The organism is Bradyrhizobium sp. SBR1B, assembly GCF_014198205.1.
GTDB lineage: Bacteria > Pseudomonadota > Alphaproteobacteria > Rhizobiales > Xanthobacteraceae > Bradyrhizobium.
Window position 1 is genome coordinate 286,143 of record NZ_JACIHC010000008.1, and the last position, 51,237, is coordinate 337,379.

Here is a 51,237-nt window from a genome sequence, read left to right on the forward strand (position 1 = left end):
ACGTCTCGGTCCACTCTGGCGCGCCGGACAGTGCAGTGATACGGCGCAGTTGTGACGTCGCGGCCACATGGCTTTGAAAAAGCGGCGCTCTTCGCATTCGGACACATCACATTGCGCGCCGGGCCACGATGGCCGGCGCCTCCTTCTCTAAGCATGGCACTGCCCGATATTTGCGGCGCGATTCCACGGGTTGCGCCGCAGGAGGAGTTTGGAAGTGCCTTGGAATCGTTTGCTAACCCCGCGCAATATCGTCCGCTCGAACACGCCCCGGCGGCGCATGCTACTTCTGAGCACCGCGATCGGCGCCCTCGCCGCAAGCGGTTCGCTACCGTGGTTCATCACGCCGGCGCAAGCGGTGTGTGTGGTGACCGGAGCCGGCACGCTGACGACGCTTCAATCGGGTGATTCGATCACCTGCGTCGGGAATAACACCCAGATCAAGACATTCCCCGTGGTCAACGGCGTCACCATCAACATCGGCGACGGCACCACCGCGACCTCAGTGAATGACCCCACTTTTGCGGGCATTGTGCTTCAAACAGCATCCAACAGCTCGATCAGGATCTTCAACAACGCATCGGTCGCGCCAGCCAACAGCGACGGCATCATCGTGTCAGGCGGAGGCAACAATACAATTACCGTGGATGGGGGTGCCGCAACCGGGTCACCGGCCCTCGGCTCGACGGGGCTTGGTCTGTCCGGTTCGAGCAACAACACCATCGTGATCGGAGGTACGGTTGGAAGCGGCGCTGCCGGAACCTCTGGCATCGGCATCTTCGCCGGCTCCGCGAGCAACCAAGTGAATGTCCTGTCGAGCGGCCTCGTCCAGGGCAACGGCCCGGCGGCCATCGAGCTCAACGGCGCGGCAGACGGCAACACCATCAACAACGCCGGCACGATATCGAATGCCTCGGGCACCGCAATCTTCGGCTCTAACAGTCAGGACACCGTCATCAACGCCGGCACGATCATCAACAACATTGTCAGCACGGCTGTCGACCTCAAGGGCGGCAACGACGTCTTCGAGCTCCGCGCGGGATCGAACATCACGGGCTGGGTCGTGGGTGGTAGCGGAATGGACACGTTGCGCCTGGGCGGAACCGCCAACGCGGCGTTCGACCTCGGCACATTCGGTGCGGCCGCCAGTTCAAGGACTTCGAGATGCTGGAAAAGACCGGCAGTTCGACCTGGACGCTGACGGGCACCACGATGGACGCGGCCGCCATGAACGTCCAGGCCGGCACCCTCATTGTCAACGGCACGATGGCCAACATCGGGACGGTGGTGAGCGGCGGCACGCTCAGTGGCAGCGGCATGATCGGATCGCTCACGGTGCTGTCCGGCGGCAGGGTCGCGCCCGGAAATCTCGGTCAACTCGTCGTCAACAGCAATGCGGCGTTCCAGTCAGGGTCAACCTACGCAATCTCGGTCAACGCGGCCGGACAATCAGACAAGATTTCCGCCGTGAGCGCGACGCTGACCGGCGGCACCGTCGCCGCTAACACGATTGCCGGCGCCTACAATCCCTCGACGCAGTACACCATCCTCAGCACGACGGCTGGCCTCACCGGTAGTTTCTCTGGTGTGACTGTCAGCGGATACAATCCGCAGCTGTTCGCGTCCTTCCTCAGCTATGACGGATTCAGCGTCTTCCTGACGCTCAACTACAACAATGCCGCTTTCCTCTCGATCGCCCAGACGCAGAACCAGAAGGAGGTGGCCGGCGCGCTGAGCGCATTCGGCCCGAACCTGCCCTTCCTGTCGTCTTTCGCGGGCCAGAGCGACGCGCAGCTCCGCTACAGCCTGGATCAGCTTTCAGGAGAAGCGGCGACCGGGGCCCAGCAGGGCGCTTTCCAGTTCACGAGTCAGTTCCTCGGCCTCATGCTCGATCCATTCGTCAGCGGACGCAGGGGCGTGAACGTCGGCACCGGCGACGCCGCACTCGGCTTCAACACCGATCGCGCCGCGATGCCGGACGATGCCGCCCTCGCCTACAACAAGATATTGGGCGCGCCGACGGCAAAGGCGCCGACCTTTGCCGAGCGCTGGACCGCCTGGGGCGCGGCGTTCGGCGGCACCAACCAGACCGGCGGCGATCCGATCGTGATCGGCAGCCACGACCTCGGCGCGCGCGCAGGCGGCGTCGCGGCCGGTGCGGACTATCATTTCAGCCGCGACGCGATCGTCGGCTTTGCGCTCTCCGGCGGCGGCACCAGATGGGATCTCGCGCAGGCGCTCGGTGGCGGCAAGAGCGAGGCGATCCAGGCCGGCGTCTACACCGTGGTCCGCAACGGGCCTGCCTATTTCGCCGCCTCGCTCGCCGTGGCCAATCACTGGATGTCGACGGACCGCCTGGCGCCGTTCAGCAACCAGCTGACCGCGAAGTTCGATGCGCAGACCGTCGGCGGCCGCATCGAGGGTGGCTATCGCTTCGCGACGCCGATTGGCGGCTTGACGCCATATGCGGCAGCACAGGTGCAGGCGTTTCGCACGCCGACTTATACCGAGACCGATTTGGCCGGCAGCGGCTTCGGCCTGACCTATCGGGGGCGTACGGCCTCCGACACGCGCAGCGAACTCGGCGCGCGCTTCGATCGCGCCACACTGGTCGCACCGAACGCGGTCCTGACGTTGCGCGGCCGCGCGGCCTGGGCCCATGATTGGGTGAGCGATCCGACGCTCGTCGCCGCATTCCAGGCGCTGCCCGGCGCGAGCTTCATCGTGCAAGGCGCGACGCCGGCAAAGGACGCCGCGCTTGCATCGGCCGGGGCCGAGCTGAAGTTTACGAACGGTGTTGCGTTGTCGGCCAAGTTCGACGGCGAGTTCGCGGCCCGCAGCACCACCTATTCCGGCACCGCGAGCCTGCGATACGCCTGGTAGCACCGGCGCCCGATCAAGACTTCCGCGCGCCGACCGGCAGAATGCCGAGGCCGGCGAGATGGGCGTCGACGAACTGCTCGATCTGCTGACGCAGCATCTGCGGCGGCACGGCCACCATGCGCTCCTCGAGACCGAGCGAGATGATTCCGTGCACGGCAGAAAACAAGGTGCGCGACAACAGCGCGATCTTCACGTCATCCGCATCCGGTAGCAGCCGCACCAGGGGCGGATGCATCAGCGCAAAAGCGTCCATCACCATCTGCAGGATGTCGTCGGGATAAGGACGGTCGTCCTCCATCCGATGCTCGAACAGCGAGCGCAGCAGATTGGCGTGCTCCGCGAAGAATTCGAGATAGGTCTCGGCAAGCCCGTAGAGCTGGCGAACGGGATCTTCGGCCGGAACCCCGCGAAGCCGGGCCGTGAGCGCCTGAACGGTCTCCCGATTGACGGTCAGGATGACCCCGTCGAAGTCGCCGAACTCGTTGTAGACGCTGCCAACGGAGCAGCCGGCGGCCTCGGCAACATCCCGAACCTTCAACGATCTCAATCCTTTAGTCGCGATAATCCCCCGCGCGATCTCCAGGATCTGGAGCCGCCGCCGATTCTTTTTCTGATCCCGCAACGATTCTTCTTGAACATTGTTCATTTTCGAGCTACTCATGTGAACATTGTTCAAATAACCTGGAGACGACCAAAATGCAAACCCTCGCTGTTGATATCGCCGCCACCTTCGTCGACGACGCCACAGCCCTCGTGACCGGCCTTGGCCGCGCCCTGCTGCGGTTCGCCATGACGCCGATCGATCGCATCGCAAATGCCTGCGACATTGCTGGCGTGCTGACAGAACGCCGGGCGACCTTCCGGATGTGGCGGGCGAGCCGCGCGCGTGCCCGTCAGGACGGCCGCCGGATCAGCCTGCTCCGCCGCCTCTCGCCCTTTCGTCACCTCGCCCATCTCACCTGAGGCGCACCCGACCTGCACACGCAGGTCGTCTCGAATGCAAGAACTGGTTGCAAGGAAGGACTCACCATGTCCCGATGTTCGCGGCCGATCTTGCCAGACTTCAGTGACGCGGTTCAGCTTTTCCTCATCGCTCGGCGCATACCCGGTAAGGCGCGCCCAGATATTTTGCGAACCTAACGACGCCGCTTGGAGACCAACAGGATCAGAGGGATCGAGGGGACAAGGCAGGCCGGCCATCAGCGCCCGCAATCGTTCGTCCCCTCCCCTTCCGGTCGTGACGCTTCAAAGACAACGTAACGAACCTCATTCTGCCTTTCCAAAACAGGACTAGTCATGATCAGGGAATTGATGTCGTCACGCCGCTTTGCCCCACTGTTCTGGGCGCAATTCTTCTCGGCGCTCAATGACAACGTGCTCAAGAACGCACTCGTCATCATCCTGCTTTACAGCGCCGCAACCGGGCACGGCGATGCGCTGGTGACGGTGGCAGGCGCGGTCTTCATTTTCCCCTATTTCATCCTGTCCGGGCTCGGCGGCCAGCTCGCCGACAAATACGTCAAATCCGTCGTCGCAAGGCGGCTCAAGTTCGCCGAGATCTTCGCTGCTTGCTTTGCCGCCGCCGGCTTCTTCCTGCACTCGGTGCCGCTCCTGTTCGCAGCGCTCGCCCTGTTCGGCACCATCGCCGCGCTATTCGGGCCCGTAAAGTACGCCATGCTGCCGGATCAGCTCGAGCTCGGCGAACTCGCGACCGGCAACGCGCTGGTCGAAGGCGCGACCTTCATGGCCATCCTGCTCGGCACCGTCGCCGGCGGCCAGTTCGTGGCGGGATCCGCGCATATGGGCTGGGTCGCATCGGCCGTGGTCGTGCTGGCCTTGCTGTCATGGGCCTTCGCCTCCCGCATTCCGCAGACGACGCCGTCGGCGCCCGATCTGCCCGTCGACGCCAATCCCTGGACCTCAACGGTGAGCCTTCTTAGGACGTTGCATGCCGACCACCGGCTGTGGGACGGCACGGTGATCGTCTCCTGGTTCTGGCTGGTCGGCGCGATCGTGCTGTCGCTGCTGCCGGCGCTGGTCAAGGATGTCGTTGGCGGCACCGAGGGCGTGGTGACGCTGTGCCTTGCGATCTTCGCGATCGGCATCGCCATCGGCTCACTGTTCGCTGCCAGCCTCAGCCACGTTCGCCCGAACCTCGCGCTGGTCCCGATCGGCGCCATCATCATGGGGTTTGCCGGCCTCGATCTCGCCTGGGCCATCGGCGTGACCGCCAAGGGTCAGGACATCACCGCGGCCGGCTTCGCGACCTCGTTCGCAGGCCTGCGTATGCTCGTCGACTTCGTCGCCTTCGCATTCGGCGGCGGCTTGTTCGTCGTTCCCTCCTTTGCCGCGGTCCAGGCCTGGTCGGCACCGTCCGAGCGCGCCCGCATCATCGCCGCCGGCAACGTGCTGCAGGCCGCCTTCATGGTGGTCGGCTCGCTGTTCGTCGCGCTGCTGCAGGCGGCCGGCCTTCACATCGGCTGGATCTTCTTCGGGCTCGGCGTCGCCAGCTTCGGCGCAGTCTGGTTCGTGCTGACGAAATGGGGCAAGGAAGGCGTGCGCGATTTCGGCGGACTGCTGTTGCGCGCACTGTTCCGCACCGAGGTTCGCGGCCTCGAGAACCTGCCGCCTGCCGGCACGCGCATGCTGATCGCGCCCAACCATGTCAGCCTGATCGATGGCCCGCTGCTCCACGCCGTGCTGCCGATCGACGCGAGCTTCGCGGTCGACACCGGCATCGCCAAGGCCTGGTGGGCCAAGCCGTTCCTGCGCGTCGTCAAGCACTACACCATGGATCCGAGCAAGCCGCTGGCTGCGCGCGACCTGATCAAGCTGGTCGCCGCCGGCGAGCCGGTGGTGATCTTTCCGGAAGGACGCATCACCGTCTCGGGCTCGCTGATGAAGGTCTATGACGGCACCGCGATGATCGCGGACAAGGCCGATGCGGTGGTCGTACCCGTTCGCATCGAAGGCGCGCAGCGCTCGCATCTCAGCTATCTCAACTCCAGCCAGATCAAGCGTTCGTGGTTCCCGCGTGTGACGGTCACCATCCTGCCGCCGATCAAGCTGCCGGTCGACCCGGCGCTGAAGGGCAAGGCGCGCCGCAACGCCGCCGGCGCCGCACTCCAGGACGTGATGATCGATGCGATGGTCAAGAACGCCATGCTCGATCACACCCTGTTCGAAGCGCTCGGACACGCCTATCGCGACCGTGACACCGGCAAGGTCATCATCGAGGACGCGCTCGGTACCAAGCTGACCTATCGCAAGCTGATCCTTGGCGCGCAGGTCTTGAGCCGGAAGCTCGAGACCGGCACCGCCGTGGGCGAGAATGTCGGCGTGCTGTTGCCGAATTCCGCAGGCGTCGCCGTGGTCTTCATGGCGCTGCAGAACATCGGCCGGGTCCCGGCGATGCTCAACTTCTCGGCCGGCCCGGTCAACGTCCTCGCGGCCATGAAGGCCGCAGAGGTCAAGACCGTGCTGACATCGAAGGCCTTCATCGAGAAAGGCAAACTCGACAAGCTGATGGCTGCGATCTCCGCGGAAGCCCGGGTCGTCTATCTCGAGGACGTCCGCTCCTCGATCGGGACAGCCGACAAGATCAAGGGCCTGCTCGCAGGCACCGCGCCGCGCGTCGCCCGCCAGGCCAGCGACCCCGCCGTCGTGCTGTTCACGTCGGGTTCGGAAGGCACGCCCAAGGGCGTGGTGCTGTCCCACCGCAACATCCTCGCCAACGCGGCGCAGGCGCTGGCGCGGGTCGATGCCAACGCCAATGACAAGGTGTTCAACGTGCTGCCGGTGTTCCATTCGTTCGGGCTGACCGGCGGGATGATGATGCCGCTGCTCGGGGGCATTCCAATCTACATGTACCCCTCGCCGCTGCACTACCGGATCGTGCCCGAGCTGATCTACCAGACCGGCGCCACGATCCTGTTCGGCACCGATACGTTCCTCACCGGCTACGCCCGCTCGGCGCACGCCTACGACTTCCGCACCCTGCGCCTCGTGATCGCCGGCGCCGAGGCGGTCAAGGACCGCACGCGGCAGGTGTTCATGGAGCGCTATGGCATCCGCATCCTCGAAGGCTACGGCGTCACCGAGACGGCGCCGGTGCTGGCGATGAACACGCCGATGGCCAACCGCCCCGGCACCGTCGGCCGCCTCTCGCCGCTGATGGAAAGCAGGCTGGATCCTGTCCCCGGCATCGAGGAAGGCGGGCGCCTCTCGGTGCGCGGGCCGAACGTGATGCTCGGTTACCTCAGGGCCGAAAATCCGGGCGTGCTCGAAAAGCTTCCCGAGGGCTGGCACGACACCGGCGACATCGTGGCGATCGACGCCGCCGGCTTCATCACCATCAAGGGCCGTGCCAAGCGCTTTGCCAAGATTGCCGGCGAAATGGTCTCGCTGTCCGCGGTCGAGAGCATCGCCGCGACGTTGTGGCCGCAGGCCGCATCGGTCGCCGTCTCGATCCCCGACCCGCGCAAGGGCGAGCGCATCGTGCTGCTGACGACGGAGAAGAACGCTGAGCGCAGCGCAATGCAGGGCCAGGCCAAGACGATCGGCGCGTCCGAACTGACCGTTCCCGCGGCGATCTTGGTGGTCGACAAGGTGCCGCTGCTCGGCACCGGCAAGACCGACTACGTCACCGCGACGACGATGGCGCGCGAGCAGGCGTCCGCGCCGGAGCGCGAGGTGGCGTAAGACAGATGCACGAGGCGCCTCATTCAGGCGACGCGCGATGCCCGGGAGTGGTTCTGCTTCACGGCATCGCGCGGACCTCGGCATCCCTAAGTAGGCTGGAGCAGGCGCTCCGTGCGGCCAGCTTCGCAACGCTCAACATCGACTATCCCAGCCGCAGCAAGCCGATCGCCGCGCTTGCGGACGATATCCACCCGGCGATCACCCGTTTCGCCGAGCGCGACGCACCGCTGCATTTCGTCGCGCATTCGATGGGCGGGCTCGTCGCGCGCGCTTATATCGCGAAACACCGGCCGGCCCGGCTTGGCCGCGTCGTGATGCTGGGCACGCCGAACAGCGGCAGCGAGGTCGCCGATCTCCTGCGGGGATCTTTGCCCTATCGCAAATTCTACGGGCCAGCCGGGCTCGAGCTCACCACCACGCCTGCGACCGCGCCGAATGCCCTCTCCGCCATCGACTATCCGGTCGGCGTGATCGCCGGAAGCCGCTTCATCGATCCCGTCGCCGGCCTGCTCGTTCTGCCTAAGCCAAATGACGGACGGGTCTCGGTGCAAAGCACGGGGCTGGCCGGCATGGCCGACCATATCGTCGTGAAGACGTCGCATACCGGGCTTCCGCGCCACGCCGCCGCGATCGCGCAGACCATCGCCTTCCTGCGCGAGGGCCGCTTTCAACCGAAGTAACGGGTCACCCTGCAGTCCGCCGCTCCTGCGCGTAGCGCACCAGCGCGGCGAAACGGTAGATGCCGTGCACGAACTTGCCATAGGGCATGGTGACGAACAGCGCGAACACCGCGCCGAGATGCAGCGCCAGCAATGGCCCCATTGCGGCGGTCTCACGCAGGACCAGAAGCGCCATGCCGGTGAGCCCGGTCAGGAACAGCATGGCGATGAAGCCGACATCCATGCCGTAGCGGTTCTCGTCGAGCAGTTCCGGCGCCCTGCGCAGCTTCGCGACGAACAGCCCGACTGGCCCGACGACAAGGCCGATGCCGCCGAGCGAGCCGAGCACGACGGGCAGATCCCACCAAGGATACGGCGCCTCGCGCGCAAGCAAGTAGTGATAGAGTGTGGCCACCGATGTCGCCGCAAAGCACAGGATGAAGCCGTAGAACGTCAGATGATGGTACAGCTTGCGCCGGTCGGTTGGCTTGTCGTCCTCGTTGTAGCAGCCGACGCCCCCGCCATGGAGATAGCGCAGCTCGCCGGCATCGCGTATCGCCCGGAAGATTGATCCCCCATCGGCGCGACCGCCGATCGGCGGCCCGATGTCGCGCCAGAAGGCGCGCACGCTCATGATCAGTGCGAGGATCGCAAAGAGGAATGCGGCGCTGAACAGCGCGGCCATCGCGTTGTGCGGCATCAGCTTGTAGAACGCACCAGGACCGCTGTGCACGCCGAACAGAACGCTGCGGTCATTCAAAGCGGCAAAGCCGAGGATGAAAACTGCCATGCTGAGCGCAGCGACGATGCTGATGACCAGACCGTTGCGCGCGAAGGCGCCGGACAGCGCCCTCGGCCAGGCATAAGCGGCATAGGATTCCGCGCGCGCAATCGCTAGCGTCTGGGGAACGTTGACGTTGAACTCGTGCGGCGGCGAGAACTGGCAATCGACGTAGCAGGCGCCGCAGGAATGGCAGAGATTGGCGAGATAGTTGAGGTCGCCGTCCGAGAAGGCGCGGCGCATTTCCATGGCGGGAAATACCGCGCACAGCCCCTCGCAATAGCGGCAGGAATTGCAGACCGTCATCAGGCGGTCGGCTTCGTCCAGGATCCTAGTTCCGTGCATGTTTTGCCGCTTCCCGTCCCGCGATCCGCCCGAACACGCTGCCGATGGTCATGCCCATGCCAGCTGCGTAGCCTTTGCCGAGCACGTTGCCGGCCAAGATCTCGCCGGCGGCGAACATGTTGCCTGACGGCTTGCCGTCAGCCATCAGCATCCGCGCCTCCTTGGTCACGCGCGTGCCGAGATAGGTGAAGGTGATGCCGGGCCGCACCGGATAGGCGAGATAAGGCGGCGTCTCGATCTTGCGCGCCCAGTGCGTCTTGGGCGGCGTGATGCCTTCGGTGCGGCAATCATCCAGAATCGTGTGGTCGAAGGTGCCTGATAGCACCGCGGCGTTGAATTCGGCGATCGTCTTTTCCAGCGCTGCCGGGTCGAGCTCCAGTTTGCCGGCGAGCTCGGCCACGGTCTGTCCGGCGATCGGCGGAAACAGCGTCGGCATGAAGCTCGTGACCACGGTGGGGTCGAAGATGATGTAGGCGATCTGGTCGGGCTGCGCCGCGACCAACCGGCCCCAGATCGCATAGCGCTTCGGCCAGATGTCCTCGCCTTCATCGTAGAAGCGCTGGGCGTGCTTGTTGACGACGATGCCGAACACCACGGAGTCATGACGTGTGATGATGCCGCCGTCGAATTTCGGCGCGCGGGCGTCGATCGCGACCGCATGGCACTGGGTGGGATCGCCGACCTCCTGCACGCCCTTGTCGAGCAACATCTTCAGGATCGAACCACGATTATAGGGCGTGCCGCGGATCAGGAAATTGTCGGCGGCCTCGCCCCAATATTGCTTCAGCCATTCGATGTTGGCCTCGAACCCGCCGGCCGCCGCGACCAGCGAGGTCGCGCGGATCTCGGTCTCGCCCTTGATCGGCCGTTTCAGGCGCGCGGCGAGGAACATGCCGTCTTCGATCACGAGGTCGGTGACCTCGGCGTCGTATTCGACCTCGACGCCGAGCCGCTCGGCGGTGAGATAGAGCGCATTCAGCATCGCCCGGCCGCCGCCGAGGAAGAAGGAATTGGTGCGGCCGAGGCTCAGCGTGCCGCCGAGCGAGGGCTGCCAGCGCACGCCCTGCTCCACGATCCAGTTCAGGATGTCCTTGGATTCGCGGATCATGTGGCGCGCGAGCACCTCGTCGGTCTGCCCGCCGGTGACGCGCAGCAGGTCCTCCCAGAACTCGTCCTCAGTGTAGGGACCGGTCAGGATTTCGGTTGCGGCGTCATGGGCGCAACGCATGTTGCGGGTGTGGCGGGTATTGCCGCCGCGATAGAACTTCGGCGCGCCTTCGAGCACCAGCACCGACGCACCACCGCGCCGTGCCGCAATCGCCGCGCACAGCGCCGCGTTGCCGCCGCCGATCACCAGCACGTCGTATTTGCTGCTCATGCCGTCCGTCCGATACGACGAAGTGGAGACATTCTATCCACCGGCGGCACCGGTCACCCGCACCGCCATTGCGTACCTTTGTATACAAAGATATACATAACCTGTGCAAGCGACATCTCTGCATGGGCAGGATGCGCCTTGCGTCGAGGGAACATGGCGAGGCGCCCGGCAAAGACAGGCGGATCAATCGCGCGCGGCGGCAGCATTGCGCTCGGCGAGGCCGTATTCCGGTCGCTCTGCGAAGCACTCCAGGCCGGCAACTACCGCGCCGGAGATCGCCTGCGCGAGGAAGAGGTCGCACAGCGGCTCAAGGTCAGCCGCACCCCGGTGCGCGAAGCGCTCGGCCGGCTCGCCGCGCGCGGCTTCGTCGAGCCCGCCGGCGGCCGCGGGCTGATCGTGCGCAATCTCGACATCTCCGAGGTTCTCGAGCTTTACGCCATGCGCGAGATCATGGAAGGCGCCGCGGCGCGCCTTGCCGCTGAACACGCTTCGGCGCCCGAGGTCGATGCGCTCCGGGATATCGAGCAGGCTTTTGTCGAAGCTCCCGCAGCGGACGCGGCCGAGATGGCAAGACTCAATCGCAGCTTCCACGAGGCCATATGCCGGGCCGCGCGCAACCGCTATCTCGACAACGCTTCGCGGGAATTGCAGGACTGGATCGCCCTGCTCGGCCCGACCACCTTCTCCGTATCGGGCCGCCCCTCGTCCAGCCATGGCGAGCACCAGGCCATCATCAACGCCATCGCCGCGCGCAACGGCGACAAAGCAGAGCAGCTTGCCCGCGCACACATCCGCGAGGCGCTGCGCTGCCGGCTGAAGCTGTTACAGAAGCAGTAGGCCGGCCCGATCACGCCTCGAGCACGCGCGTCAGCAGCCAATATCCACCGAGCAGCCCAATCGCCGCGGACACCGAGTAGACCAGTCTCGTCGCGCGTGCCGGCTCATCCGGCCCGACCATAGTCACACGGTCCAACAGGCCAAGTATCGGCACCATCAGCGCGACGATCGCGATCTGCCCGATCTCGACGCCGATGTTGAAGGCGGCCAGCGCCGGGACGATCGCATCCGGCGGCAGGCCGATCTCGTGAAGAGCGCCGGCGAAGCCAAAGCCGTGGATCAGACCAAACAGAAGAGCCACGCGCCAGCGCTTGTCGACGTCCCGCGAGAAGAAATTCTCGGCCGCCACGAACACGATCGAGGCCGCGATCGCCGGCTCCACGATGCGGCTCGGGATGACCAGGACATTCAGCGCCGCGAGCGACAATGTCAGGGAGTGGGCGATGGTGAAAGCGGTCACGATCTTGACGACCGGCAAGAGCCGTCGCGCCCACAAGACGATCGCGACCAGAAATGCGATGTGATCGTAACCGAGAAAGATGTGCTCGATGCCGGTGAGCAAATAGCGTTGCATGATCGAGAACGGCGATGGCGGCGCCGTCGAGAGCGTCACCGTCGTATTGTCGGCATCGAGCAAGGCCTGCGCCTCGGACCTGCCCTGCGCGATCAGCACCACCTGTCGCGCGGTCTTGTCTTTCTCCGTCAGCACGGTGGAGCGATAGACGATGTCGCCGGCTGCGTCCGCGCAAGCAAAGCTGTTGCGATAGACGATACCGTCACCATCAGGCAGGATCGCGGCATCGCCCGCCGAACAAGCCGTACCGCCGCCTGTGACGGCCAGGTGCCGGCCGAGATAATCGATGATTGCGGATTTGGCCGCTTCGACCGCGACCGGGTCGACCGCATCCTGCCCCGCATCATGGATCTTCGTGCCGATCAGGCGATCGACATCGCTGCCCTTCAATCCCATCTCGACGTTCACAGTGCGACCGGCGGTGAGGGCCACGCGCGCGGTCACAAGATTGATCTGATGCGCCTCAGCCGACGGGCAGACCACAAGCAAGATCGCGAACCACAGTAGCGGTGGCCGCCTCATGATCGCGCTCCATTGCCGTCACGCCAGCACATCCGCGACGACCGCTTTCACGACGTCCCTCACGTCGCCCGGCTTGAGCCGCACCTGCAACCCGCGCTGGCCGCCATTGAGATAGACGAGATCATGCGCGAGCGCGCTCTGCTCGATCACGGCGCGAATGGGCTTGCGCTGCCCGAACGGGCTGATGCCGCCGACCTTGTAGCCGGTGACGCGCTCGGCCTCCGGCGGCTTCATCATCTGCGCCGACTTGCCGCCCGCGGCTGCGGCGAGCTTCTTCATCGAGACCTCCTGGTCGGACGGCACGACCACACAGACCGGCTTGCCGTCCACCAGCGCCATCAGCGTCTTGAGGACACGTGCCGGGTCTTCACCGAGCGCGGCGGCCGCCTGCAGCCCAATGCTCTCGGCGTCAGGATCATAGTCGTAGGCATGGACGGTGAAGGCAACACCGGCGGCCGTGAGCGCGCGAGTGGCGGGGGTGACCTTGGACATGGGCCACGTTTAGCACCGTCATTGCGAGGAGCGAAGCGATGACGATGTAGGGGTACAATTCCCCGCCACGCTCTCCGTTGTCGTCCCCGCGTACGCGGGGACCCATAACCCCAGGGAAGAGTTTGGCTAAGGCTCGCAGTCCGGTACTGCGACCGTCTGCAATCGATGGATCACGCGGTATGGGTCCTGGCTTTCGCCGGGACGACACCGGTAAATTGGCGGCACTGAGCCGCCAACTAACGCCAGTGCCCTACTCCGCCGCGTCCCGCATTTCCACGCGCTCGGCCCGGGCCGCGCAGAACTTGAACTCCGGGATCTTGCCGAACGGATCGAGCGCCGGATTGGTCAGCAGGTTCGCCGCCGCCTCCGCATAGCAGAACGGCATGAACACCATGTTCTCCGGCACGTCGCGGTCCGAGCGGACCTTGACCTCGACCGCGCCGCGGCGGGTCTCCAGACGAATGAAATCGCCCGGTGTAAGGTTCTTCTTGCGCATGTCCTTCGGCGACATGAAGGCGACCGCCTCCGGCTCGATCTGGTCGAGCACCCGGGCGCGGCGGGTCATCGAACCGGTGTGCCAGTGCTCCAGCACGCGACCGGTCGACAGCACCATCGGATACTCGGCGTCGGGGATCTCGTCCGGCGGGATGACCTTGGCCGGCACGATCTTGCCGCGGCCGCTGGCGGTCGGGAAGCCCGTGGTGAAGATGATCTCATTGCCGGGCTTGTTGGGATCGTCGACCGGATAGGTCACCGCGCCTTCGCGCACCAGCCGCTCCCAGGTGATGTTCTTCAGCGACGGCATCAGCTCTGCCATCTCGGTGAAGACGTCGCCCGGGCCGGCGTAATTCCAGGGCAGGCCCATGCGCTTGCCGATCTCCTGGATGATCCAGAGATCCTGCCGCGCATCGCCCGGAGGCTTGATCACCTGGCGGGCGAGCTGCACGCGGCGATCGGTATTGGTGAAGGAGCCGTCCTTCTCCGCGAAGGCCGAAGCCGGCAGGATGACGTCGGCATGGAATGCGGTCTCGGTGACGAAGAGATCCTGCACCACGAGATGATCGAGCATGGCGAGCGCATGGCGCGCATGCTGCAGATCCGGATCGGACATCGCGGGGTTCTCACCCTCGATATACATGCCCGTGATCTCGCCGGCGTGGATCGCATTCATGATCTCGACCACGGTCAGGCCGCGGACGGGATCAAGATCCTGCTGCCAGAGCTTTTCGAAGCTGCCGCGCAGATCGTCGCGACCAACCGGCTGATAGTCCGGCAGGAACATCGGGATCAGGCCGGCGTCGGAGGCGCCCTGCACGTTGTTCTGGCCGCGCAGCGGATGCAGGCCGGTGCCAGGACGGCCGACCTGGCCGGTGATCAGCGCCAGCGCAATCAGGCAGCGCGCATTGTCGGTGCCGTGGACATGCTGGCTGATGCCCATGCCCCAGAAGATGATCGACGATTTTGCGCGGGCATATGTCCGGGCAACCTCGCGCAAGGTTTGCGCCGGGATGCCGCAGATCGCTTCCATCTTCTCCGGCGCGAATTCCTTGATCTTCTCCTTGAGGTCCTCGAAGCCTTCGGTGTAGCCGGCGATGTACTGGTCGTCGGTCAGGCCTTCGGTGATGATCGTGTGGATCATCGCGTTCAGCATCGCGACGTCGGAGCCGGGCTTGAACTGCAGGTGTTTGGTCGCGTGGCGCGACAGCGTCTGCCGGCGCGGATCCATCACGAACAGCTTTGCGCCGTTCTGCTTGACCGCATTCTTGATGAAGGTCGCGGCGACCGGATGGTTCACGGTCGGGTTGGCGCCGATCACGATGATCACTTCGGCATCCATCGCAGCCGAGAATGGCGCCGATACCGCGCCCGAGCTTAGGCCTTCGAACAGCGCCGCCACCGACGAGGCGTGGCACAGTCGGGTGCAATGGTCGACGTTGTTGGAGCCGAAGCCGGTACGCACCAGCTTCTGGAACAGATAGGCCTCTTCGTTCGAGCCCTTGGCCGAGCCGAAGCCCGCCAGCGCCTTCACACCCTTCTCGTCGCGGATCTTGACGAGGCCCTTGGCGGCGATGTCGAGCGCTTCCTCCCAGCTCGCTTCACGGAAATGGGTGAAGGGATTGGCGGGATCGACCTGGTCGTTGGCATCCTTCTTCGCGTTCGGCAGCCGCACCAGCGGCTTGGTCAGGCGATGCGGATGGTGGATGTAGTCGAAGCCGAAACGGCCCTTCACACAGAGACGGTTGCGATTGGCGGGGCCGTCGCGGCCCTCGGCATAGATCACCTTCTCGTCCTTGACCTCGTAGGTCACCTGACAGCCGACGCCGCAGAACGGGCAGAGCGAATCCACCTTCTTGTCGGCGTAGGTGACACGGGTCTGCTTCTCGTCGAGCATCACGGCCGGCATCAACGCGCCGGTCGGGCAGGCCTGCACGCATTCGCCGCAGGCGACGCAGGTGGACTCGCCCATGGGATCGTCGAAGTCGAACACGATCTTCGAGCCATGGTTGCGATAGGCCATGCCGATGACGTCGTTGACCTGGACCTCGCGGCAGGCGCGTACGCACAAGCCGCACTGGATGCAGGCGTCGAGGTTGACGCGCATCGCCGGATGGCTGGCGTCGGTTGCCCAGCGCTCGGCGGCGGGGAAGCGGCTCTCGGTGACGCCTGTCGTCTCGGCCCAGTGCCAGAATTTCGAATCCGGATCGTGGCTGGTCTCGCGCGCCGGCTGGTCGGCGACGAGCAGCTCCATCACCATCTTCTGCGCCGACACCGCGCGCGCGGACTCCGACTTCACCTTCATGCCGACCGACGGCGTGCGCTTGCAGGACGCAGCCAGCACGCGCTCGCCCTCGATCTCGACCATGCAGGCGCGGCAATTGCCGTCGGGCCGATAATCGGGCGCGGGCGAATAGCACAGATGCGGGATCTCGCGGCCCTGGCGTTTTGCGACTTGCCAGATTGTCTCGCCGGGATTGGCTTCGACCTGCTTGCCGTCGAGCTCAAACGTAATCTTGGTCATTCGGCCGCTTCCTTGAACTCGTCAGGGAAATATTTGATCACGGTGGCCAGCGGATTCGATGCCGCCTGTCCAAGCCCGCAAATCGAGGCATCGCGCATCGCCTGGCTCAATTCTTCCAGAAGAGCGCGGTTCCAGACCGGCTTCTGCATCAGCAGCGCCGCCTTCTGGGTTCCGACACGGCACGGCGTGCACTGGCCGCAGCTTTCGTCCTCGAAGAATTTCATCAGGTTCAACGCCGCCGCGCGCACGCTGTCCTTTTGCGACAGGATCACGATCGCGGCAGAGCCGATGAAGCAGCCGTATTTTTCCAGCGTGCCGAAATCGAGCGGGATATCGTCCATCGACGCCGGCAGGATACCGCCGGATGCGCCGCCCGGCAGGTACGCATAGAACTGATGGCCATCGGCCATGCCGCCGCAGAATTCGTCGATTAGCTCGCGCACGGTGATGCCCGCGGGTGCGAGCTTCATGCCGGGATTCTTGACTCGGCCCGAGACCGAGAAGCTGCGCAGGCCATGACGCTCGTGGCGACCATTGCCCTTCCACCAATCAGCGCCCTTCTCGACGATGTCGCGCACCCACCACAGCGTCTCGATGTTGTTGATCAGCGTCGGCAGGCCGAACAGGCCGACCTGGAACGGATAAGGCGGCTTGTGCCGGGGCAGGCCACGCTTGCCCTCGATGCTTTCGAGCAGTGAGGATTCCTCGCCGCAGATATAGGCGCCGGCGCCGCGGCGCATGTGCAGCGTCGGACCGCCCGGCGGAAGCTTTGCGATCTCGCGCTCCAGAATCTCGCGCGAGGCCGGATATTCGTCGCGCAGGTAGATGTAGACATCGCTCGCCTGCACCACATGCGCGCCGATCAGCATGCCCTCGATGAAGCGATGCGGGTCGCTTTCGAGATAGACGCGGTCCTTGAACGTGCCGGGCTCGCCCTCGTCGCCGTTGATCGCCATCAGCCGCGGGCCGGGCTCGCCGAGCACGGCGCGCCATTTCCGTCCCGTCGGGAAGCCGGCGCCGCCAAGGCCGCGCAGCGAAGCATCGTCGAGCGATTTCAAAAGATTGTCGGTCGACAGTTCGCCCGAGCGCAGGCGGCCCAGCAGCTTGTAGCCGCCGCCCGCGACGTAGGCCTCGTAGCCGATATAGTTGGGCAGATGCGCGTGAGTGTCGCCGACCTTCGCCGCCGCCATCACATTGGCGACGGTCGCATGATCGACGAAATTGTGCCCGACCTCGGCTGCCGGCGCAGTATCACAACGACCGACGCAGGGCGCGCGCACCACACGGATGCCAGGGCCGCTTGCGCTTTGCAGATCCTCGAGCAGCTTCTCACCGCCGAGCATCGCACAGGTCAGGGAGTCACAGACGCGGATCGTCAGCGGGGCGATATCCGGCTCGCCCTCCTTCACCACGTCGAAATGCGCGTAGAACGTCGCGGTCTCGAACACTTCGGCGAAAGCGAGCTTCATCTCGTCGGCGAGCGCGGCCAGATGCGCGGCCGAGATCTGATGATATCTGTCCTGGATCAGGTGCAGATATTCGATCAGGAGATCACGCCGCCGCGGCCTGTCGCCGAGCAGCTGCTCGATCTCGTGCGCGGCGGTGGGATCGACCTGCCGCCCCTTGGGCGTGGCCTTGGCGCGCTTGCGTCCCTCACCGGGATGCTCGAACGGGCGGACCTTGTGCACGTCGTCGTGGCTCATCGATTCGTCTCGATCTCGTCTTTTAGAACGACTCCAGTTCTAGCTCCTGGCATGCCAGATGCCAAGCAAATTATCATGCTCACGGAAGCAGTTAAGCGCAGCCCAAGGGCAACCCTGGATCGCTGCCCGGACACGACCTTGCGTTCGTCCAACGCGCCAATCGATAGAACGAAGCCTGAATTGGTCTGGAGATCAATAAAGGCTTCCTATGCTGCGATAGCGAAATCGTATCGAGCTCCGCTCCGAGGCTGCAGGTGACCTCTCCGTGCCCCGATGCTGACGGGTCAGCTCTTGCCCATGCACTCCTCGATATAGAACCAGCGATCGTCGCCCGCGAGGCCCTTGGCCTTCACGTCCTTGCGGCACTCCTTAAGCTTCGGCTTGTTGGCGCTCCACTTGGCCTTCATGTCCTTGAGCTTCTGCGCGGTCAGCTTGATCTTGCCGGGCTTGGCCTCGGTCGCGGCGGGCGGCGTTACAGCCGGTGCCGCGGCGGTTTGTGCGGATACGGATTGCAGGGCGCCGGCGACGAGCAGCACGGCGGCTGCACAAACGAGCTTACGAACCATCGAATTCCCCCAGGGAAGTTTTGAAACAGTCGAAATGAGCGGCGGGAGCGCCATGGTGCGCTCCCGCCGCGATGAACGTGCGATCAGAAGATCTTGACCGCGCTCTCCAGCGTCTTCCAGACGCCCCAAGCCAGCGGCACGCCGACAAAGGCCCAGAACAGCGCCGCATTGGCATCCAGACCGCCCTTGCCGATGCCGAACGAGCCGTGCTGGACCGACGCCTCGCTCTTCGCACTGGCCGCCTGCAGGCGGGCCACCTCCTCGTGGCTCATGTTCCACTTCGGATCGACCGGCTTGATCAGGTAGTTGCAGATCAAACCGGCGATCAGCATGGCACACAGGATGTACATCGTCGTGTTGTAGAGCTGATCACGCGGCACGCCGGCCGCGAGCTGGAACTCGCGGATGTAGTTGACCACGACCGGACCGATGATGCCGGCAGTCGACCATGCCGTCAGCAACCGGCCATGGATGGCGCCGACGAACTGGGTGCCGAACATGTCGGCAAGATAGGCCGGCACCGTCGCGAAGCCGCCGCCATACATCGACAGGATGATGCCGAATCCGAGCACGAACAGCAGTTTCGACCCCATCGCCGCGAAGGTGGGCGCCAGCGCGTAGAGCACGATGCCGAGGATGAAGAACGTGTAGTAGGTGTTCTTGCGCCCCATGAGGTCCGACATCGACGCCCAGAAGAACCGGCCGCCGATATTGAACAGCGACAGCAGGCCGGCGAAGCCGGCGGCGATCGCCGCGATCGATGCCTTCTGTTCGACCGAAAGCTGGCTGAACGTCAGCTCCGGATGCCCGATCAACTTGCCGGCGAAGATTTCCTGGAGCATGGGCGAGGCCATGCCGATCACACCGATACCCGCCGAGACGTTCAAGCAGAGCACCCACCAGATCAGCCAGAATTGCGGCGTCTTGTGCGCGTTGTTGAGGTGCACATGGTGCTCGGTGATCATCGACTTCTTCTCGCTTGGCGGCGTCCAGCCATCAGGCTGCCAGCCGGGCGGCGTCACCCGATACGAAAAGGCACCGATCGTCATGAAGATGAAATAGATCACGCCCATCACGACGAAGGTCTGCCAGACGCCGACATCCGTTGCGGTCTTGAAGTAGTTGATCAGCAGATTGGCGAGCGGCGCACCGATCATCGCACCACCGCCAAACCCCATGATGGCCATGCCCGTCGCCATGCCGCGGCGATCGGGGAACCATTTGATGAGCGTCGACACCGGCGAGATATAGCCGAGGCCGAGCCCGACGCCGCCGATGACGCCGGCCCCGAGCCACATGATCCAGAGTTGATGGACGTAGACGCCGAAGGCGCCGATCAGCAGGCCGCCGCCCCAGCAAAGCGCGGCAACGAAACCTGCCTTGCGCGGGCCGGCACGCTCGAGCCAACCGCCCCAAATCGCGGCAGAGACGCCGAGCAGGACGAAGAACAGCGTGTACATCCAGCCGAGGCTTGCGACCTTCCAATCGCAGGTCGTGGTGAACAGCTCCTGCCACAGCGAGATGTCGGGGCAAGCCTTGCTCTGCGTGATGCCGATCGAGCGCGACAGCGGCAGCCAGAACACCGAGAAGCCGTAGGCCATGCCGATGCAGAGATGGATGCACAGCGCGGCCGGCGGCACCAGCCAGCGATTGAACCCGGCCTTCGCGATCGTGCGTTCACGATCGAGGAAGCCGGAAGCACCAACCGGTGCAAGAACGGTATCGGCAGTTGTCATAAGCATTCCCTCCCAAGCGCGGCCTTGCCGGCACATCGGTTTGAGACCGGTCGTGTGCGTGCTTTCAGCCGCGCATGACAGGTCGGACTTCATTCATGCCGAAGTGGAATCGTCTGGTGCGCATCCGTCTTGTGCGCCGGGCAAGCAACTGATCGCGGGCGATGTCCCTTCGCCTCGCAAGCAGCGTTGCCTTGACGGCTATCGCGCCCTCGTCCCCCTCAACACCCTGTCTTGAGAAGAGCAACGCGCGTGCCAGAAGTCGCATCGTGACGATTCAACGACTTCCCGCAGCGCAACGTGCCGCGCCGGACAGAATGTCCCGACTCCAAGGACAAAATGTCCAATCAGGTCGCCTCGGGCAGCCACATCGTGAAGGTACTCCCGGAACCGAGGTGGCTTTCCGCCGTGATCTGTCCGCCCTGGCGCTTGATCAGCGTCTGGCTGATGGAGAGGCCCAGTCCGGTGCCTTGCCGCCGTTTGGTGGTGTAGAAGGGGTCGAATATCTTTTCGATCACGTCTGCGCTCATGCCGATTCCGGTATCAGTGACCTCGATGGCGACGCCTTGATGGCCGTCGCGCTCGGCATCGAAGGAGCGGAGCGTCAGGGTTCCGCCGTCCGGCATGGCGTGGATCGCGTTGACGATGAGATTGACCAGGACCTGCTGCAGCTCGTTCCGGTTCATCAGCACGAGCCGGCTGGCGCGATCGTCCCTGACCACGGCGATCTCGGTCTTGTTCAGAAGATGCTGCACCAGCGGCAGACAATCGGAGATGACGCTCGTCGGCGCATGGCGCTCGACATAACCGGCATATTCCTCCGGCCTTGCAAACTGCAGCAGCTTGGTCACGATCTGGCTGATGCGGTGAATCTGCTCGTCGAGCAGGCGAAACTCGACCTTCGCCTTGTCGGCATCGGCCCCGAACACGCTGCGGATGACGTCGAGATTGCCCTGCATCACCGCGATCGGATTGTTGATCTCGTGCGCAACGCCGGCGGTGATCTCGCCGATCGCAGCCAGCTTCTCGGACATGATGAGCTGCTTGGTGGTTGCCTCGAGCTTGAGATTGGCGTGCTCGAGGTCGCGGGTGCGCTCCAGCACGCGGACGTTCAGTTCCTCATTCCACTCCCGGAGCTGCCGGTCGCGTTCCTGGATCTGGTCGAGCAGGCTGTCGAGATGAACCGCGACGCGGCCGATCTCGTCACCCAACACCGGCATCTTGGTGCGGGCGGAGAGGTTCCCGCGCTCCACCTCGCCGATCGTCGCCGTGACGCGCTCCAGCGGCATGAAGATGGAGGTCGCCCAGCGCAGGAAGATCGGTACGGTCGCGGCGGTGATGGCAATGAACGCAGCGATGATGATCACCAACGTCTGGTATTTGGCTTCGCTGAACGGCTTCTCCAGAAAGCCGACATAGAGCATGCCGACCCGCTTGCCATAACTGTCGACCAGCGGCTCGTAGGCGGAGATGTACCAGTCATTGACCACGAAAGCGCTGTCGAGCCAGGTGTGCCCCTCGCCCAGCACGGCCGAGCGCACCGCCGCCGACACGCGCGTGCCGAGCGCGCGCCGGCCCTCGAACAGGCGGACGTTGGTCGATATCCGCACGTCGTCCAGGAACAGCGTCGCGGTGCCCTGGCTGCCCTCCGGCAGGCTCGCCGCGCGGTAGACGAGATCGTTGATCGTGTCGATGAATTCGAGGTTCTGGTTGAGCAGCGTGCCGCCGACCAGCGCAGCGGCGCCCCCGTCAGGCAGCATCGCCCGGCTCGCCGCGTGCACGACCATGCCGCGCGTCTCCGTGCTGCGGTCGGTCGGCACCGCGTTCGGGGTCGGCACCAGGTCCAATCGCGCGCGCTCGGCCAGGGCCGGCGAAATTGCGGCGAGCTCGTCATTGCCGAAAATGTCGACGCCTGTGGCTGGGACCTGGCCCGACAGCGCCGACATGATGATCGGCCAGTCGCCTCTCGGTTGACGCTGCAGCGGGGGCGATGAGGCCAGGACGTCGCCGCGATCGTTGGTCAGGTACAGGAAATCGAGACCGATCTCCTTGCGGGTCTCGTCGAGCAGGTCCCGCAGCGAGCCGCGCGCATCCGGCGCCAGCACCTCCTGGAAGCGGGCCGACAGGCCGAGCGCCCGGATCTGGACGCCGGTCTTTTCCAGGATGCGGGCGAGATATTGATGGGCGATGGTGAGATCGCCGTTCACCTTGGAAATCAGGGCCGCGTCGAATTTTGCGTTCCAGCGATAGATTGCGACGCCGAGCAGGAGCGGCAGGATGACCAGCATCGGCAGCAGAGCGATCGCGAGCAACCGGAAGCGGACGGAGCGTCCCCGCACGAGCTCACCGCTGCGGCGGGCACCATCAGACATCCCATAACGCGCATTTGCGGTCGATGGTCTTGCGCGAGATACCGAGACGCCGCGCCGCCTCCTCGCGATTGCCATTGACCTCCTTCAGCACACCGAGGATGTGACGGCGCTCGAGCTCGGCGAGACTGTCCGCAGGCGCCGACTGGCCGTCGTTGCGGGGACCGGCGAAATCGTCGGGGAAGGCGCCGAGGATCAGCGTGCGTTCGATCAAATTGCGCAGCTCGCGCACATTGCCCGGCCAGTCATAGCTTGCGAGCGCCGCCCGCACCGAGGCGTCGATCGGCACCGGCGGCATACCGAGCTGAGTCGACAGCTTGCTCATGAAGATGGCAGCGAGCTCCTGCACGTCATCGCCGCGATCCTTCAGGAGCGGGAGGTGGATCTGCATCACGTTGAGCCGGTAGAACAGATCGGCTCGGAAACGGCCCTTCTCGACCTCTTTCTGAAGCTCGGCATTGGTTGCGAAGATGAAGCGCAGGTCGACCGGAACTTCACGCTCGGAGCCGACCGGACGGACGCGGCGGTCTTCGAGCACGCGAAGCAGCTTGCTCTGCATCGGCAGCGGCAGCTCACCGATCTCGTCGAGGAACAGCGTGCCGCCATGGGCATACAGGAACAAGCCCTCGCGCCCCGAATCGGCGCCAGTGAACGCGCCCTTGATGTGTCCGAACAGCTCCGCCTCGATCATCTCGGGCGGGATCGCCGCGCAATTCACGGGCACGAAGGGCTTGTCGGCGCGATCGGACAGCGAGTGGATCGAGCGCGCTGCCACTTCCTTGCCGGTGCCGGATGCGCCGGTGAGGAGGACCGAGGTCGGCAGGCGCGCGACACGCGCGATGGTCTCACGCACGCGCAGCGTCGCTGCCGATTGTCCGATCAGATTGTCGCGCAGAAAGGTGCGGTCGGACGAGGCGCGCAGGGCGTAGCGCAGGACATAGTTCTCGCGCTGGAGGCGGACACGGTCGAGGCATCGTGCCACCGCGTTGAGGATCTGGTTGGAGCGGAACGGCTTGAGCACGAAATCGGCCGCACCGGCGCGCAGGGCCTGGATCGCGGTGTCGAGGTCGGCGTAAGCGGTGATCAGGATGGCGTCGGCGAAAAAGCCGACGGCGCGCTGCTCGGCGAGCCAATCGACGCCGTTCTTGCCGGGCATGATGTTGTCGAGAATGACGACGTCGTAGCGGTTGGAATCGAGCTTGCGCGAGGCCTGGTCGGTATCGGCCGCCTCGTCCACCAGCTTGCAGCGCGGCGCAAGCGTACGCACCAGGAAATTGCGCATGCCCGGCTCGTCGTCGACGATCAGGATGGAGGCCTGTGCCAGCGCGCCGAACTCCGGCCCCGCAGCCGTCTTGCCGGGCTTGACGGCAGGTTCACGGCCCGCCGCGGGACCTGCGGCAGCGCTTACCCTCGATGTTGAGAAAGTCATGCCCGACGTCTTTGAGAGTCTTGGGTTTGAGGGGTCTTGGGATTGAGGGTCTTGGGTTTGAGAGTCTTGGGTTTGAGAGTCTTGGGTTTGAGCTCATCCACGGCACCAATCGGCGCCTTTCGCATTGCAGCGAAGTTCCGGCCGTGTCCCGCGCAGGCAACATAGTCAAACGTCGCCGCCGTGAATATTCGCCTTTCTACGGGGCGTCGCTCTTTTCGACCAGGAACACGATGCGCGCCTCGTTGCGTTCGGTGATCTCGACCTTGTCGCCGGTCTCGCGGATCAGGTTTGGAATGTCAATCACCGACAAGGGATCGGTGCAGTGGACCTCGAGCTGATCGCCCGGCTGTAACGGCTTGAGCGCCTTGCGCGTCTTCAGGGCGGGCAGCGGGCATTTCAGTCCGGTGAGATCGAGCGTCGTTCTGGTCATGGGCGCAACATGGCGGGACCGATCGATGGCGTCAACGAGAGGCCGCTAGAGCAGATCGGCGTAGGACAAAAAACCTACGGCCTGCCCCGGCTCGACGCCCGTGATGCTCTCACCGAGCTCGACGAGGCCGTCGGTCTCGACCAGCGAGGACAACAGCCCGGCCCCTTCGCGCGGAAACTTCACCGCCTCCAGCGTACCGTCCTCCGCCCGCCGCAAGGAGACGCGAACATATTCGCGCCGGCCTGCCTTCTTCTTGTAGGTGAAAACCGCCCGCAGGGGGATCGGCAGAAGCGGCTCCGGCAGCCCCCCGGCGAGCGCCAGCACTGTCGGCCGCACCACATGGACGAAGGTGACGAAGCTCGCGACGGGATTGCCCGGCAATCCGATCAGCGGCGTGCCGTCGATGATACCCATCGCCACGGGACGGCCAGGCTTGATCGCCATCCGCCACAGCACCAGCGAGCCGATGCTCTCGACCGCCGCCTTGACGTGGTCCTCCTCGCCGGTCGAGACGCCGCCGGTGGTGAGGATCAGGTCATGATCACCGGCCACCTGCTTCAAGCCATTGCCGAGCGAAGTCCGCTCGTCGCGCAAGATGCCGAGATCGCTGACCTCGCAGCCGAGCCGGCGCAGCATCGCCATCAGCATGAAGCGGTTGGAATCGAACAGTTGCGAAGCCGCGCGCGGCTCGCCGGGCGAGGCCAACTCGTCGCCGGTCGAGAACACGGCAACGCGAATGCGCCTGATGACGTCGAGACTGACAAGACCGAACGCCGCGGCGAGCGCGACATGCTGCGGCCGCAAGCGCTGGCCGGCGCGCAGCGCGACGTGCCCTTTCGGGATGTCCTCGCCGGCGGGGCGAACATTGGCACCGGGCTTCAGCCCCGGCGGCAGCACGATCCTGCCGGAATCGTCGATGCGGACGTCCTCCTGCATGAAGACGGTTTCGGCATCCGGCGGCATCGGCGCGCCCGTGAAAATGCGCGCGGTATGGCCGGGCTTGATCGGCGCCTGTGCGAGGCCGCCGGCCTGGATGCGGCCGTCGAGCGGGAACGCCCGCTCCGCGCCTTCAGGAATGTCGCCGTTGCGCACGGCGTAGCCGTCGACGGCCGAGTTGGTGAAGGGCGGCAGCGGCAAGGGCGCTGCGACATCGCGCGCCAGCACGCGCCCGTCTGCGTCGATGAGCGCCACCGTCTCCAGATCTGCGATCGCGTTGACGCGCGTCGTGATGAGACCAACGGCCTCGTCGACCGACATCATCGGGCCGCCGAAGGCAAAGCAATCGTCCGAGAGTTGCGCCATGGTGCCTCGTCAGCGTATCGCGGCGCTTTTCGCCACCGCTTCCTCGACCGGCATCGCGGCGCGCAGCAGCAACGCCGCAGCTGCCGCGACATCGTCGAGATGGACAGTCGGCAGCTTGGTGTCAATGGCGGTGTCGGCCGCGATCCCGGCAATCCCGGGATCGTCGGGAAACAGCAACGGCTTGCCGTTCGCCGCGCGATGCACCTCGATCTTGCGATGCGGCTCGCGCTTGAAGCCCTCGACCACGACGAGATCGACCGCGGAAAGCTTGTTCAGGAGCTCCGGCAGCCGCGGCTCCGCCGCCCCGCGCAGTTCGTGCATCAGGGCCCAGCGGTTTGACGACGCAACCAGCACCTCGGCCGCGCCGGCCTCGCGATGGCGCCAGGAATCCTTGCCGGGCACGTCGACGTCGAACTGGTGATGCGCATGCTTGATGACCGAGACGCGCAGCCCTTGCGCGTTGAAATGCGGGATCAGCCGCGTCAACAGCGTGGTCTTGCCCGCACCGCTCCAGCCTGCAAGGCCGATGACTTTCATTCCAGCTCCGTGTCCGCGAGCGACTTGGTTTTGGTGGAACCGCTATCCCTTCCCGTCATTGCGAGCGAAGCGAAGCAATCCAAACTCCTCGCTTCGCTCCTCGCAATGATGACCGGAGGCATTTCGTTTTCCGTCAGCATGCTTATATCGGCTTGACCCGAATGTCATGCTAACCTCGCCGCCATGATGAAGATCGACAAAGCCCCGGTGCCCCTGATCGTCCCCAACCCGGACGACCCGCGCCTGACCCAGAGCGTGACCGGGACCGACCAGACCGGCGCCAGGGTCGAGATCAAGGTACCGATGGAGCGGCCGCTGACGCTCTACCTGAACTCCCAGGAGATCGTCACCATGATGACGATCGGCGATTACCCCGAATATCTGGCGCTCGGCTACCTGCTGAACCAGAACATGCTGAAATATAATGACGTGGTCACCGAGGTCGAATACGACGACGACCTCCAGGTGGTCGTGGTGCGCACCACACACCACACCAATTTCGAGGCCAAGCTGAAGAAGCGCACGCAGACCTCGGGCTGCGCGCAGGGCACCGCCTTCGGCGATCTGCTCGAGGCGGTCGAGAGCGTCGCGCTGCCGAAGGCCGAGCTGCGCACGTCCTGGCTGTACCAGATGACGCAGACCATCAACACCATGCCCTCGCTCTATCTCGAGGCCGGCGCGATCCATGGCTGTGTGCTGTGCAAGGAAGGCACCCCGCTCTGCTACACCGAAGACGTCGGCCGCCACAACGCCGTCGACAAGATCGCGGGCTGGATGTACCGCCACGGTGTCGATGCCAGCGACAAGATCCTCTACACTACGGGGCGGCTCACCTCGGAGATGGTGATCAAGACGGTCCGCATGGGAATTCCGATCCTAGTATCGCGCTCCGGCTTCACCGCCTGGGGCGTCGATCTCGCAAGACAGGTCGGGCTGACGCTGGTCGGACGCACGCGCGGCAAGCGCTTCATCGCGCTCGCGGGGAAGGAACGCATCGTCTACGATCAGGACCTCGCTTACGTCGAGGAAGAGTCGGCCAAGCACAAGCGCAAGGGTGAAGCTGGTGACGACTGACATTCTGCCGACGCAAGGCGTGCTGCTCGCCGGCGGCCTGGCGCGGCGCATGGGCGGTGGCGACAAGCCGATGCGCACCATCGGCGGCCGCACCATCCTGGAGCGCGTGATCGCGCGCCTGTCACCGCAATGCAGCGGGCTGATCCTCAACGCGAACGGCGATCCCACGCGCTTCGCCGCGTTCGGCCTGCAGGTCGTCGCCGACGACGTTCCCGGCTTTCCCGGTCCGCTCGCCGGCATCCTAGCCGCGCTCGACTGGACCGCGGCGAACCGGCCGGGCATCGAATGGGTGCTCAGCGCCGCCGGCGACTGCCCGTTCCTGCCACGCGATCTGGTCGCGCGCCTGCATGACACGCGCGCGCGTGAGAACGCGCAGCTCGCGGTCGCCGCATCAGGCGAGCAGTCGCATCCCGTGATCGGCCTGTGGCGCGTCGCCTTGCGCGACGAGCTCAGGCACGCGCTGGTCGTCGAGGACCTCCGCAAGATCGACCGCTGGACCGCGCGCTATCCACTGGCGACGGTGACGTGGCCGACCGAGCCGCTCGATCCTTTTTTCAACGCCAATACGGTCGAGGATATCGCCGAGGCCGAACGGCTGGCGGCGCTGGATGATACATCCTAGGGCATTTCCTGGAGTTCATGGCCTTGAGCTCCTGGCTATGAACCGGGCCTGAGAAGCGAACGACCAATGATTGGGACGTTGCCCCGGATGAGCCATGGCCGACTCGCTCTTGGAAGTCATTTTCGACGTTGTCGATCTCGCGTTCGATGTTTCGGACGCAATCGATCGCACGAAGCAGCTGAGCAAGCCTGACACCGTCGAAGTCCCGCCGGACCCGAAACCGTTGCCGGCCGCCGCCCAGCGTGCGCTCGCCGAAGCCGAGGAACGGGAGCGCAAACGCGGTCAGTCCGATCAAGCCGCCAGCTGCACCGACTAGGCATCGTAGCTACAGATCCAGCCGGTATCAGTCCGCTCCTTCCGCCAGATATTTGATGCGCGAGGTCTTCTGCACCGTCGCTACGCAGGCCGGAATCCGGCGCGCTCCAGCGCGGCACGGGCATCATTCGAGCCAAGCGCATCGAGAAACGCCTGCACCGCCGGCCGGTCCTTGCGCTCCGTGACCAGCGCGAAGTCATAATGCTCTTCCGCGAACGGAATGAAACCGAGGCCGGCCGCATGGGCGACCGGTGCAATGGTCATGCCCCAATCGGCGCGGTGCTGCGCAACAGCTGCCGCGACCGCATTGTGCGAACGCGGCTGATTCCAGTAGCCTTCCGGCCGCGCGCCGCCGAGCAGCCGATCGATCAGGATGCGCGTGCCGGCGCCCTGGTTACGGTTGACCATGATGCAGGCGGGGTCAGCGAGAGCGGCGGCGACGGCCTCCTTCGCGCCGAGGCCCTCGAAACGCCTGTCGTCCTTGCGGAAGACGATGCCCTGCATCCGCCGCCAGCCCGGCACGAGCTCGAGGCCCTCGACGAGATAGGGCGAATTGTACGTCTCGCTCTTGTCATCGAACAGATGGATCGGCGCGAGATCGCATTCGCCGCGCTTTGCGGCCGCGAGTCCGCCGAGGCTGCCGACGGCGATCGAGCGCACGGTCAGGCCGGCATGCGCGAGCTGTGCGGTGACGAGATCGAGGCCGGTGCAATGGCTGCCGACGATGACGAGATCGGGCACGCGCACATGCGGCGTGAACAGCGTCACCTCGGCTTCGGTCCCGGCCGGCATCTGGTCGGCGAGCGCGTCGATGCGCAAAAAACCGTCGGCCTGCGCGAAGGACGTGATCGCGCCAGACCCCTTGCCGGAGGGATAGGCGATCAGGCCGTTCCTGCCCTCGACCAGCGACACCATGACGAACTCGGTGCGGCCGAGCTCGGACGCAATGCGCACCGGCACGGTCGCGTTCACCTTGGCATCCGAGCGCGGCGGCAGGCCGGCCAGCTTGCGCAGCACCGGCACGATCATGTCGTGGAAGGTGAACATCGCCGAGGTCGGAAAGCCCGGCAGGATCACCACCGGCTTGCCGTCGCACACCGCAAGGCACAACGGCTTGCCAGGCTTGAGCGCAACGCCATGCGCGATGATGCCGGGCCGGCCGAGCCGGCCGATGATGCGATGGGACAGGTCGCCCGCGCCTTTCGAGGTGCCGCCCGACAGGACCAGCATGTCGGACTCGGCGAGTGCGGCGCGCATGGCAGCTTCGAGCTTGGCTTCATCGTCGGCAATGGCGCCGAGGAAGACCGCCTCGCCGCCATTCTCGTCGATCGCGGCCGCGACGATCGCGCCGTTGGTGTCGTAGATCGCGGCGGGCGGAAGAGCCCCGCCGGGCTGGACCAGCTCGTCACCGGTGGAGATCACCGCAACCCGCGGCCTGCGCGCGACGAGCACCTCTGCAATGCCGCAAGCCGCGAGCATGCCGATCTCGCGCGAGCCGATGATCGTGCCGGCACGCAGCAGCGCCTCGCCGCGCGCAATGTCGGATCCGGCGTACGACACGAATTGTCCGGGCGAGACGGCACGGCGGACGTCGATCGCATCGGATCCAACCGGCTGGGTGTGCTCGACCATGACGACCGCGTCGGCACCACGCGGCAACGGACCGCCGGTGGCGATCGGCGTCGCGGTTCCCGCCGCCACTTGCATCCTCGGCGCGGTGCCGCAGTGGATGGTCTCGCCGTTCAGCGTGAGGCGCCGGGGAGTGCCCTCGCCAGCCGCCGCAAGGTCGGCCGAGCGCACGGCAAAACCGTCGACATTGGAACGATCGAACGGGGGCACGTCGATCGGCGCGGTGATGTCTTCAGCGAGCGCCACGCCGAGCGCATCGCCGAGCTTGCGCTTTTCGCTCGGAACAGCGCGCGGGAACAACGCGGCCTCGAAGCGCGCCAGGGCCTCCTCGCGCGAGAGGATCTTGAGGAACTGCTCTTGTTCGAGCGCGCTGCGGATTTGCGATTGCGGGTTCATCGACATGTCAAAACCCATATCATTCCCGCATCAGATAGGCATCGATCGGCAAGCCCGCCGCAAATCCCTCGTCCCTGTCGGGAATGAGCAGCCATGCGTCCGCACCGGCAATAGCCTGGAGCGGCCATTCGCCCACGGCAAGCGGCATCCAGCCGTGATGTTCCCTGGCCAGCAAAGCGATCTCGGCGATGCCGACGCTGGATGCGATTTTTCGCGCAAGCGGCAGGGTCACGCGCCGGCGCGGCCGGCGCGCCGATAGTCGGTCGACCAGCGGAAGCACGAGCGCGAGCCACGCCGCCAGCGCGTGATCCGGCGAGCCCGGCAAGGCCACGACGGGAACCTTTCCGATCTTCGCGACCGCGGCGGTACGCCCAGGCTGAAGTGCAAGACCGTGGGCGATCACCTGACCACGCTGAGCCAGCGCCGTCACGGCCGCATCGCCGCGGCCAACGCCGCTGCCGCCGACTGAGAGAATCAGATCGCAGGAGGACGTATCGAGCGCATCGGCAATCGCCACCGCATCGCGCGCGCCCGCCTCACACGTCTTCACATCCAGTCCCGCAGCGCGCGCGATCCCCGCGATCATATGCATCGTTGCCGTTGCACCCGGCACGTTGGCGATGCGCAACCGGGGCCGACGCACGCCGAGCTTGTCCAAGCCGGCAATGCGTGCGAGCAGCAGATCGGCTGCGACGACCGGTTGGCCCTCGGCGCCGGCCGGCGTGCGCTCCGCGATGTCGCTGCCGCCACGCCTGACGCCCTGCCCCGGCACGCCCTCCGCCAGCACCTGCACGAGCGGCCCCAATGCATCGACCGCGTCGGCATCGAGCACACAGTCGCAGCCGGCGGGCATCGGGTCACCGGCCTCGACCCACGCGGGCGCTTGTGGCAAAGGCAGCGGCGAATAAGAGGACGCGCCGACGAGATCGTTGGCGCAAAGTGCCCAGCCATCCGCGGCGGCGATGTCGTGATGCGGATGGGCCGCAAGCAGCGGCGTACCCGCCGCGATGCAGCCGGCCGCTTCGCTCAGCGGCAACTCCACCGGTGCAAGCGGTTCAAGCCCGCTCAGCAACGCGGCGAGCGCGGTGTCGAGCGGCGTCAGCGATGGCGGCAGGCGCTGGGTCATGCGCCATGGTGGACCATGCATCGCCCGGTTTGGCAACCACCGGCGATGCCGACGTCAACCGCCCGACCTGTCCGCATTGGGGAAGAACAGCTGCTGTCCGTCGACCTTGTAGCCTGCGATCGCCGTCTGCCCCTCCGGCGAGGTCAGCCAATCGATGAAGGTCTTCGCGAGATCCTTCTTCACGTTCGGAAACTTCTCAGGGTTCACCAGCATCACGCCATACTGATTGAGCAGCCGCCGGTCGCCTTCGACGACGATATCGAGATCGCCGCGATCCCTGAAGGCGATCCAGCTGCCGCGATCCGACAGCACATAGGCATTGGCGGCGCGCGCGGCGTCGAGAGCCGAGGCCATGCCCTGTGCCGCCTCGCGATACCAGGCGCCCTTGGCCCCGGCGATGTCGATGCCGGCGACGATCCAGAGCGCAAGCTCCGCAGCATGGGTGCCCGACCGGTCGCCGCGCGTCACGAAGGGCGCACCCTTGGCCTCGATCGCCTTCAGCGCCGTCGCGATGTCCTTGCCCTTGACGCCGGCGGGATCGTTCTTCGGCCCGATCAGCACATAGTCGTTGTACATCACGTCAAAGCGCTTCACGCCAAACCCGTCCGCGACGAATTTCTCCTCCTGCGGCCGGGCATGCATCAGCACGACGTCGGCCTCGCCCCTGCGCGGCCCGTCGAGCACCTCGTCGGCGCGCCGCGCGATCACCGTCACGTCGACACCGGTCTTGTCGCGAAAGATCGGCAGCAGATAGTCGAGCAGGCCGGAATCCTGCGTCGCGGTCGTCGTGGCAAGGACGAAGCCGCGGTCCTCGGCGGATGACGCCGCAATGGCGGCGGTGAGGCCGCAGAACAGCGCGAATGCAACGGACAGGCGGCCCATGATCGGGGGTTCCTTTGGCTACGACCCGATCATGATGATGATCGATTGCGCCGCACTCGTGACGCGCTTGCCTTTTGCGCACGTCACCCGGGAAATTTCGGCAACGCGCCGAACGATTCAGGATCATTCACCAAAGCAAAAGACGCGCGCGCGGATGTGTTGCAAAGCAGCGAGATGATCGGGCATGGTTCCGGCGGACACGAATTGAAATGCAGAATTCCACCTGCGTCGAACGTCAAAAAGAAGCAAGAATTTGCATAGGAATGCAGGATGGAATTCCTGACGACCAGCGAAGCCGCCGACTATCTTCGGCTCGGCGAACGCAAGCTCTACGAACTCGTCACCACTGGCGCGATCCCCTGCACCAAGGTGACCGGGAAGTGGCTCTTCCCACGCCACGAACTCGATCTCTGGGTGCTCTCAGGCCTCGCGCGTCCGGCCGGCATGCTGATCGCGGAGCCGCCGCCGGTCGTCGGCGGCAGCCAGGACGAGCTGCTGGATTGGAGCCTTCGCGAATCCGGCTCGGGCTTGGGATCGATGAGCGAGGGCAGCGTGCGCGGGCTCGAGCGCTTGCAGCGCAACGAGGTGATGGCGGCGGCGATACATTTCCACGGCCTGGATGCTTCCGATGATCTCGCTGGGGATGCCAGTGTCGAGGCGCTGAGGGCCGCTCCGGATTTGCATGATGCGGTGCTGGTCGCGTTCGCGCGCCGCGAACAGGGTCTCGTGCTGCCGCAGGGCAATCCCAAGCACCTGCACGGCCTGACTGACGTGCTCGCGCTCGGCGCCCGGATGGCGATGCGGCAACAGGGCACGGGCGCGCAGATGCTGCTCGACGTGCTGCTGAAGCGCGTGGGCGCCACGACGCGGGATTTGCGCAGGGTCGAGACGCCGGCCCTGACCGGACCGGATCTTGCGGAGCTGGTCCGCGCCGGCCAGGCCGATTGCGGCATCGCGACGCGCGCCGCGGCGCGTTCGGCCGGCCTCGATTTCGTGCCGCTGGTCTGGGAGAATTTCGACCTCGCGATGCGGCAGCGCAGCTATTTCCGCCCCGCCATGCAGGCCTTGATCGGATTCCTGAACGAACGGCGGCTGCGCCAGCGCGCCGAGGAGCTGACCGGCTACGATCCCTCACCCGCCGGGCGGATCCGCTTCGCAGCCTGACATTGACGCCCGCCCCAAAATAGTTGCAAAAGAAACCAATTCAGCCGGGCATACCCGGGGCAACACCGGCCAACGTGTCGGCTCAGGGGAGGACAAGCGTGAATCCAATCAGATTTGGACTGCCGGTCGCGGCCGCCTTGACGGCGGCGCTGCTGTCCGGTGCGGCATCGGCGCAGGTTTCCGACAACGTCGTCAAGATCGGCGTGCTCACCGACATGAACGGCCCGGCCTCTGCGCCGACCGGCCAGGGCTCGGTGACGGCGGCGCAGATGGCGATCGACGATTTCGGCGGCACCGTGCTCGGCAAGCCGATCAGCATCGTGATCGGCGACCACCAGCTCAAGGCTGACATCGGCGGCACGATCGCGCGGCGCTGGTACGACGTCGACCAGGTCGACCTGATCGTCGACGTGCCGGTCTCCGCGGTCGGGCTCGCGGTGCAGAACGTCGCCAACGAGAAGAAGCGGCTGTTCATCACCCATTCCACCGGCACCGCCGATTTCCACGGCAAGTTCTGCTCGCCTTACGCGATCCAGTGGGTTTTCGACACCCGCGCGCTCGCGGTCGGCACCGCGGACGCCGTGGTCAAGCGCGGCGGCGACAGCTGGTTCTTCATCACCGACGATTACGCCTTCGGCCATTCGCTCGAGCGCGATGCGTCCGCGGTCGTCACCGCCAATGGCGGCAAGGTGCTGGGCTCGGTGCGGCCGCCGCTGGCAACGCCTGATCTTTCCTCCTTCGTGCTGCAGGCGCAGGCCTCCAAGGCCAAGATCATCGGCATCGCGGCCGGCCCGCCCAACAACATGAACGAGATCAAGACCGGCTCGGAGTTCGGCGTGTTCAAGGGCGGCCAGCAGATGGCGGCGCTGCTGGCGCTGATCACCGACATCCACGGCCTCGGCCTGCAGGCGGCGCAAGGTCTGCTGCTGACCACGTCGTTCTATTGGGACATGGATGACAAGACCCGCGAATGGTCGAAGCGCTATTTCGCCAAGATGAACAAGATGCCGTCGATGTGGCAGGCCGGCGTCTATTCCAGCGTGATGCACTATCTCAACGCCATCAAGGAAGCCGGCACCGACGATCCGCTCAAGGTCGCCGCCAAGATGCGCGAGAAGCCGATCGAGGATTTCTTCGCCCGCAACGGCAAGCTGCGTGAGGACAACTGATGGTGCACGACCTCTGGCTGGTGCAGGTCAAGACGCCGGAGGAGAGCAAATATCCGTGGGACTATTACAAGATCCTCACCACGATCTCCGGCGACAAGGCGTTCGGTCCGCCGGACCAGGCGTGTGCGATGGTGAAGAAGTGAGATCGGCGAGTGGCGAATAGGGAGTAGCGAATGGGGATGCTTCCATTCGCTATTCGCAACTCGCCATTCGCTACTTCACCACCCCGATCTCGCGAAAATAATTCATCACGCCGGGATGGATCAGCTCCGGCCTCGGCGCCGCTGCCACTGTGTTCGACGCCGTGGTCTCGCAGGCCTGCGCGAGCTTCTTGCAGAAAGTCGCCTCATTGCCGTGCAGCGTCTTCGCCAGGCGATAGGCAATTTCGTCAGGCAGATCCTCGCGCGTCAGCACGAAGCTCCAGGACCCCAGCGAGGCGATCGGCGCGTCCTGCTTCGGATAGCTATTAGCCGGCACCAGCAGCGGCTTCAGGAAGGCATGCTTGGCGCGGATGCGCGTCATCTCTTCAACATCAGGCGCGATGAAGCGCGCGCCTGAGGCGCTCGATGCCACCGCGGCAAAGCCGGGCCAGCCGATGCCGGCGCCCCACAGCGCGGCGACGCGGCCGTCCTCGACCATCGCGGGGCCGTCGCCGGCGCGGTCGAGATAGATGGCCTTGAAGTCCTCGTCCTGCTTCAGGCCGAGCCCATCCAGCACATAGCGCGCCAGGATCGGCAGGCCCGAGCCCTTGGCGCCGAACGCAACGGGCTGGCCGACGAGATCGCGGATGGTCCTGTAAGGACTGTCCGCGCGCACCACGAACATGCCGGGGTTGGAATAGATCGCGGTGAGAATCTTCAGCCGCACAGGCGCGCGTCCGATGCCGGCGAAGGCCTCATAGGCCGGCTCGCCCGCGACCAGCGCAAGATCGAGCTCGCCCTTCTCCAAGAGCGGAATGTTCTCGTTGCTGCCCTTGGTGTTGCGTGGCGCGATGGAGATTTGCGGATCGGCCGCGTTCATCACCTCCGCAAGAGCGTTGCCATAGAGCGGAAAGCCGCCGCCGGGCGTCGCGGTGCCCAAACTGATCGTCGTGGTCGGAATGGCCGTGCCTCCGGTTTGAGCAGCAACGGGGCTTGCGAGCAGCGCCGCGCCGAGAAGGGTGAGGATCGCGAATCTCATGGTCGTCCCTGACGGACCTGCGTCAACACCGACTTGCGGCGATGTAGGCAGGGTGCGGATTTTGTGAAAGCATGTCGCCAACGACAATAGAACAATGGGAGGCGTCATGTTGCGAATTTTGCGTAACGGTTTTTTCGGGCTCACCGTCCTTTTAGGTCTTTTCAGCGCCACGCCTCCCGCCTCCGCCGCCTATCCCGACCGTCCCGTGCACTGGCTGATTGGATTTGCCGCCGGCGGTCCGGTCGACATCGTGGCGCGGATCATGGCGCAGTGGCTGTCGGACCGTCTCGGCCAGCAATTCATCGTCGAGAACCGGACGGGATCCGGCGGCAACATTGCTGCCGCCGCCGCGATCAACTCGCCGCCCGACGGCTATACGCTGCTGTTCGTCGCGCCCAACAACGCGATCTCGACCTCGCTCTACAAGAAGCTGCCGTTCGACTTCCTGCGCGACACCGTGCCGGTGGCGAGCATCATGCAGCTCACCAACATGCTGGTCGTCTCCAACGCGTTCCCCGCGAAGACGGTCCAGGAGTTCGTCGACTACTGCAAGGCCAATCCCGGCAAGATCTCCTTTGCCTCGTCCGGCAACGGCACCTCGGTGCACATGTCGGCCGAGCTCTTCAAGGTGCTGACCAAGTGCGACATGGTGCACGTGCCCTATCGCGGCTCCGCCATCGCCTTCCCCGACATCATCTCCAACAAGGTGCAGCTGATCTTCGACAATCTGCCTTCGGCCATGGAGCAGGTGAAAGGCGGCAATGTCCGCGCGCTGGGCGTGACCTCGCCGCAGCGGTGGCCGAGCGTGCCCGACGTGCCCGCGATCGCCGAGACCGTGCCGGGCTTCGAATCGGTCGGCTTCTACGGCATCTCCGCGCCGAAGGGCACGCCGCCCGAAGTGATCGAGATCCTCAACAAGGCCGTCGGCGAAGCGCTGAAGGACCCGAAGCTGGTGGCGCGCCTCACTGAAGTCGGCGGCCTCCCCAAGCCGATGACATCAGCCGAGTTCGGCAAGCTGGTCACCGACGAGACCGAGAAGTGGCGCAAGGTGGTGGAGTTCGCGGGGGTGTCGGTGGACTAGCAAGTAGACTCGCCGCCGGACCATCGCTCGCCGGCAAGACGTTTGAGGGGGCCGGCCGGCCCCCTCAACATAAAAATCGCGAAAACAACCCCATGCACAGTAGAAGAAGTCAGGAATTACAATAGGTTAGGGGAGCACAAAAAGAGCCTCTGGCCGGATCATCGCAAGACGATTTGACTCGTCGGGCAACACACCGGCAGAATACGACTATTCCGAATTCAACGATCTTCCGACGCAAGCACTTGCCGCGTAGGCGCGCGTTCCGTCTCGATGAGGCCGGCATTGCACCCCCGCCCCCATCCCTGTAAACGAACCGCGCACCGTTGCCGGCCGCGCGTTCCCGCGAGCCGCCTCGCGGCGGGGCCTGTAGCTCAATGGTTAGAGCCGGCCGCTCATAACGGTCTGGTTGCAGGTTCGAGTCCTGCCGGGCCCACCAATGAAATCAGCAGCTTATCATGGGCCGTGTCGTCTGACTGGAAGCACCGCACCAGAAACCGCACCAGATACGTGCGCCTTTCGTTCACCGGCATGGTCGCACTTAGCGATTCCCTCAAGGCAAACGTGTCGCTAGACTAGATAACTAGGCCGAGCAGGTCGCTTCCGAGGAGCCGGCACGACTAGCGCGCCTACTTGATCTGATGGGACGCCGGACTCGGCTTCAGGTGAATCGTAAGCGCGGCGCCGGCGACCGCCGAGCTCTAGGCCTTCTCTTGCTGGATGATCGTCCGCAGGCTTTGCAGGTATCTCATCGTATTTTCACGATCTTTCACGAAAGCCGGCAGCATCTCCCAGACTTTCTCGAAGTCCTTGCGCATGCGCGCCACGACCACTTCGTCGCGAATGATGCCGTAAATGTCCGCAAACCTGTCGCCATCGCGCGCTATGGATGCCACGCTCATCTCGACGACAATGGCGTCGTCGCCCTGGACGACGAACGAGAACTCGTTTCCAGCCTCTTCCTCGTTCCAACCCAAGTGCCTGGCCGTCTCTCCATCGACGAACGCGATCTCGAACGAACTGTTCTTCATCAGAGCCAATATCTGATCGATACGCCTTAGACGCTCCTGCGGAGTCTTGGATTCCGAGAGCCCGGGACGCGTTCCTTCCTTGGCCCACAGGTCGACCACCTTCTTCGAGGAGATCTGCTTGAAGGTGGAGTGGTCGACCTTTTCGCGCGAACGTCCTTGAATCCTTTGCCTCAACTTCGATATCTCGGTGATAGCGGCCGGGGTATACCCGCGGCCGCTCATGCGCTTGTAACAATCGGACTTCGGGCTGAAGTCGCTCGGAGAACGCGAGTAGTCGCAAAGCGGGCCTGAACCCGTCAAGCCGGCATCCGTCCTCTTTCACAAAATGGAAGGTTACGGTGATGCCGCAACCTATGACCCAAAGGACAAGCCCGCCGCCGGAAGACTCGCGCGCCATTACGCCCCGTTCGGTGAACTTCTCCGAATGGTTTCAGGAGACAGTGTCAGCGGGGGCCATCGTCCGCTACTCGGACGTGCCCGGCTGCTTCATTTTCGGCCCCAACGGCGCCGAACTTTGGGACCGCGTCCGCTTCGAGCTCGACACCATCATCAAGGCGACGGGACACAAGACGGTCATGTATCCCACGTTAATCCCGGAGAGCCTGCTCAAGCGCGAGGCAGATCATATCGAGGGCTTCGCCCCCGAGCTCGCTAGGGTCACTTCACTGCACGGGCAGCAGCTGCCGGACCCGCTGGTGCTGCGGCCCACTTCCGAGGCGGTCATCTACAACGATTGGCGGAAGATGATCCGCTCCGAAGCTGATCTTCCCGTGATCATCAATCAGTGGTGCAACGTCTTCCGCGTCGAACGCCGCACGCGCCCGCTTCTCCGGACATTCGAGTTCTTCTGGCAAGAAGGTCACACCGCGCACGCAACGGACAAAGAAGCACGGGAAGAGACGTTGAAGATGCTCCACGAGTACGCCCGGTTCATGCGCGACACGTTGGCTATCCCCGTGATCGTGGGGCGCAAGACTAAGTCGAAAAATTCGCAGGCGCCCGAGAGGCGTATTCCGTAGAAGCGATGATGCAGGACGGCAAGGCCCTTCAGTCTGCGACCAGCCATTTCTTCGGCTCCGACTTCGCTGACTCGTTCGGCGTTCAGTATCAGGGGGCGGACAATACGATGATGTCGGTGCACACCACAAGCTGGGGTCTCTCGACGCGAATCCTGGGGGCGATCGTCATGGTACACGGCGACGACAACGGTCTGGTGCTCCCTCCACGCGTCGCACCGGTGCAGGCGGTCGTCCTCGCGATGCGGGACGAAAAAACCGCGGCGATCCAGGGATTCGACGGTCTGATCGACAGCGTCGAGCATCGTTTGACGCAAGTCGGCATCAGGACCGAGGTGGACGCCAGTGCCGGTCGTCTGGGCGAGAAGCACTTCAAGTGGGAGAAGGTCGGCACGCCGATCCGCGTGGTCATCGGTAGCCGGGAAGCGAAGGAAGGCACGGTCACGCTGGTGCGCCGTGACACCCGTGGCATCAAGCACGTTTCATTGCACGACCTCGAGAATACGATTTCAAGCCTACTGGATCGGATTCACGTCGACATGTACGAAACCGCCAACGCCTTCCTGGCCTCCCGCCAAGTCGCTGTCGGCAACCAGCACGAGCTCTTCGAGGCCTTCCGTACCCGCAATGTTTTCGCGAGCGCCGGTTGGTGCGGCGAGTATGGCCTGGAGGAGAAGCTCAAGCGCGAGAACGGCCTGACCATCCGATGCATCCCCTTCGAGCCGGCGACGCATTCCCCGAAATGCTTCTGGACGGGGCTCCCCGTCCGAGAGCAGGTCGTCATCGCTAAGGCCTATTGAGCAGCCTACGTCGGTCGACCACCAGAAATATCGCGGCTCGGACATAGTGCGGGCCGCGAGCATGTCGGCGGCATCGAAATCCGAGCGAGCGCGCCGGTTACTTCCATCTACCGAGCTTGCCGGCAAGATCCAAATCCGCTTCGATGCTAAAAGCGGCGCCGGCTTGAACGCGTCGCCGGGAGTTCCGTCCGGCAGGGTCCTGTTCTGCACGATCGATTTCTCGAAGCACGGCAACCGCAGAAGATCTTCGCATCGGAGCCCCAACCGCTTCATCAGGCCCCCGGAGGCGAATGGAATTTCGTCCACCTGCTCGATGACTTCGGCCCGCCGGCAGTCGTTTGCATCCGTGCTCGCCGCTCCCGTTTGCTCGGCTTCAGCGAGCCCATCAGCCCATTGGACGAGGATCTCTCAGAGGAGGACTTCGCCGCGCGCGACGCGTCCGGACGTCTGTGTTTGTCGGCCGGGACCTGGCGAGGTCGCTCGCGAGTTGCTGGACCGTGCGAACGCGACGAGATAGTGGGCGATGCCCGTTACCCAACCGCCTTGAAGCACGTCATCACCGGCAAGATCAGGTTTAGCCAGGTGATGGCCTAACCAGTACCGACAGGAGCTGTTTCCGAGATTGACGACACTAGCGGATCGACGCCGCCGGCGCCCGAAGCTATTCCGGAAGTGCTTTCCAATCCTACTTGTTACCCGTTACACTGCGACGAGCGTGACGGATGTGACTCTCGTTTTATACATCGAAGCCCGTGCGATACTGGTCCGCAGCAACAATCGCTTGCCAGCTGCGCCAATGCTTAAGCTGCTGGTGGTGATGCCGGATTCATAAATCTTTGGCGTGTCGATGAGCAGCAGGATGCTGATCATCATCATGGTGCCGCTGATGATCGGCGGCTCCGGATGTGCCCGAGCTAGGCTGGCGCAGCGCCATCCTTCTTGTCGAAAAGAGGCGCCGCGCTGTCCACCACCTCTTTCGGAAGCATCCTTAATTGCTCTGCCTCGAACGGGAGGTGAGTAAGATAGTTCGCCACTAGGGCACCTACGGCTTCAGCCTGTGCTGCATCTCGTTGGCGTTTGATCACCTCTCTGTCCGCACGACGGGACAACCATAGCTTATGGGCGGTCCAAACCCGGGGATCCGGAGCCACGATGCGTACTGGTTCGCCCTTTTCGTCGATCGCGACCGCCTCGAACGCGGGAGCATTCTGCAGCCAATCGAGTCCTTCGATTTGCACAGCGGTCAAATCTTCCGGGTCCGAGCCAATCTTATCTGGAGCCTTCCGCCAAGGTGGGCTCTGCATGGGCTTAATCAAATCGACGAGATAGCCGTCCCGGTTTATAGCGCGGAACGTCTGCTTGGCACGTTCGAAGCTGGTGTCCACTCGCTTGAGTATCTTCATGAGCGATGACTCTGAGACGTCCTCATCTGCGACGAACGTTAGTCCGCCGCGCGCATCGAACAGCAGATCGATGTCTTCCGTCGTGGCCAGGCCCGGATCGAGTCTGACGCCGGAAGAGGCCTCATAAGCGTAGATCGCGTTGGTCCCTAGAATCCGGATCCCAGAACCCAAGATTCCGAAGCCGTCCAGAGCCCGCATGATCCGGGCTCCAATCAACGGTACGCGACCCAAGCCGAGCGCACGATTGACCGCAGCTTGACGATGCATTGTATCGCGCAAGTTTTTCACCCGGTCTTCTGCAACAGCGCGTTTAGCGTCGAAGTCCGCCTTCATCTTTTCAGTTTCCGGCGAACGCGAGCCGAGCGAGGCTTGCTTCCTCAGGCCGGCCTTGTCGTAGTAGCTCCGGACGAGGTATTCATGTCCTTTCGACTCCACCCAGGTCATGGAACCCCGATAAGCATCGGAGGCTTCCTTGGCATCCCTCAGGGCTTGGAACCGCTGCTGACTATTGACCACCTCGCGGCGCTGGTCGTTATTAAGCTCTTGGAAATACATGGTTTCAACAATCCAACCTGATATCTACCCCATGTGTTGAAACACTACTTATTATCTCGAATCAATAGCTTCAACAGCTACGTAAGAAATAGACCCGAACTGTTGAAACTGGAACTCACACCTACCCTGATACCATCCAACGGTTGATCAAGCGCGCGCAATTCATTCCCCCTCGGCGAATGCAACATCACGATCCATTGGCAGATCAATCCGCTAAACCCTTGGGTCCTCAAAAAAGCACCGGATCGCTATTTCGTTTTCGATTACGCGGCGGAACGCCTTCTTCATAGTGGTTGAAAGTCTCTCCCAGACGGTGCGGCCGTAATTGGGGATGTGGACCCGACTTAGCGTCGTACCTTTCTGCAGATGGAAGGGCTCCGCAATTCTCCTCCTAAAGCTACCAGAGTCGAGCGAGCCCACTTGGGGATGGCACTTCACCTCGCGGAGTCACGCCTATCTCGGCGGTTCGGCGCATCCGGCAAATACCACGTGCTCTCGATCGGGGTACGCGGCTTCTCGGTCAAGGTGATGCTGGAAGACGGCGCCATCTACGAATGCGAGGAGCACGACTGGGCAGAGGACCGGGCCAACCCGCACGTACGCGAGCGCGCCTTTCGATAAGACTATGCGGATCCACCGTGTGGTATCTATTCGCAAAATGCCGCTGCCGAAATGCGCGAAGGCCTCAAATCGATGGGCATACATGCCCTGAATGGCCGCCCTGGTCTGCAAGCTAGCGTCATAGTTCTTGCGAGCAAACACATCCTCCAGTAGAACTAGCTTCAACGTACATTGGGCGAACCGCCTGCGCGGACCAGCGCGAGGTCCGTGCCGGAGAGCCGGGCTGGCGAAAACGACGTCATCTATTGCAACTTCAAAAAGCCGGACCGACTGATCAGCCCCGGACGCATCACGCAGCTCAAGAAGGGAAGGTAGGCGGCGTCCATCGATTAGGTATCTGCATCACACGGTCGTTTTTATAGTGCACCAACAGAGACACTCTCATCCTATCCATTGCTGATTATGGAGGGGCTTGAAAAAGCTGGGTACAAGACGCAAATAAACGCAGCAGCGAAGACAAGTCAGTTTTACCGGCATCGCGTGCTTCGCCGTTGGGCGTTGCAGATGCTCCTCGAACAAACTCCTTGGGCCGCGGCCTGCGAAGCGAGGCGTTCGCCCACTCTGCATCACAACGGTGGCGGTGGAAGCTAATTTTCCAATCTTGCTGCAATCTCCTTTAAATGTTTGATTCGCTCCGGCGTCACCTTCTGGAGCGAGAATGATGGCCAACGCGCTCGAAATCTATAAGGCTCACCCGGTACGATCGCAGCTTGGCATGAGGGCCGCACAGTATGTGCGCATGTCGACACAACGGCAGCAATACTCGATTGAGAATCAGGCCGCTGTGATTGCAGCATATGCGCACGCCCATAACCTCACGATTGTACGAACCTATCGCGACGAGGGAGAGAGTGGCCTGCGCATCAAGAACAGGGCCGGCCTTATACAGCTCATCAAGGATGTCCAAGCAGGAGAAGCCGACTTTGGTCATATTCTCGTCTATGACGTAAGCCGGTGGGGCCGCTTTCAGAATGTTGACGAGGGCGCGCATTACGAATTCCTCTGCAAACAAGCAGGCATCAACATCGCATATTGTGCGGAACAGTTTGACAATGACGGCAGCGTGCTCTCCAGCATCATCAAGAACATAAAGCGCGTAATGGCAGCGGAATACAGTCGCGAGCTTTCGGTAAAGGTTCACGCTGCGCAGTGCCGGTTCGCCCGACTTGGCTTCAAGCTCGGAGGTCGCCCCGGTTATGCTCTCCTGCGGGAACTTGTCGATCAAAGTCAGCGGTCGCGAGGCGTGCTGAATAACGGCGATCAAAAGTACCTCTCAACTGATCATGTCCGAGTACGCCCTGGCATTCCGGAGGAAATAGCTGTGGTGAAGTGGATCTTCGAGCGATTTCTGCAGGTAAAGTCTGAAGCGATCATCGCCCTTGAGCTAAACCGGAAGGCCGTCCTCACAAGCACAGGAGTTCGGTGGACGCGTGCAGCAGTCAACGCAGTGCTTAGAAACGAGAATTACATTGGAAACATGATTTTCAACCGCCGATCACGCAAGCTGCGGCGGACTTGCACGAGCAATCCTCCCGAGCTTTGGATCACCAGCGAGGGATGTATCGAGCCAATCGTCGAACGCGAAACCTTCCTGAAGGTAAACAAGATCATTGAAGAACGGCGTGTCGACCTCACTGAAGAGGAGATGCTTGCCCGTCTACGCAAGACACTGCTCAAGGAGGGACGCCTGAGCTCTGCTATCATAGCCAGCACGGTAGGCCTTCCTTGCGCCTCTACCCTTCAAAACCACTTCGGTGGCATGATGAACGTGTATAGGCTGATCGGCTACACTCCCAAGCGAAACTTTGAGTTTCTTGGCTCGCGTCCGCAGTGGGCGGAGGAAAAGGCAAAGCTCGGCTCGTTAGTCGCCATGGCTATTAGAAAGGCCGGAGGCCAAACTGCTTCTCGGGACGGGACGGGTTCCTTGCGCGTAAACGGATCGATCAACATTTCAATTCGCGTAGCCCTGTGGTGCGGAAGGCAAGACCGCGCACCGTACTGGTGTATAAAGCGTGGGACAAGCTTGCCTCGCGGCTGGATTGCCGCACCCAGGATGGATGAGCATAACAAGTCGGTGCTCGATTACGTACTGCTGCCGACTGACGGGAAAGTAAAACGAACCATGACGTTTTCTGAAAGGGCTCGCATTCGCCGTGGGATACCTCGCTTCGAAACCGCTGACGACTTAGCACGAGCGATCGTCGGGCGAGTAGTTGGGACAGCCCGTTCCTCCCCAGCACCGCACGACAAGCGATCGAGACCAAAGAAGGCCAAGTCTAAAAAAGCTCGCGCGCAGTGCTGATCGAACGCAGATACAGGGCTTTCCGCGAAGCAGTGCTCCATGATGCCTCGTTCGTTCAGATGTCGAGCATTCCTCCTGGCGCACTTTGCTGCCCAGAAATGCACGCCTTAACCTCGAGGACTCCATTGACGCGCTTCAAGTGACCGGCACCCCCGGCAGCGCGAAAATCACGTTCGTCTCGACCGCGTACATCCTCGAAATCCATCGTCGCTTTTCTAAAAGGCAAAGATGCGACGACAGGTGGCGCGCTCTCGAGTGCGCCAAGCTGCGTCGCAGATATTGGATGAACTTGCGCAAACGGGCCAAGATGGGCACGTCATTCGCAATCTGTTGAAGATCACGGCGGATTGGACGGCGTTCGAGCTTGCTCAGGATGAATACAAGGCACGCGCTGTGGTTCAGAAGGCGCGGGAACTGGTCGCACACTTGCCGAAGCTGATGCGCGAGAGAAGACGTATCGCGATGCAAAGGTGACGGCGGCGGCTGCACGCCGAAAGGCTAATCGCGAGGCCAGCCTTATACGAGAGAGTGCACTTCTTCTGGCTCAATTCGAAGCCCACGCTGTCGAGGACAACTTGCAGACACGGGGATATTTGCTCGAAGATCGTCTTTTTGTCCTTCACGGTATCCCCATTCTGCGCGGCTTTCGGCGCAACTCAGGTGCCGAACAAATCGACGCCGCGTTCGAATTGGACGGCTGGCAGTACGTTGTTGAGTGTCGCTGGCGCACCAAGCTGGCGGATATTCGTGAGCTGGACGGCCTCTATGGACAGCTTGAACGGTCCGGCATGCAAACAATGGGACTCTTTCTGTCCATCAATGGCTGGTCCGACAATGTCGTCCCAGTCATGAAGCAGAACCACAAGCGCATTATATTGATGGAAGGTCATGATCTCAGTACCGTCTTGCGCAGCCGCTCGACCTTTGCCGTCTGCTGAAGGCCAAGTTAGGCGCATTGAACCTGGAAGCTGAGCCGTACTTTTCAGTCGCTAAACTGGAAAGTTGATACATCGGTCATCGTGACGTTTGTCCGGGCTATGGGCGCGGATCCCCACATAATTCCGTCACCCCGAAAAGCTCAGAGCAGGACCCGGATCTTGCGATCACTGTCATCGAACAATTCGCCTTGAGCCTGCGCCCGATCCAGGTTTCAGGAAATTGACGCTTGATCGTGCGTTCACCTACGACGAGCGGTGAATAATTGAGGATGGTCTGAAACGCTATGATCTACCTGCTGCCAGCTCAAAGTTCCGCGCGGCCGGCGAAATGTTTGGTAACTGCGGGGCTGTTCAATCGAAACTACCAGGGCGGCAGATAACCAAGCGCTTTTGGCGTTGACAAATGAACCCATCGATCAGGGCTCAAGGCCGTGCTCCCGGAGAACCCTGTTCATCAGCTCGCCTTTGATCTCACGTGCGATCTCGCTGAGGATCTGGGCTCCGACCACCCGCCGGGCATCAACATCTTCGGTCAGGCCATGCTCCGCGAGCCGCTCGTTTAAGCGCGTCGGAAACTCATCCTCCAGCGCGTCGGCAAGCCGGTCCCGCATCGCGGCATGATCATCGGGGGCGATCCGCCTCACCACTGTATCCCAAGGCTCCCAGCGCGTTGCCAGAAATTCCGCCAAACCCGTCGCTTCCTGTTCCCGCACCGATGTCTCAGCCTTGGCAACCTCATCCGGCGTGACGTCAGCGAGATTCAAGAAGCGCATATCCGGGGCGATGTGGCGCAGTTCCAGCGGATCCCGTAGCTGGGTCTGATAGGCAAGATAGACCTCGATCTCGTCGATATTTGCCTCTGGATCGGCGCGACGCAGCGAGCTGACCGTCTCTCGTGCGATGTCGTCAAGCGCCTCCAAACGAAACATAACACGGCCGTATTGGAGCAGTTGGTCGAGCCGATTATCATAGAGCCCTTCTTTGACATCAGCGTTCAGGCGTGCGGTCTGCATGCCGTTCCAGGTCAAGGTGACGCGGTCCTCGCACGACGCAGTCGATCCATTGGCCAGCTCGAAAAGCTGCTCGCGCAGCGCCGGCCTCATCGCGGCCTGTAGCAGAAGCTCAGCTACCTGGTCGCGGAACGGCCGATGACCATAGTTCACGGTGCCCGCGAGCCTTTCGAGAAAACGTGCAAAGTCCTCCGCACCGGGCTCTTCGGCGAAGCCCTGCCAGGCGTCCACCGCGCCGGGCTCGTCCGCGAGCCAATCCGCGACAACCTCGTGCAGTAGCCGCGGCTGATGTTCCACGGGTTGTAGCGGCATCGACAGCAAGACCTGCGGACCGGCATAGTCCGCGCCACGCATGGCTGACGCCAAATCGGCCAGCACCGGGGCCGGTATCGGATTGGACCGAAGGTCAATGCTGGAGGCGCCGCCGAGCTGCGTCAGCAGCGTCGCGGGCAGGCCGGTCAGCTGGTTGTTACTGGCGCCGAGCATTTCCAGCCCGACCGAGAGTGTATCGGGCAGATCGGTCAACCGATTTTCGCTGACGTCCAGGTACCTAAGTCTTGCCGGAATTTCGGGCAGGCTTGTGAGCTGGTTGTCGCTTGCGTCTAGGTAGTGCAATCGGGCTGGAAGATCGGGCAGGCTCGTCAACTGATTTTCGCTGACGTCCAGGCGGCGGAGCCTGGCTGGAAGGTCTGGCAAGCTCGTCAGCTGATTATTGCTGGCGGACAACTCCTCGATCGTGGCCGGAAGGGCGGGCAGATCGGTCAGCTGGTTGCCATCGACAGTCAAACTGCGGAGCCTGGATGGCAGCTCTGCCGGCAGGCTGACTAGCTCGTTGGCCATGAGGTGGAGGTGCCGGAGCCTGCTCGGGAGGGCGGGCAGACCGGTCAGCCGGTTGTCAGAGGCGTAGAGGTCCCGAAGTTCGCTCGGAAGCTGGGCCGGCAGGCTGCTCAAATGGTTACCGATGACATTGAGGGTTCGGAGCGTCGGCAGGAGCGAAGCTGGCAAGGCAGTCAGTGATAATGACGACAAATTGAGCTCGTCTCTGACATCACCCTCGTCCCGCCATGCCCTCGTCCGGCTGACCCCCTCTTGCCTATTCTCGTCTTCGCCCTGCCCCTCTTCCACTGCCCAGCTCGCCAGGACGCGGTCTTGCGACGAGACGCGGTCGGCGGCGGCCGCTCCTGTGGCCCACCGAGTCAAGGCTGACACCCACTGGGTCAGGCATGAGGGGGACTGCTCGGCGGCCGGAGACGAGGGCTCGGTGCTTTCGGATTCGGAAGGTATGTCAGCGCGAGGCTGGGCCCGTTCTGTGTTCATTGAGCCTCATGACGTGTTGCTCTCTGCCGATAAGGGGCTCTATCGGCTAGATCAAGACGTTCGCATGCTAGGAAGCTCAGCTGTCGATAAGCTGACGAGGTCAGGTTATCCGCTCGGCTTCGGCTCTTCTTTGGCGCCGAGCCCGGTTTGGGTAGGATGCAGATCAATATGTGTCCAAAACGACGCGCCAGATATGCCTATCCGGCGCCATTTCCCCGGATCGGAATCACCGCACCAGAGCGAGCCCCAGATACATGTGCTTTTCCTTCTCCAGCCGGATCACGACTGGCGATTTTTTCCACGGCATCGGACAAATAGTCAGGATGGTGATGGCCGTAGGTGTTGAGCAGCACCTCAAGCGACATTCCGAGGTAACCTGCTGCCTGCCAGGGGTCCGCCCCTCGCTGCATAAGCCAAGTCGCCGCGGTATGTCGCAAAGTGTGAGGGGAAATTCCTGGGCCGAACCCTGCGAGCCTGACTGCACTCTTGAATGCTGTCTTGACTGACGTCACAGCTTTCCCATTGTACTCCACGAAATGCTTCGCCTCTGGATTAGCTCGGTGCCAGCGCCGCAGGTGGGCGAGCAACCGCAAGGGGATCGGCACGGTCGGTTGCCGTTTGTTGGTTTTTGCGCTGCCCTGCTTCAAGCGGTAGTAGCGGCCACGCTCTAAGTCGACATAGGAACGACCTATCGCCGGAATGGGAGACGCTGCTGCGATCGCTCCCGCACGGGTCCCGCTGTAGATGCCCAACAAAATGAACCGAGCAAGATGGCGAAGGGGACGCTTGCTTGTGGGGACCTTCGCGTCTTCCATCGGACGGCGCGAACCTTTTTGCATTTCGCGATAGCGCCAGCATGTCCAGATTAGTTTGGCAGCATCGCTGCGGGTCAACCACTTGTCTCGAGGTTGGCCCTTCTCTGGCAGTGATATCTTGACGATTTCCCGATGAAATCCCTCGGCCGCATGGTGACCAATTGCTGCGCGGAGGTCTTCAAGGTCTCGGCGGGCGCCTCCCCTCCGGGCGCGTTCCTTAGCGTACGAGCGACACGCCTCCCCGCTCACCTCGCCCAGCATTTTTGCTCCCCACCAATCGTTCAGGCGCTCGATCCGCTTTTTGAACTTGCGGATATCGGGAATGATATCTTCGCTCTGGCCATCGACGTTGAAACGGGCGCGAAGCTTGTCCAATTGCGCATCCAAGTAGATGGAGAGGACATCCGCGACGGCGATATCATCAATGTGACGAATTCGTCGCTTGGGGCTGTGTTTAGACGTTATGTAATCCCTTAGTTTTTCCTCTGCGGCCGCAATTTCATCTGCAGAGCAGCCTGTGCCGACGTCCCGCCCGTTGTCTCGGATGATCCAGGTTGCTTGGTGCGTGATCTTTCCGCTCTTGTTTCGGCGGGCGGCCTTAAGCTGAAGTCTGGCGCCCTTGCTTCTTCGCGGCATAGCTCTCGCATCCGTTCGATATGAGCCAGCGTTGTAAATTCCTTGCCGGCAATCTTCTCAACAACCAATCGATTACGATCACGCTCACGACGCAAGCCCGCGACCGTCATTCCTCCCAAAGGAAACGCGATCTTCGCGGCATCAGCAAGGCGAAGAGGGGTATCGGGTGTAATTTCAGGTTGCGCACGATTTGACATCGACGCTTGTCGGCTGTTCTGGGGGCTTACACGAGCAGTCCCACTATCATCCCAAAGGCCAATCTCCGTATAAAGGTGCCACGCTCCTTAGTCGCACAATTGGCTGCGCTCTCGACCAATCGCGCAGGTTAGCGTAGCGAGCAATGGGCTCGAGACGTGGACGGCTGTAAGTGCCCTCCAAAGTTTTTGCGAGAGAGTGCGCCGCAGTATCCACGCTGGCGGACCTAGCAGCGCGCTTAACTTAATAAGACGCTCACCAGGGACGGCGACATAGCGGCCGGCAGCAACGCCAGACGCAGCAGGGTTGACCAGCAAATTTGCTCGCCGCCTGATATCGGCTGGATCCGCCGTTACCTGCCGTGTTCAACTGTATCCTCTACTCCTCACGGCTTAGCATCAACAGGCGTGACTGCGGCGATCAATAAGCTCAGCATAGAGCGGCGACTGTCTCGAGTGCTCAAACACTCGTAGTAGAATCAGGCGCATAATTCCTGCCGTCTGAGGCAAATTAACGCATTCTTCCCACGCACGGAGGGCGGCGAATGACGACGAACTTGATCGAACCAAAACACAAGCAGAAGCCACAATGTTGACGTTTCCCGATCCTGCGCAGTCAATTCGCAAAATTGTCGGGTTACCGTTCGTATTTGCCTTCCTGGCCTTCCCAGTTGGTTCTTGAGGACGTCTCAGGTTCAATTCTGAACCAAAGCGCGCGGTGTTAGTTATTGGAGATCACCTGCCGTGCTCCGCCCGTGGGCGGCGGCTGAGAGACCGATAGCGCGCCCCCAAAGCAAGGAGCAGTCATGGCCATAGCGCGTGTGCAGGATCTGGCTTCCGAGATCACTGAACAGAACACCGGATGCCCGAATTGCTGGTCCGTGCAGCCGATGTCATCAAGTTGCCCCGGCCTGACGGCTTCCTTGGCCGTAGGACACAAGAGCCATTCCCAGCAGAGGAACAGCCGATTTGGATAACGCCACTGACATCGTTTTAGTGAGGCATGCCAACGCTCCGCGCGTTACTGTCATTGTGATCGATTCGGAAAACCATGAAAAGGCCCGCGCCTTGGCCCTCAAGATCGCAACACACACTGGTGGTTCTGTGACGGTGTGCGACGACCTAGGCGACACCTTATTCGAGATCCCCGCCCCCTTCAGGAATTAGGTCCGGTAGTTTTCCACATCATCGACATCGTGCCGAGCTGCTAGTCGCGCCGGTCCTCTCACGAGGTAACGACGTCTCAGTGGACCGCCTCTTTCATTTAAGCCCACGACGTTGACGTCCGATGCGGGCACATCGCGATTGCCACCCGCATGAAGTCGGTCGCTATAGGGGCAAAGCAGACATCGTTTAGTCGCATCACGCCGCCCGGCCACCAAAACGATACGATCTGCATGCCGATAGCTAAAGACCTGCAGTAACAAATCGAGCCCCCTAGCGAGGGATAGGTCCCATCGGAAATTCGTCTTCTCCTCGCAAGATCTGCTGGATTCCTTAATAGGGGTACATCCAATAGGTGGTGTTGGCCTCGTCCGGCATCGAGCGCAAAGTTGGCGTCCGTTGCAGTGGCTTCAAATGGGCTGAAGATGAGATAATCCGGCCAATGTCATCTAGGGTCTGTTTGGATTCATCTTGAGTTTATCACGGCGGCGGTCAGGTTGATCATTGCTTCGAAGCTCAGATCGGTTTTGTCGGCGCGCATTGC

General features: G+C 63.2%; 41 protein-coding genes, 1 tRNA gene and 1 pseudogene. 20 read left to right on the forward strand and 23 right to left on the reverse strand.

What is annotated here, in order from left to right:
- Positions 1-190: 190 nt before the first annotated feature.
- Positions 191-1,198 (forward strand): hypothetical protein, encoded by a 1,008-nt coding sequence (locus GGD61_RS40570; protein ID WP_246785978.1) that lies wholly within the window; start codon positions 191-193, stop codon positions 1,196-1,198.
- On the forward strand, positions 1,162-2,880 hold the full coding sequence (locus tag GGD61_RS22370) for an autotransporter domain-containing protein (RefSeq protein WP_246785979.1): 1,719 nt from the start codon (positions 1,162-1,164) through the stop codon (positions 2,878-2,880). The genes GGD61_RS40570 and GGD61_RS22370 overlap by 37 nt, the downstream gene beginning before the upstream one ends.
- A gap of 13 nt (positions 2,881-2,893) precedes the next feature.
- On the opposite strand, the gene GGD61_RS22375 is transcribed toward GGD61_RS22370, so the two are convergent.
- The gene (locus tag GGD61_RS22375; protein ID WP_026201775.1) at positions 2,894-3,526 is read right to left on the reverse strand and encodes a TetR/AcrR family transcriptional regulator; all 633 of its coding nucleotides are present in this window, start codon (positions 3,524-3,526) and stop codon (positions 2,894-2,896) included.
- A gap of 50 nt (positions 3,527-3,576) precedes the next feature.
- On the opposite strand from GGD61_RS22375, the gene GGD61_RS22380 reads away from it, so the two are divergent.
- The 3 genes from GGD61_RS22380 (at position 3,577) to GGD61_RS22390 (ending at position 8,261) form a co-directional block, all read left to right on the forward strand.
- Complete coding sequence (locus GGD61_RS22380) at positions 3,577-3,843, forward strand: hypothetical protein (protein WP_183231153.1); 267 nt, start codon at positions 3,577-3,579, stop codon at positions 3,841-3,843.
- A 333-nt stretch (positions 3,844-4,176) separates the two neighbouring features.
- Positions 4,177-7,581: an acyl-[ACP]--phospholipid O-acyltransferase gene (locus GGD61_RS22385; RefSeq protein ID WP_183231154.1), complete on the forward strand. Its 3,405-nt coding sequence runs from the start codon at positions 4,177-4,179 to the stop codon at positions 7,579-7,581.
- A 5-nt stretch (positions 7,582-7,586) separates the two neighbouring features.
- Complete coding sequence (locus tag GGD61_RS22390; protein ID WP_092261692.1) at positions 7,587-8,261, forward strand: triacylglycerol lipase; 675 nt, start codon at positions 7,587-7,589, stop codon at positions 8,259-8,261.
- A 4-nt stretch (positions 8,262-8,265) separates the two neighbouring features.
- Here the strand turns inward: GGD61_RS22390 and tcuB are convergent, their stop codons facing one another.
- Together tcuB and tcuA are read right to left on the reverse strand one after the other, a co-directional pair.
- Positions 8,266-9,366, reverse strand: a complete 1,101-nt coding sequence (gene tcuB / locus GGD61_RS22395; RefSeq protein ID WP_092261693.1) for a tricarballylate utilization 4Fe-4S protein TcuB — start codon at positions 9,364-9,366, stop codon at positions 8,266-8,268.
- A complete protein-coding gene (gene tcuA, locus GGD61_RS22400) occupies positions 9,353-10,744 on the reverse strand; it encodes an FAD-dependent tricarballylate dehydrogenase TcuA (protein ID WP_183231155.1) in 1,392 nt (463 codons plus the stop codon). Before tcuA ends, tcuB begins: the two co-directional genes overlap by 14 nt.
- Before the next feature lie 153 nt (positions 10,745-10,897).
- Between tcuA and GGD61_RS22405 the strand changes: the two genes are divergently transcribed.
- The gene (locus GGD61_RS22405; RefSeq protein WP_092261695.1) at positions 10,898-11,581 is read left to right on the forward strand and encodes a GntR family transcriptional regulator; all 684 of its coding nucleotides are present in this window, start codon (positions 10,898-10,900) and stop codon (positions 11,579-11,581) included.
- A 10-nt stretch (positions 11,582-11,591) separates the two neighbouring features.
- Here GGD61_RS22405 and GGD61_RS22410 read toward each other — a convergent pair whose 3' ends face one another.
- The 11 genes from GGD61_RS22410 to mobB form a co-directional block, all read right to left on the reverse strand.
- On the reverse strand, positions 11,592-12,677 hold the full coding sequence (locus GGD61_RS22410) for a HupE/UreJ family protein (RefSeq protein ID WP_092261696.1): 1,086 nt from the start codon (positions 12,675-12,677) through the stop codon (positions 11,592-11,594).
- Between the two features lie 18 nt (positions 12,678-12,695).
- A complete protein-coding gene (ybaK, locus tag GGD61_RS22415; RefSeq protein ID WP_018317021.1) occupies positions 12,696-13,169 on the reverse strand; it encodes a Cys-tRNA(Pro) deacylase in 474 nt (157 codons plus the stop codon).
- Between the two features lie 250 nt (positions 13,170-13,419).
- The gene (gene fdhF, locus GGD61_RS22420; RefSeq protein ID WP_183231156.1) at positions 13,420-16,188 is read right to left on the reverse strand and encodes a formate dehydrogenase subunit alpha; all 2,769 of its coding nucleotides are present in this window, start codon (positions 16,186-16,188) and stop codon (positions 13,420-13,422) included.
- A complete protein-coding gene (locus tag GGD61_RS22425) occupies positions 16,185-17,891 on the reverse strand; it encodes an NADH-ubiquinone oxidoreductase-F iron-sulfur binding region domain-containing protein (RefSeq protein WP_092261697.1) in 1,707 nt (568 codons plus the stop codon). The genes fdhF and GGD61_RS22425 overlap by 4 nt, the downstream gene beginning before the upstream one ends.
- A gap of 284 nt (positions 17,892-18,175) precedes the next feature.
- Positions 18,176-18,457, reverse strand: coding sequence for a hypothetical protein (locus tag GGD61_RS22430; RefSeq protein ID WP_092261698.1), 282 nt, complete (start codon positions 18,455-18,457; stop codon positions 18,176-18,178).
- An 83-nt stretch (positions 18,458-18,540) separates the two neighbouring features.
- Positions 18,541-20,193 carry an OFA family MFS transporter gene (locus GGD61_RS22435; protein WP_028142275.1) on the reverse strand — a complete coding sequence of 551 codons (1,653 nt, stop codon included), beginning with the start codon at positions 20,191-20,193 and terminating at the stop codon, positions 18,541-18,543.
- A gap of 344 nt (positions 20,194-20,537) precedes the next feature.
- A complete protein-coding gene (locus tag GGD61_RS22440) occupies positions 20,538-22,562 on the reverse strand; it encodes a cache domain-containing protein (protein ID WP_092261699.1) in 2,025 nt (674 codons plus the stop codon).
- Positions 22,555-23,988 carry a sigma-54 dependent transcriptional regulator gene (locus GGD61_RS22445; RefSeq protein ID WP_092261700.1) on the reverse strand — a complete coding sequence of 478 codons (1,434 nt, stop codon included), beginning with the start codon at positions 23,986-23,988 and terminating at the stop codon, positions 22,555-22,557. Before GGD61_RS22445 ends, GGD61_RS22440 begins: the two co-directional genes overlap by 8 nt.
- Before the next feature lie 196 nt (positions 23,989-24,184).
- Positions 24,185-24,418, reverse strand: coding sequence for a sulfurtransferase TusA family protein (locus GGD61_RS22450; RefSeq protein WP_028142272.1), 234 nt, complete (start codon positions 24,416-24,418; stop codon positions 24,185-24,187).
- 45 nt (positions 24,419-24,463) lie between these two features.
- Positions 24,464-25,720 (reverse strand): gephyrin-like molybdotransferase Glp, encoded by a 1,257-nt coding sequence (glp, locus tag GGD61_RS22455; protein ID WP_092261701.1) that lies wholly within the window; start codon positions 25,718-25,720, stop codon positions 24,464-24,466.
- Between the two features lie 9 nt (positions 25,721-25,729).
- Positions 25,730-26,257, reverse strand: a complete 528-nt coding sequence (mobB, locus tag GGD61_RS22460; RefSeq protein ID WP_092261702.1) for a molybdopterin-guanine dinucleotide biosynthesis protein B — start codon at positions 26,255-26,257, stop codon at positions 25,730-25,732.
- Positions 26,258-26,440: 183 nt separating this feature from the next.
- Between mobB and fdhD the strand changes: the two genes are divergently transcribed.
- The 3 genes from fdhD (at position 26,441) to GGD61_RS22475 (ending at position 28,269) form a co-directional block, all read left to right on the forward strand.
- On the forward strand, positions 26,441-27,331 hold the full coding sequence (fdhD, locus tag GGD61_RS22465) for a formate dehydrogenase accessory sulfurtransferase FdhD (protein WP_092261703.1): 891 nt from the start codon (positions 26,441-26,443) through the stop codon (positions 27,329-27,331).
- Positions 27,321-27,953 (forward strand): molybdenum cofactor guanylyltransferase MobA, encoded by a 633-nt coding sequence (gene mobA / locus GGD61_RS22470; protein WP_409362468.1) that lies wholly within the window; start codon positions 27,321-27,323, stop codon positions 27,951-27,953. Before fdhD ends, mobA begins: the two co-directional genes overlap by 11 nt.
- 94 nt (positions 27,954-28,047) lie before the next feature.
- A complete protein-coding gene (locus GGD61_RS22475) occupies positions 28,048-28,269 on the forward strand; it encodes a hypothetical protein (protein ID WP_092261705.1) in 222 nt (73 codons plus the stop codon).
- An 80-nt stretch (positions 28,270-28,349) separates the two neighbouring features.
- Here GGD61_RS22475 and GGD61_RS22480 read toward each other — a convergent pair whose 3' ends face one another.
- The 3 genes from GGD61_RS22480 to GGD61_RS22490 are packed head-to-tail and all read right to left on the reverse strand — an operon-like array spanning position 28,350 to position 32,301.
- On the reverse strand, positions 28,350-30,311 hold the full coding sequence (locus tag GGD61_RS22480) for a molybdopterin biosynthesis protein (RefSeq protein ID WP_092261706.1): 1,962 nt from the start codon (positions 30,309-30,311) through the stop codon (positions 28,350-28,352).
- 1 nt (position 30,312) lies between these two features.
- Positions 30,313-31,419: a molybdopterin-binding protein gene (locus GGD61_RS22485; RefSeq protein ID WP_092261707.1), complete on the reverse strand. Its 1,107-nt coding sequence runs from the start codon at positions 31,417-31,419 to the stop codon at positions 30,313-30,315.
- A gap of 54 nt (positions 31,420-31,473) precedes the next feature.
- On the reverse strand, positions 31,474-32,301 hold the full coding sequence (locus GGD61_RS22490) for a substrate-binding domain-containing protein (RefSeq protein ID WP_092261708.1): 828 nt from the start codon (positions 32,299-32,301) through the stop codon (positions 31,474-31,476).
- Positions 32,302-32,346: 45 nt separating this feature from the next.
- Between GGD61_RS22490 and GGD61_RS22495 the strand changes: the two genes are divergently transcribed.
- The 3 genes and pseudogenes from GGD61_RS22495 (at position 32,347) to GGD61_RS22505 (ending at position 34,777) form a co-directional block, all read left to right on the forward strand.
- Positions 32,347-32,562 (forward strand): hypothetical protein, encoded by a 216-nt coding sequence (locus GGD61_RS22495; protein WP_143109122.1) that lies wholly within the window; start codon positions 32,347-32,349, stop codon positions 32,560-32,562.
- 9 nt (positions 32,563-32,571) lie between these two features.
- Positions 32,572-33,465, forward strand: coding sequence for a helix-turn-helix transcriptional regulator (locus GGD61_RS22500; protein WP_092261709.1), 894 nt, complete (start codon positions 32,572-32,574; stop codon positions 33,463-33,465).
- A 98-nt stretch (positions 33,466-33,563) separates the two neighbouring features.
- A pseudogene (locus GGD61_RS22505) lies at positions 33,564-34,777 on the forward strand (ABC transporter substrate-binding protein).
- Between the two features lie 70 nt (positions 34,778-34,847).
- Here the strand turns inward: GGD61_RS22505 and GGD61_RS22510 are convergent.
- The gene (locus GGD61_RS22510) at positions 34,848-35,813 is read right to left on the reverse strand and encodes a TAXI family TRAP transporter solute-binding subunit (RefSeq protein ID WP_092261711.1); all 966 of its coding nucleotides are present in this window, start codon (positions 35,811-35,813) and stop codon (positions 34,848-34,850) included.
- Between the two features lie 106 nt (positions 35,814-35,919).
- Here GGD61_RS22510 and GGD61_RS22515 point away from each other — a divergent pair, with 106 nt between their 5' ends.
- Positions 35,920-36,894: a tripartite tricarboxylate transporter substrate binding protein gene (locus tag GGD61_RS22515; RefSeq protein ID WP_092261753.1), complete on the forward strand. Its 975-nt coding sequence runs from the start codon at positions 35,920-35,922 to the stop codon at positions 36,892-36,894.
- A 360-nt stretch (positions 36,895-37,254) separates the two neighbouring features.
- A tRNA-Ile gene (locus tag GGD61_RS22520) sits at positions 37,255-37,330 on the forward strand.
- 262 nt (positions 37,331-37,592) lie between these two features.
- Here the strand turns inward: GGD61_RS22520 and GGD61_RS22525 are convergent.
- Complete coding sequence (locus GGD61_RS22525) at positions 37,593-38,144, reverse strand: hypothetical protein (protein WP_183231157.1); 552 nt, start codon at positions 38,142-38,144, stop codon at positions 37,593-37,595.
- Positions 38,145-38,263: 119 nt separating this feature from the next.
- Between GGD61_RS22525 and GGD61_RS22530 the strand changes: the two genes are divergently transcribed.
- Both GGD61_RS22530 and GGD61_RS22535 read left to right on the forward strand, forming a co-directional pair.
- On the forward strand, positions 38,264-38,941 hold the full coding sequence (locus GGD61_RS22530) for an aminoacyl--tRNA ligase-related protein (RefSeq protein ID WP_183231158.1): 678 nt from the start codon (positions 38,264-38,266) through the stop codon (positions 38,939-38,941).
- 5 nt (positions 38,942-38,946) lie between these two features.
- Entirely contained in the window at positions 38,947-39,738 is a 792-nt protein-coding gene (locus GGD61_RS22535) for a His/Gly/Thr/Pro-type tRNA ligase C-terminal domain-containing protein (RefSeq protein WP_183231159.1), read from the forward strand.
- Positions 39,739-40,437: 699 nt separating this feature from the next.
- Here the strand turns inward: GGD61_RS22535 and GGD61_RS22540 are convergent.
- Together GGD61_RS22540 and GGD61_RS22545 are read right to left on the reverse strand one after the other, a co-directional pair.
- On the reverse strand, positions 40,438-40,614 hold the full coding sequence (locus GGD61_RS22540) for a hypothetical protein (RefSeq protein ID WP_183231160.1): 177 nt from the start codon (positions 40,612-40,614) through the stop codon (positions 40,438-40,440).
- Between the two features lie 38 nt (positions 40,615-40,652).
- The gene (locus GGD61_RS22545; RefSeq protein ID WP_183231161.1) at positions 40,653-41,696 is read right to left on the reverse strand and encodes a nucleotidyltransferase domain-containing protein; all 1,044 of its coding nucleotides are present in this window, start codon (positions 41,694-41,696) and stop codon (positions 40,653-40,655) included.
- 426 nt (positions 41,697-42,122) lie between these two features.
- On the opposite strand from GGD61_RS22545, the gene GGD61_RS41445 reads away from it, so the two are divergent.
- The 4 genes from GGD61_RS41445 (at position 42,123) to GGD61_RS22565 (ending at position 45,557) form a co-directional block, all read left to right on the forward strand.
- Positions 42,123-42,317: a hypothetical protein gene (locus GGD61_RS41445; RefSeq protein WP_312012692.1), complete on the forward strand. Its 195-nt coding sequence runs from the start codon at positions 42,123-42,125 to the stop codon at positions 42,315-42,317.
- Between the two features lie 658 nt (positions 42,318-42,975).
- A complete protein-coding gene (locus GGD61_RS22555; RefSeq protein WP_246785980.1) occupies positions 42,976-44,619 on the forward strand; it encodes a recombinase family protein in 1,644 nt (547 codons plus the stop codon).
- A 228-nt stretch (positions 44,620-44,847) separates the two neighbouring features.
- Positions 44,848-45,093, forward strand: a complete 246-nt coding sequence (locus GGD61_RS22560; RefSeq protein ID WP_183231162.1) for a hypothetical protein — start codon at positions 44,848-44,850, stop codon at positions 45,091-45,093.
- On the forward strand, positions 45,090-45,557 hold the full coding sequence (locus GGD61_RS22565) for a restriction endonuclease (protein WP_183231163.1): 468 nt from the start codon (positions 45,090-45,092) through the stop codon (positions 45,555-45,557). The genes GGD61_RS22560 and GGD61_RS22565 overlap by 4 nt, the downstream gene beginning before the upstream one ends.
- A gap of 416 nt (positions 45,558-45,973) precedes the next feature.
- Here the strand turns inward: GGD61_RS22565 and GGD61_RS22570 are convergent, their stop codons facing one another.
- On the reverse strand, positions 45,974-47,692 hold the full coding sequence (locus GGD61_RS22570; protein WP_312012693.1) for an NEL-type E3 ubiquitin ligase domain-containing protein: 1,719 nt from the start codon (positions 47,690-47,692) through the stop codon (positions 45,974-45,976).
- Between the two features lie 389 nt (positions 47,693-48,081).
- Positions 48,082-49,335, reverse strand: a complete 1,254-nt coding sequence (locus GGD61_RS22575) for a site-specific integrase (protein WP_183231165.1) — start codon at positions 49,333-49,335, stop codon at positions 48,082-48,084.
- Positions 49,336-51,237: the final 1,902 nt, after the last annotated feature.

What these genes read in the sequence shown, in the direction of transcription:
- GGD61_RS22370 (WP_246785979.1), top strand. Translation starts at nt 1,162, where the DNA reads ATGCTGGAAAAGACCGGCAGTTCGACCTGGACGCTGACGGGCACCACG.
- GGD61_RS22375 (WP_026201775.1), bottom strand. Translation starts at nt 3,526, where the DNA reads ATGAACAATGTTCAAGAAGAATCGTTGCGGGATCAGAAAAAGAATCGG.
- GGD61_RS22380 (WP_183231153.1), top strand. Translation starts at nt 3,577, where the DNA reads ATGCAAACCCTCGCTGTTGATATCGCCGCCACCTTCGTCGACGACGCC.
- GGD61_RS22385 (WP_183231154.1), top strand. Translation starts at nt 4,177, where the DNA reads ATGATCAGGGAATTGATGTCGTCACGCCGCTTTGCCCCACTGTTCTGG.
- GGD61_RS22390 (WP_092261692.1), top strand. Translation starts at nt 7,587, where the DNA reads ATGCACGAGGCGCCTCATTCAGGCGACGCGCGATGCCCGGGAGTGGTT.
- tcuB (WP_092261693.1), bottom strand. Translation starts at nt 9,366, where the DNA reads ATGCACGGAACTAGGATCCTGGACGAAGCCGACCGCCTGATGACGGTC.
- tcuA (WP_183231155.1), bottom strand. Translation starts at nt 10,744, where the DNA reads ATGAGCAGCAAATACGACGTGCTGGTGATCGGCGGCGGCAACGCGGCG.
- GGD61_RS22405 (WP_092261695.1), top strand. Translation starts at nt 10,898, where the DNA reads ATGGCGAGGCGCCCGGCAAAGACAGGCGGATCAATCGCGCGCGGCGGC.
- GGD61_RS22410 (WP_092261696.1), bottom strand. Translation starts at nt 12,677, where the DNA reads ATGAGGCGGCCACCGCTACTGTGGTTCGCGATCTTGCTTGTGGTCTGC.
- ybaK (WP_018317021.1), bottom strand. Translation starts at nt 13,169, where the DNA reads ATGTCCAAGGTCACCCCCGCCACTCGCGCGCTCACGGCCGCCGGTGTT.
- fdhF (WP_183231156.1), bottom strand. Translation starts at nt 16,188, where the DNA reads ATGACCAAGATTACGTTTGAGCTCGACGGCAAGCAGGTCGAAGCCAAT.
- GGD61_RS22425 (WP_092261697.1), bottom strand. Translation starts at nt 17,891, where the DNA reads ATGAGCCACGACGACGTGCACAAGGTCCGCCCGTTCGAGCATCCCGGT.
- GGD61_RS22430 (WP_092261698.1), bottom strand. Translation starts at nt 18,457, where the DNA reads ATGGTTCGTAAGCTCGTTTGTGCAGCCGCCGTGCTGCTCGTCGCCGGC.
- GGD61_RS22435 (WP_028142275.1), bottom strand. Translation starts at nt 20,193, where the DNA reads ATGACAACTGCCGATACCGTTCTTGCACCGGTTGGTGCTTCCGGCTTC.
- GGD61_RS22440 (WP_092261699.1), bottom strand. Translation starts at nt 22,562, where the DNA reads ATGTCTGATGGTGCCCGCCGCAGCGGTGAGCTCGTGCGGGGACGCTCC.
- GGD61_RS22445 (WP_092261700.1), bottom strand. Translation starts at nt 23,988, where the DNA reads ATGACTTTCTCAACATCGAGGGTAAGCGCTGCCGCAGGTCCCGCGGCG.
- GGD61_RS22450 (WP_028142272.1), bottom strand. Translation starts at nt 24,418, where the DNA reads ATGACCAGAACGACGCTCGATCTCACCGGACTGAAATGCCCGCTGCCC.
- glp (WP_092261701.1), bottom strand. Translation starts at nt 25,720, where the DNA reads ATGGCGCAACTCTCGGACGATTGCTTTGCCTTCGGCGGCCCGATGATG.
- mobB (WP_092261702.1), bottom strand. Translation starts at nt 26,257, where the DNA reads ATGAAAGTCATCGGCCTTGCAGGCTGGAGCGGTGCGGGCAAGACCACG.
- fdhD (WP_092261703.1), top strand. Translation starts at nt 26,441, where the DNA reads ATGATGAAGATCGACAAAGCCCCGGTGCCCCTGATCGTCCCCAACCCG.
- GGD61_RS22475 (WP_092261705.1), top strand. Translation starts at nt 28,048, where the DNA reads ATGGCCGACTCGCTCTTGGAAGTCATTTTCGACGTTGTCGATCTCGCG.
- GGD61_RS22480 (WP_092261706.1), bottom strand. Translation starts at nt 30,311, where the DNA reads ATGGGTTTTGACATGTCGATGAACCCGCAATCGCAAATCCGCAGCGCG.
- GGD61_RS22485 (WP_092261707.1), bottom strand. Translation starts at nt 31,419, where the DNA reads ATGACCCAGCGCCTGCCGCCATCGCTGACGCCGCTCGACACCGCGCTC.
- GGD61_RS22490 (WP_092261708.1), bottom strand. Translation starts at nt 32,301, where the DNA reads ATGGGCCGCCTGTCCGTTGCATTCGCGCTGTTCTGCGGCCTCACCGCC.
- GGD61_RS22500 (WP_092261709.1), top strand. Translation starts at nt 32,572, where the DNA reads ATGGAATTCCTGACGACCAGCGAAGCCGCCGACTATCTTCGGCTCGGC.
- GGD61_RS22510 (WP_092261711.1), bottom strand. Translation starts at nt 35,813, where the DNA reads ATGAGATTCGCGATCCTCACCCTTCTCGGCGCGGCGCTGCTCGCAAGC.
- GGD61_RS22515 (WP_092261753.1), top strand. Translation starts at nt 35,920, where the DNA reads ATGTTGCGAATTTTGCGTAACGGTTTTTTCGGGCTCACCGTCCTTTTA.
- GGD61_RS22525 (WP_183231157.1), bottom strand. Translation starts at nt 38,144, where the DNA reads ATGAGCGGCCGCGGGTATACCCCGGCCGCTATCACCGAGATATCGAAG.
- GGD61_RS22530 (WP_183231158.1), top strand. Translation starts at nt 38,264, where the DNA reads ATGCCGCAACCTATGACCCAAAGGACAAGCCCGCCGCCGGAAGACTCG.
- GGD61_RS22535 (WP_183231159.1), top strand. Translation starts at nt 38,947, where the DNA reads ATGATGCAGGACGGCAAGGCCCTTCAGTCTGCGACCAGCCATTTCTTC.
- GGD61_RS22540 (WP_183231160.1), bottom strand. Translation starts at nt 40,614, where the DNA reads ATGATGATGATCAGCATCCTGCTGCTCATCGACACGCCAAAGATTTAT.
- GGD61_RS22545 (WP_183231161.1), bottom strand. Translation starts at nt 41,696, where the DNA reads ATGTATTTCCAAGAGCTTAATAACGACCAGCGCCGCGAGGTGGTCAAT.
- GGD61_RS41445 (WP_312012692.1), top strand. Translation starts at nt 42,123, where the DNA reads ATGGCACTTCACCTCGCGGAGTCACGCCTATCTCGGCGGTTCGGCGCA.
- GGD61_RS22555 (WP_246785980.1), top strand. Translation starts at nt 42,976, where the DNA reads ATGATGGCCAACGCGCTCGAAATCTATAAGGCTCACCCGGTACGATCG.
- GGD61_RS22560 (WP_183231162.1), top strand. Translation starts at nt 44,848, where the DNA reads ATGCGACGACAGGTGGCGCGCTCTCGAGTGCGCCAAGCTGCGTCGCAG.
- GGD61_RS22575 (WP_183231165.1), bottom strand. Translation starts at nt 49,335, where the DNA reads ATGCCGCGAAGAAGCAAGGGCGCCAGACTTCAGCTTAAGGCCGCCCGC.